Annotated in this window: 57 protein-coding genes, 3 tRNA genes and 1 pseudogene (1 of these 61 running past the window's edge); 19 read left to right on the forward strand and 42 right to left on the reverse strand. The window is 68.7% G+C overall.

What is annotated here, in order from left to right:
• Nucleotides 1-161, reverse strand: a pseudogene (locus OK345_RS15970) (sugar porter family MFS transporter); the annotation flags it as partial.
• A gap of 527 nt (nt 162-688) precedes the next feature.
• On the opposite strand from OK345_RS15970, the gene fdxA reads away from it, so the two are divergent.
• Nucleotides 689-1,012: a ferredoxin FdxA gene (gene fdxA / locus OK345_RS15975; protein ID WP_265129007.1), complete on the forward strand. Its 324-nt coding sequence runs from the start codon at nt 689-691 to the stop codon at nt 1,010-1,012.
• A gap of 79 nt (nt 1,013-1,091) precedes the next feature.
• On the opposite strand, the gene OK345_RS15980 is transcribed toward fdxA, so the two are convergent.
• Together OK345_RS15980 and dapA are read right to left on the reverse strand one after the other, a co-directional pair.
• Entirely contained in the window at nt 1,092-1,607 is a 516-nt protein-coding gene (locus OK345_RS15980; RefSeq protein ID WP_265129008.1) for a hypothetical protein, read from the reverse strand.
• A gap of 31 nt (nt 1,608-1,638) precedes the next feature.
• On the reverse strand, nt 1,639-2,532 hold the full coding sequence (gene dapA / locus OK345_RS15985) for a 4-hydroxy-tetrahydrodipicolinate synthase (protein ID WP_265129009.1): 894 nt from the start codon (nt 2,530-2,532) through the stop codon (nt 1,639-1,641).
• A gap of 160 nt (nt 2,533-2,692) precedes the next feature.
• On the opposite strand from dapA, the gene OK345_RS15990 reads away from it, so the two are divergent.
• The 9 genes from OK345_RS15990 (at nt 2,693) to OK345_RS16030 (ending at nt 8,619) form a co-directional block, all read left to right on the forward strand.
• Entirely contained in the window at nt 2,693-3,253 is a 561-nt protein-coding gene (locus OK345_RS15990) for a glycine cleavage system transcriptional repressor (protein ID WP_265129010.1), read from the forward strand.
• 78 nt (nt 3,254-3,331) lie between these two features.
• Nucleotides 3,332-3,823 carry a peroxiredoxin gene (locus OK345_RS15995; protein WP_265129011.1) on the forward strand — a complete coding sequence of 164 codons (492 nt, stop codon included), beginning with the start codon at nt 3,332-3,334 and terminating at the stop codon, nt 3,821-3,823.
• Nucleotides 3,824-3,904: 81 nt separating this feature from the next.
• Nucleotides 3,905-5,305, forward strand: coding sequence for a PhoH family protein (locus tag OK345_RS16000; RefSeq protein ID WP_265129012.1), 1,401 nt, complete (start codon nt 3,905-3,907; stop codon nt 5,303-5,305).
• A gap of 5 nt (nt 5,306-5,310) precedes the next feature.
• The gene (locus OK345_RS16005; RefSeq protein ID WP_425510981.1) at nt 5,311-5,796 is read left to right on the forward strand and encodes a hypothetical protein; all 486 of its coding nucleotides are present in this window, start codon (nt 5,311-5,313) and stop codon (nt 5,794-5,796) included.
• Nucleotides 5,797-5,847: 51 nt separating this feature from the next.
• Entirely contained in the window at nt 5,848-6,522 is a 675-nt protein-coding gene (locus tag OK345_RS16010; protein ID WP_265129013.1) for a YoaK family protein, read from the forward strand.
• A 181-nt stretch (nt 6,523-6,703) separates the two neighbouring features.
• On the forward strand, nt 6,704-7,513 hold the full coding sequence (gene thiD, locus OK345_RS16015) for a bifunctional hydroxymethylpyrimidine kinase/phosphomethylpyrimidine kinase (protein ID WP_265129014.1): 810 nt from the start codon (nt 6,704-6,706) through the stop codon (nt 7,511-7,513).
• Nucleotides 7,510-8,370 carry an alpha/beta hydrolase family protein gene (locus tag OK345_RS16020; protein ID WP_265129015.1) on the forward strand — a complete coding sequence of 287 codons (861 nt, stop codon included), beginning with the start codon at nt 7,510-7,512 and terminating at the stop codon, nt 8,368-8,370. Before thiD ends, OK345_RS16020 begins: the two co-directional genes overlap by 4 nt.
• A 40-nt stretch (nt 8,371-8,410) precedes the next feature.
• A tRNA-Arg gene (locus tag OK345_RS16025) sits at nt 8,411-8,487 on the forward strand.
• Nucleotides 8,488-8,542: 55 nt separating this feature from the next.
• A tRNA-Arg gene (locus OK345_RS16030) sits at nt 8,543-8,619 on the forward strand.
• 47 nt (nt 8,620-8,666) lie between these two features.
• Here OK345_RS16030 and OK345_RS16035 read toward each other — a convergent pair.
• Nucleotides 8,667-9,608 carry a LysR substrate-binding domain-containing protein gene (locus OK345_RS16035; protein WP_265129016.1) on the reverse strand — a complete coding sequence of 314 codons (942 nt, stop codon included), beginning with the start codon at nt 9,606-9,608 and terminating at the stop codon, nt 8,667-8,669.
• Between the two features lie 139 nt (nt 9,609-9,747).
• Here OK345_RS16035 and OK345_RS16040 point away from each other — a divergent pair, with 139 nt between their 5' ends.
• Entirely contained in the window at nt 9,748-10,449 is a 702-nt protein-coding gene (locus OK345_RS16040; protein ID WP_265129017.1) for a pirin family protein, read from the forward strand.
• A 423-nt stretch (nt 10,450-10,872) separates the two neighbouring features.
• Here the strand turns inward: OK345_RS16040 and OK345_RS16045 are convergent.
• From OK345_RS16045 to rlmE, 17 genes are all read right to left on the reverse strand, one after another.
• Nucleotides 10,873-10,965, reverse strand: a tRNA-Ser gene (locus OK345_RS16045).
• A 74-nt stretch (nt 10,966-11,039) separates the two neighbouring features.
• A complete protein-coding gene (gene csrA / locus OK345_RS16050) occupies nt 11,040-11,240 on the reverse strand; it encodes a carbon storage regulator CsrA (RefSeq protein ID WP_265129018.1) in 201 nt (66 codons plus the stop codon).
• 138 nt (nt 11,241-11,378) lie between these two features.
• A complete protein-coding gene (gene alaS / locus OK345_RS16055; RefSeq protein ID WP_265129019.1) occupies nt 11,379-14,027 on the reverse strand; it encodes an alanine--tRNA ligase in 2,649 nt (882 codons plus the stop codon).
• Nucleotides 14,028-14,132: 105 nt separating this feature from the next.
• Complete coding sequence (gene recX, locus OK345_RS16060) at nt 14,133-14,624, reverse strand: recombination regulator RecX (protein ID WP_265129020.1); 492 nt, start codon at nt 14,622-14,624, stop codon at nt 14,133-14,135.
• Between the two features lie 119 nt (nt 14,625-14,743).
• On the reverse strand, nt 14,744-15,772 hold the full coding sequence (gene recA / locus OK345_RS16065) for a recombinase RecA (protein ID WP_265129021.1): 1,029 nt from the start codon (nt 15,770-15,772) through the stop codon (nt 14,744-14,746).
• Between the two features lie 182 nt (nt 15,773-15,954).
• Complete coding sequence (gene lexA, locus OK345_RS16070) at nt 15,955-16,605, reverse strand: transcriptional repressor LexA (protein ID WP_265129022.1); 651 nt, start codon at nt 16,603-16,605, stop codon at nt 15,955-15,957.
• Between the two features lie 42 nt (nt 16,606-16,647).
• A complete protein-coding gene (gene ubiB / locus OK345_RS16075; RefSeq protein WP_265129023.1) occupies nt 16,648-18,324 on the reverse strand; it encodes a 2-polyprenylphenol 6-hydroxylase in 1,677 nt (558 codons plus the stop codon).
• A 37-nt stretch (nt 18,325-18,361) separates the two neighbouring features.
• Complete coding sequence (locus OK345_RS16080; RefSeq protein WP_265129024.1) at nt 18,362-18,856, reverse strand: CinA family protein; 495 nt, start codon at nt 18,854-18,856, stop codon at nt 18,362-18,364.
• Nucleotides 18,857-18,956: 100 nt separating this feature from the next.
• Nucleotides 18,957-21,515: a TonB-dependent receptor gene (locus OK345_RS16085; RefSeq protein WP_265129025.1), complete on the reverse strand. Its 2,559-nt coding sequence runs from the start codon at nt 21,513-21,515 to the stop codon at nt 18,957-18,959.
• A gap of 228 nt (nt 21,516-21,743) precedes the next feature.
• Complete coding sequence (gene hflX / locus OK345_RS16090) at nt 21,744-23,054, reverse strand: ribosome rescue GTPase HflX (protein ID WP_265129026.1); 1,311 nt, start codon at nt 23,052-23,054, stop codon at nt 21,744-21,746.
• A gap of 17 nt (nt 23,055-23,071) precedes the next feature.
• Nucleotides 23,072-23,347: an RNA chaperone Hfq gene (gene hfq, locus OK345_RS16095; protein ID WP_265129027.1), complete on the reverse strand. Its 276-nt coding sequence runs from the start codon at nt 23,345-23,347 to the stop codon at nt 23,072-23,074.
• 104 nt (nt 23,348-23,451) lie between these two features.
• Entirely contained in the window at nt 23,452-24,405 is a 954-nt protein-coding gene (gene miaA, locus OK345_RS16100; protein ID WP_265129028.1) for a tRNA (adenosine(37)-N6)-dimethylallyltransferase MiaA, read from the reverse strand.
• Entirely contained in the window at nt 24,405-25,304 is a 900-nt protein-coding gene (folP, locus tag OK345_RS16105) for a dihydropteroate synthase (RefSeq protein ID WP_265129029.1), read from the reverse strand. The genes miaA and folP overlap by 1 nt, the downstream gene beginning before the upstream one ends.
• Nucleotides 25,305-25,361: 57 nt before the next feature.
• Nucleotides 25,362-25,865 (reverse strand): hypothetical protein, encoded by a 504-nt coding sequence (locus OK345_RS16110; RefSeq protein WP_265129030.1) that lies wholly within the window; start codon nt 25,863-25,865, stop codon nt 25,362-25,364.
• Between the two features lie 112 nt (nt 25,866-25,977).
• Complete coding sequence (locus OK345_RS16115) at nt 25,978-26,160, reverse strand: hypothetical protein (RefSeq protein ID WP_265129031.1); 183 nt, start codon at nt 26,158-26,160, stop codon at nt 25,978-25,980.
• Between the two features lie 133 nt (nt 26,161-26,293).
• Nucleotides 26,294-28,231: an ATP-dependent zinc metalloprotease FtsH gene (gene ftsH, locus OK345_RS16120; RefSeq protein WP_265129032.1), complete on the reverse strand. Its 1,938-nt coding sequence runs from the start codon at nt 28,229-28,231 to the stop codon at nt 26,294-26,296.
• A gap of 50 nt (nt 28,232-28,281) precedes the next feature.
• On the reverse strand, nt 28,282-28,911 hold the full coding sequence (gene rlmE / locus OK345_RS16125; RefSeq protein WP_265155157.1) for a 23S rRNA (uridine(2552)-2'-O)-methyltransferase RlmE: 630 nt from the start codon (nt 28,909-28,911) through the stop codon (nt 28,282-28,284).
• Between the two features lie 64 nt (nt 28,912-28,975).
• On the opposite strand from rlmE, the gene yhbY reads away from it, so the two are divergent.
• Nucleotides 28,976-29,281: a ribosome assembly RNA-binding protein YhbY gene (gene yhbY / locus OK345_RS16130; RefSeq protein WP_265129033.1), complete on the forward strand. Its 306-nt coding sequence runs from the start codon at nt 28,976-28,978 to the stop codon at nt 29,279-29,281.
• 19 nt (nt 29,282-29,300) lie between these two features.
• On the forward strand, nt 29,301-29,687 hold the full coding sequence (locus OK345_RS16135; protein ID WP_265129034.1) for an Mth938-like domain-containing protein: 387 nt from the start codon (nt 29,301-29,303) through the stop codon (nt 29,685-29,687).
• Between the two features lie 57 nt (nt 29,688-29,744).
• On the opposite strand, the gene OK345_RS16140 is transcribed toward OK345_RS16135, so the two are convergent.
• The 5 genes from OK345_RS16140 to surE form a co-directional block, all read right to left on the reverse strand.
• A complete protein-coding gene (locus OK345_RS16140; RefSeq protein WP_265129035.1) occupies nt 29,745-31,169 on the reverse strand; it encodes a carbohydrate-binding protein in 1,425 nt (474 codons plus the stop codon).
• Nucleotides 31,170-32,001: 832 nt separating this feature from the next.
• Entirely contained in the window at nt 32,002-32,772 is a 771-nt protein-coding gene (locus tag OK345_RS16145) for a peptidoglycan DD-metalloendopeptidase family protein (protein WP_265129036.1), read from the reverse strand.
• 82 nt (nt 32,773-32,854) lie between these two features.
• Nucleotides 32,855-33,514 carry an exopolysaccharide biosynthesis protein gene (locus OK345_RS16150; protein WP_265129037.1) on the reverse strand — a complete coding sequence of 220 codons (660 nt, stop codon included), beginning with the start codon at nt 33,512-33,514 and terminating at the stop codon, nt 32,855-32,857.
• Between the two features lie 37 nt (nt 33,515-33,551).
• Nucleotides 33,552-34,229 (reverse strand): protein-L-isoaspartate(D-aspartate) O-methyltransferase, encoded by a 678-nt coding sequence (locus tag OK345_RS16155; protein WP_265129038.1) that lies wholly within the window; start codon nt 34,227-34,229, stop codon nt 33,552-33,554.
• Entirely contained in the window at nt 34,226-35,005 is a 780-nt protein-coding gene (gene surE / locus OK345_RS16160; RefSeq protein WP_265129039.1) for a 5'/3'-nucleotidase SurE, read from the reverse strand. The genes OK345_RS16155 and surE overlap by 4 nt, the downstream gene beginning before the upstream one ends.
• Nucleotides 35,006-35,105: 100 nt before the next feature.
• Between surE and OK345_RS16165 the strand changes: the two genes are divergently transcribed.
• A complete protein-coding gene (locus OK345_RS16165) occupies nt 35,106-35,645 on the forward strand; it encodes a Smr/MutS family protein (protein WP_265129040.1) in 540 nt (179 codons plus the stop codon).
• Between the two features lie 203 nt (nt 35,646-35,848).
• Here the strand turns inward: OK345_RS16165 and truD are convergent, their stop codons facing one another.
• The 9 genes from truD to OK345_RS16210 all read right to left on the reverse strand — a co-directional run bounded on the left by truD (nt 35,849) and on the right by OK345_RS16210 (nt 43,304).
• The gene (truD, locus tag OK345_RS16170; RefSeq protein ID WP_265129041.1) at nt 35,849-36,901 is read right to left on the reverse strand and encodes a tRNA pseudouridine(13) synthase TruD; all 1,053 of its coding nucleotides are present in this window, start codon (nt 36,899-36,901) and stop codon (nt 35,849-35,851) included.
• The gene (ispF, locus tag OK345_RS16175) at nt 36,898-37,398 is read right to left on the reverse strand and encodes a 2-C-methyl-D-erythritol 2,4-cyclodiphosphate synthase (protein WP_265129042.1); all 501 of its coding nucleotides are present in this window, start codon (nt 37,396-37,398) and stop codon (nt 36,898-36,900) included. Before ispF ends, truD begins: the two co-directional genes overlap by 4 nt.
• A gap of 56 nt (nt 37,399-37,454) precedes the next feature.
• Nucleotides 37,455-38,150, reverse strand: a complete 696-nt coding sequence (gene ispD, locus OK345_RS16180; RefSeq protein ID WP_265155158.1) for a 2-C-methyl-D-erythritol 4-phosphate cytidylyltransferase — start codon at nt 38,148-38,150, stop codon at nt 37,455-37,457.
• Nucleotides 38,150-38,500 carry a cell division protein FtsB gene (gene ftsB / locus OK345_RS16185; RefSeq protein WP_265129044.1) on the reverse strand — a complete coding sequence of 117 codons (351 nt, stop codon included), beginning with the start codon at nt 38,498-38,500 and terminating at the stop codon, nt 38,150-38,152. Before ftsB ends, ispD begins: the two co-directional genes overlap by 1 nt.
• A 3-nt stretch (nt 38,501-38,503) precedes the next feature.
• Nucleotides 38,504-39,790, reverse strand: a complete 1,287-nt coding sequence (gene eno / locus OK345_RS16190) for a phosphopyruvate hydratase (protein WP_265129045.1) — start codon at nt 39,788-39,790, stop codon at nt 38,504-38,506.
• A 53-nt stretch (nt 39,791-39,843) separates the two neighbouring features.
• Complete coding sequence (locus OK345_RS16195; RefSeq protein ID WP_265129046.1) at nt 39,844-40,257, reverse strand: hypothetical protein; 414 nt, start codon at nt 40,255-40,257, stop codon at nt 39,844-39,846.
• Entirely contained in the window at nt 40,254-41,084 is an 831-nt protein-coding gene (gene kdsA / locus OK345_RS16200; RefSeq protein ID WP_265129047.1) for a 3-deoxy-8-phosphooctulonate synthase, read from the reverse strand. The genes OK345_RS16195 and kdsA overlap by 4 nt, the downstream gene beginning before the upstream one ends.
• Before the next feature lie 172 nt (nt 41,085-41,256).
• Complete coding sequence (gene pyrG / locus OK345_RS16205) at nt 41,257-42,921, reverse strand: CTP synthase (RefSeq protein WP_265129048.1); 1,665 nt, start codon at nt 42,919-42,921, stop codon at nt 41,257-41,259.
• 131 nt (nt 42,922-43,052) lie between these two features.
• Complete coding sequence (locus OK345_RS16210; protein ID WP_265129049.1) at nt 43,053-43,304, reverse strand: hypothetical protein; 252 nt, start codon at nt 43,302-43,304, stop codon at nt 43,053-43,055.
• A 160-nt stretch (nt 43,305-43,464) separates the two neighbouring features.
• Between OK345_RS16210 and parE the strand changes: the two genes are divergently transcribed.
• Nucleotides 43,465-45,354 (forward strand): DNA topoisomerase IV subunit B, encoded by a 1,890-nt coding sequence (gene parE, locus OK345_RS16215; RefSeq protein WP_265129050.1) that lies wholly within the window; start codon nt 43,465-43,467, stop codon nt 45,352-45,354.
• A 238-nt stretch (nt 45,355-45,592) separates the two neighbouring features.
• Here parE and OK345_RS16220 read toward each other — a convergent pair whose 3' ends face one another.
• Both OK345_RS16220 and OK345_RS16225 read right to left on the reverse strand, forming a co-directional pair.
• Entirely contained in the window at nt 45,593-46,714 is a 1,122-nt protein-coding gene (locus tag OK345_RS16220; protein ID WP_265129051.1) for an inorganic phosphate transporter, read from the reverse strand.
• A 12-nt stretch (nt 46,715-46,726) separates the two neighbouring features.
• The gene (locus OK345_RS16225) at nt 46,727-47,353 is read right to left on the reverse strand and encodes a DUF47 domain-containing protein (RefSeq protein WP_265129052.1); all 627 of its coding nucleotides are present in this window, start codon (nt 47,351-47,353) and stop codon (nt 46,727-46,729) included.
• A gap of 290 nt (nt 47,354-47,643) precedes the next feature.
• Here OK345_RS16225 and OK345_RS16230 point away from each other — a divergent pair, with 290 nt between their 5' ends.
• Together OK345_RS16230 and OK345_RS16235 are read left to right on the forward strand one after the other, a co-directional pair.
• Complete coding sequence (locus tag OK345_RS16230) at nt 47,644-48,957, forward strand: hemolysin family protein (RefSeq protein WP_265129053.1); 1,314 nt, start codon at nt 47,644-47,646, stop codon at nt 48,955-48,957.
• Nucleotides 48,941-49,594, forward strand: coding sequence for an exopolysaccharide biosynthesis protein (locus OK345_RS16235; RefSeq protein WP_265129054.1), 654 nt, complete (start codon nt 48,941-48,943; stop codon nt 49,592-49,594). The genes OK345_RS16230 and OK345_RS16235 overlap by 17 nt, the downstream gene beginning before the upstream one ends.
• 123 nt (nt 49,595-49,717) lie before the next feature.
• Here the strand turns inward: OK345_RS16235 and OK345_RS16240 are convergent, their stop codons facing one another.
• From OK345_RS16240 to OK345_RS16250, 3 genes are all read right to left on the reverse strand, one after another.
• Complete coding sequence (locus OK345_RS16240; RefSeq protein WP_265129055.1) at nt 49,718-50,710, reverse strand: LLM class flavin-dependent oxidoreductase; 993 nt, start codon at nt 50,708-50,710, stop codon at nt 49,718-49,720.
• A gap of 187 nt (nt 50,711-50,897) precedes the next feature.
• The gene (locus OK345_RS16245) at nt 50,898-51,659 is read right to left on the reverse strand and encodes a sulfurtransferase (RefSeq protein WP_265129056.1); all 762 of its coding nucleotides are present in this window, start codon (nt 51,657-51,659) and stop codon (nt 50,898-50,900) included.
• A 128-nt stretch (nt 51,660-51,787) separates the two neighbouring features.
• Nucleotides 51,788-52,153, reverse strand: a complete 366-nt coding sequence (locus OK345_RS16250) for a DUF6164 family protein (RefSeq protein WP_265129057.1) — start codon at nt 52,151-52,153, stop codon at nt 51,788-51,790.
• Between the two features lie 66 nt (nt 52,154-52,219).
• Here OK345_RS16250 and OK345_RS16255 point away from each other — a divergent pair, with 66 nt between their 5' ends.
• A complete protein-coding gene (locus OK345_RS16255; protein ID WP_265129058.1) occupies nt 52,220-52,669 on the forward strand; it encodes an FKBP-type peptidyl-prolyl cis-trans isomerase in 450 nt (149 codons plus the stop codon).
• A gap of 15 nt (nt 52,670-52,684) precedes the next feature.
• The gene (locus tag OK345_RS16260; protein WP_265129059.1) at nt 52,685-53,926 is read left to right on the forward strand and encodes a TIGR03862 family flavoprotein; all 1,242 of its coding nucleotides are present in this window, start codon (nt 52,685-52,687) and stop codon (nt 53,924-53,926) included.
• 4 nt (nt 53,927-53,930) lie between these two features.
• Here the strand turns inward: OK345_RS16260 and OK345_RS16265 are convergent, their stop codons facing one another.
• Together OK345_RS16265 and OK345_RS16270 are read right to left on the reverse strand one after the other, a co-directional pair.
• Nucleotides 53,931-54,422, reverse strand: a complete 492-nt coding sequence (locus OK345_RS16265) for a GNAT family N-acetyltransferase (protein WP_265129060.1) — start codon at nt 54,420-54,422, stop codon at nt 53,931-53,933.
• A 106-nt stretch (nt 54,423-54,528) separates the two neighbouring features.
• Nucleotides 54,529-54,617 carry the 3' portion of an FMN-binding glutamate synthase family protein gene (locus OK345_RS16270; RefSeq protein WP_265129061.1) on the reverse strand. It continues 1,534 nt past the right edge of the window, so the window shows 89 of its 1,623 coding nt (coding positions 1,535-1,623); its start codon lies beyond the right edge, outside the window; the stop codon is at nt 54,529-54,531.

Raw genomic sequence — 54,617 nt, forward strand, 5'->3', positions numbered from 1 at the left:
GACTGGAAGGTCTGCTTCAGGCCGTCGACGGTGCCGTTGATGACGCCGCTGTCGAACCCGAACAGGAACCCGCCGATGGTGGCCACGCAGCTGATCAGGACGATGAAACGGGTGTTCTCGCCGCTGCCGGCGCTGGCACTGCTCGGGGAAACTCGGGACATGGACTCACCTGGCTGGAGGGATGGTCGGCCGTGGCCGTTCGACGAAGCAGGTACGGGCCGGGCAGATTCTCACAGCCCTCCCGGCGTCCGCTGCCCCGTTCCGGCCCTGGCGCCCCTGCATACGTATGCAGGATGCCCATGCAGGCGCCCGCCCCCGGGAACACGCGGCTCTCACCGCCCAGCACCCTACCCCACACCGTCGCCCGCGCGGTAATGGCGAAATCCGGTCCCGGCCGCCGCGCCCTTCCGGCGGTACACGGCCCGGCCACCTGCCGCCCGCAACCGGGCATCGCGACAGCCCTGCCGGCGCAGGCAGCGATGGCATCGCCCGTCGTCGGCATACACCGGGCGAACCACGGACTCCGGAAGCAGCAGGCCGCGCGCGACGCCATATCGCCCGGTCCGCCGGCGTCCGCATCGCTCTCCGGGCGCGGGCGACCGCGGGCGATGCATGCCCGGCCACAACCCGGTCCAACCTTCAACGGGAACCTGTTCTAGAATTGGCAGGCTTACCGTCGGACTCCGTCATGCCTTTTGTCGTCACCGAAAACTGCATCAAATGCAAACACACCGATTGCGTGGAAGTGTGCCCCGTGGACTGTTTCCATGAAGGCCCGAACTTCCTGGTGATCGATCCGGACGAGTGCATCGACTGCACCCTGTGCGAGCCGGAATGCCCGGTCAACGCGATCTATCCCGAAGACGACGTCCCCGCCGGCCAGGAGGTCTTCGTCGGCCTCAACGCCGAGCTCGCCAAAGAGTGGCCGGTACTGACCGTGCGCAAGGACCCGCCGGACGATGCTGCCGAATGGGACGGCAAGCCGGACAAGCTGAAGCTGCTGGAACGCTGAGCCCGCAGGCCCGGCAACGGCCGCAGACAGGAACGGGCGCCGAGGCGCCCGTTCTGCTTTCCGGATGTCGTGCCGCCACTCAGCCGCCGAGGCGGCTCTTCAGCTCGGCGATCAACTTGACCGGCGCCGGGTCGGTGGCCGGCAGGCCGCGCGGATCCACCGCCGATACGTAGCTGCCGGCTTCCACCGACACCACGCGCACCAGGAAGTTGCTGCCCTCGTAGGCCACGTCGTAGGAACCCAGCAACTGGGCACGGCTGGCGATGGTCACGCCCTCGATCGCTTCCAGCGTCTGGCCGACCTGGCCGAACACGTCGTCGCGCGCACCGGCCACGGTGAAGCCGCTGTTGCCGGCCTCGGCCTGGCCCGCGACCGGCGCCGGACGCGCCGCCGCCGAGGCCAGCGCCGGCACCTGGGTGGCGCCGGCGGTGTTGGGCAGGTTCAGGTCCGGCGGCACTTCCAGCGGCCGCACCTCCGGCGCCAGCGCATAGTCGCCACGGGCGCCCTTCTTGAAACAGCCGGTGGTGGTGAAGACGGTGGCGGTCGCCAGCACGGCAAGGGAAAGCACGCGGACGTAGGAAACGGAATGGCGCATCGTTGAATCTCCTGGGTCAGGCCACTGATGCTCAGTGGCTGGATAGTTCTTCCAACGCAGCCACGTCGGCGGCGAGGTGATCGGCAGCGGCATGGTGTGCCGGCGACAGCGGCAGCAATGGCAGGCGCAGGCCATGGCCGATGCCGGCGCGCTGCAGCAGCGCCTTGACCGGGATCGGATTGGATTCGATACCGCAGAATTCGTGGAACGGCTGCAGGCGCGCGTCCCATGCCTCGGCGGCTTCGTGCTCGCCGGCGCGCGACAGGTCGCACATCCGCCGGTAGGCCGCGGGCAAGGCGTTGGAACCGACCGAGATCAGCCCGTCGGCGCCGGCCAGCATCGAACGCGCAGCGCTGCCATCGTCGCCGCTGAGGACCGCGAAACCGTCGCTGCGCAGTGCCAGCAGCGCCTTGACCCGCGACGCATCGGCCACCGCTTCCTTGATGCCGACGATGTTCGGGTGCCCGGCCAGTTCGGCCACCGTTTCCGGCAGCAGGTCGCAGCCGGTGCGGCCCGGCACGTTGTACAGCACCACCGGCAACCCGCCCTGCTCGGCCACCGCCAGGTAGTGCGCGCGCAGCCCTGCCTGGGTCGGCCGTACGTACGGCGGGGTCACCACCAGCGCATAGCCGGCGCCGTTGCGGGCCGCGCGGCGGGTCTGCTCGATGGTCTTGGCGGTGCCCGACAGCCCGGTACCGGCCAGCACCGGCACGCGGCCGCCGATGGCCGACACCGCGCTGCGCAGCAGCGTGTCGTACTCGTCGTCGGAAAGGGTGGCCGCCTCGCCGGTGGAACCGGCGACCACGACGCCCTGTACGCCTCCCGCCAGCTGCATCCGCAGCAACCGCTGCCAGCCCTCGGGGTCGAGTGCGCCGTCGGCCTGGAAAGGCGTCGCCAGCGCGGTGATGATGCCGGAAAGTGACAAGGAACCGGTGCTCTTCGGGGGGAAAGAGGCCTGCAACGGGGCAGGTTCGTGACGCGTTGCATGTTACTTGCGGGCCGAAAGCACGGGCAAGTATGCTGGACGTCGGTGGACAGGCCTTTCGCGGGCACTGTTCAGACTCACTAGTATTGCCGGAATCGCCTTGACCGACACCACGCCGCGGCCGTTGCCGACCGAAAACCACCTCCTGATCAACGCCTATACGACGCATCCGGAGTCCCCGCTGCTGCCTGTCACCCGCCGCATCGCCGACAGCGGCTGCAACCTGGTCGATGCCCGCCTGTCCACGGTCGGCCGCGATGTCTCGGTCACCGCGCTGGCCACCGGTTCCTGGGACTCGGTGGCCAAGCTGGAAGCGATGATGACCCGCCTCGAGCGCGAGGAAGGGCTGAAGCTGGTGTGGTACCGCACCGCCGCCAAGCAGGCGCAGTCCAACCTGCTGCCGTACATCGTCGAGGTCATCGCCGCCGACAAGCCGGGCATCCTGTTCCAGCTGGCCGATTTCTTCGACCGCCAGGGCATCACCATCGAGAACCTGCAGAGCACCCGCTACCGGGCCATGCAGACCGGCGCGGAGATGTTCTCGGCACAGGTCACCATCGGCGTGCCGGCCAACATGCACATCGCCGCCCTGCGCGACGACTTCCTCGAGTTCTGCGACCACCTCAACCTGGACGCGATCATGGATCCGATGAAGTTCTGATCGACCGCGCGCCCGGCATCGGCGCGCGGGGTTTCATGTACTTGTAGTGGAAACACCCCAGGCTCCGGAAAGGATCTGATGAACATCGGCGATACCCTGGACCGCACCACCCTCGAGCTGCCGCTGGCCCTGTCCGGCGGCGCACATGCCACCCTCGGCAGCATCCTCGCCGAAGGAACCGGCCAATGGCTGGTGCTGTACTTCTACCCGAAGGACAGCACCCCGGGCTGCACCACCGAAGGCATCGACTTCAACGCCCTGCTGCCGAAGTTCAAACGCGCCGGCGCGCGGGTGTTCGGCGTCTCGCGCGATTCGGTGAAGTCGCACGACAACTTCTGCGCCAAGCAGGGTTTCGGCTTCCCCCTGGTCAGCGACGCCGACGAGGCGCTGTGCAGCGCCTTCGACGTGATCAGGATGAAGAACATGTACGGCAAGCAGGTCCGCGGAATCGAGCGCAGCACCTTCCTGATCTCGCCGGACGGCCACATCGTGCAGGCATGGCGCAAGGTCAAGGTAGCCGGACACGCCGAGGCCGTGCTCGACGCCCTGAAGGCCGCGCAAACGCAGTGACCGCCCCCGTTCCACGCAACCGCCATCACCCTGCCCCGCAGGCGTGATGGTTCGACCCTGTCCCGCCACCAGGAATCCACGATGACCCGAGGCAAGCGCATCTACGTACTGGATACCAACGTGCTGATGCACGATCCGACCGCGCTGTTCAAGTTCGAGGAACACGACGTCTACCTGCCGATGCAGGTGATCGAGGAGCTGGACAACGGCAAGAAGGGCACCTCCGAGGCCAGCCGCAACGCCCGCCAGGTGAGCCGCTTCCTCAACGAACTGGTCGAGGCCTCCGGCCTGGGCGGGCTGGCCAACGGCATCCCGCTGGCGCGGCCGCAGGGACTGCAGCTGCGCGGCAAGCAGAGCGCCGGCCTGCTGCGCTTCCAGACCAGCCACTTCAACGCCGGCAAGAGCTTCGGCGCGGTCATCCCCGACAACGCCATCCTCGGCGCGATCCTGGCGCTGAAGGAGGAGACCCCGGACATCCCGGTGGTATTCGTCTCCAAGGACATCAACCTGCGGATCAAGGCGGCCATCGCCGGCATCGTGTCGGAAGACTACGAGAACGACCGTGCGCTGGACGACTTCAGCCTGCTCTACACCGGCGCCACCCAGCTGCCGGAAGACTTCTGGAAGAAGCACGGCGGCGACCTGCGCAGCTGGAGCGACAAGGGCCGCACCAGCTACGAGATCCAGCAGGCCGACGACGAGGACTGGCACCCGAACCAGTACGTCCACCTGCCCGGCGAGGACGAAGTGGAACTGCGGGTGTCGAAGGTGGAGGGCGACGGCCGCGTCACCCTGTCGATCGTCGACGACTTCCGCCACGGCGCCCACTCGGTATGGGGCATCGCCGCGCGCAACCGCGAGCAGAACTTCGCGCTCAACGCGCTGATGGACCCGGAGATCGACTTCGTCACCCTGCTCGGCACCGCCGGCACCGGCAAGACCCTGCTGGCGCTGGCCGCCGGGCTGGCGCAGACCATGGACCAGCAGCGCTACCGCGAGATCATCATGACCCGCGCCACGGTCAGCGTCGGCGAGGACATCGGCTTCCTGCCCGGCACCGAGGAAGAAAAGATGACGCCGTGGATGGGCGCGCTGACCGACAACCTGGAAGTGCTCACCCACAACCAGGACGGCGGCGCCTGGGGCCGCGCGGCGACCAACGACCTGCTCGCCAGCCGGATCAAGATCCGCTCGCTGAACTTCATGCGCGGGCGTACCTTCCTGTCGCGCTACCTGATCCTGGACGAGGCACAGAACCTCACCCCCAAGCAGATGAAGACCCTGATCACCCGCGCCGGCCCCGGCACCAAGATCGTCTGCCTGGGCAACGTCGAGCAGATCGACACCCCGTACCTGACCGAGACCACCTCGGGCCTGACCTACGCGGTGGACCGCTTCAAGAACTGGCCGCACAGCGCCCACGTCACCCTGCGCCGCGGCGAGCGCTCGCGGCTGGCCGACTACGCATCGGAGGTGCTGTGAACACCTTGCGCGTCCTTTCCCTGTCCGTGGCCGGCGCGCTCGCGCTGGCCGCCTGCACGCCGGCCAACGTCAAGCCCGGTGCCAGCGTGCCGACCACGATCAAGGCCGGGCAGTCGTGGGTGGTTACCCGCCCCATCGTCGCCGCGCAGGTGCTGGACACCTGCTCGCGCGACAGCCCCGCGCGCCATGCCGGCCGCGTCACCGGTTACTGGGCGCCGAGCCGCGCGCAGGTGGAACAGCTGGAGACGCGACTGCCGCAGCTGCAGCCGCAGATCGCCGAGCCGGCGAAGTCGGACCGCCAGTACGTCGGCATCGAAGTCCAGGGCCGGCAGGTGATCTACATCAACGCCTTCACCCTGCCCGACCACGACAAGATCGATCCGGCGCGCGAGGCGATCCGCGTCTGCGACGGTGGCGAGCGTTTCTGGGGCGCGGTGTTCGACCCGGAAACCGGGGAATTCAGCGATATCGCCGTCAACGGAGGATTCTGAGGAAACGGCCGTCCGCGCCTGCCGCGGCCCGGCCACCGGTTCCGTCACGCCATGGGCATCTACCTGCCACGCTGGGTCTGGATTGGCGCGGTCTCGCTGTCGAGCGTGGCCGGCATGGTCAACGTCGTCGGTTTCCTGGGCTTCGAGCACCAGGCGATCAGCCACATGACCGGCACCACCAGCCAGCTCGGCATGGCGCTGGTGCAGCGCGACTGGCGCAACATCGGCCACCTGTGGGGCGTGCTGATCGCATTCTCGCTGGGCGCCATGCTCAGCGGCATGATCGTGCAGGACAGCGCGCTCAAGCTCGGCCGCCGCTACGGCGTGGTGCTGACCCTGGAATCGCTGTTGCTGCTGGTGGCGATCCCGCTGTTCAAGCAGCAGCAGATCTGGGGCGCGCTGGCCGCGGCCATGGCCTGCGGCCTGCAGAACGCCATGGCCACCACCTTCAGCGGCGCGGTGGTGCGCACCACCCACCTCAGCGGCATGTTCACCGACCTGGGCATCGGCCTGGGCCACCTGCTGCGCGGCCTGCCGCTGCCGATCCGGCGGCTGACGCTCAGCGGCCTGATCGTCAGCGGCTTCCTCGCCGGCGGCGTCGCCGGTGCCTGGCTGTTCCTGCGCTTCGAATACGACGCGCTGCTGGCGCCGGCACTGCTGACCGGCCTCACCGGTGCCACCTACATGCTCTACCGGCAGTGGCGGTTGCTGCGCGACCGGGCCTGAGGGTCCGTCCGCATCGCATCGAAGCGATGCCGCCATGCGGGCAGTGCTCCCGCTTGCGCCATTCCCGTCGCGGCTGCTCCGGTTTCCGTCGTTCGTCACCCGTGCAGGCGCGGAAGTCGCGGGCAGTTCCGATCCAGGCCGGCGGGCAGCAATGCCCGGGCAAACACTGCACAATCGCCGCATGAGCCCATCCACCCCCGTCTCCGCACTGACCATCGCCGGCTCCGATTCCGGCGGCGGCGCCGGCATCCAGGCCGACCTCAAGGCCTTCGCCGCACATCGCGTCCATGGCCTGTCCGCGATCGCCGCGCTCACCGCCCAGCACACCCGCGGCGTCACCGCCGTGCATGTGCCGCCGCTGGATTTCCTGCAGGCGCAGATCGACGCCTGCTTCGACGATTTCGACATCCACGCGGTCAAGCTCGGCATGCTCGCCAACGCCGAGGTCATCCACCTGGTCGCCGATGCGCTGGAAAAGCACCGGCCGCCGCAGATCGTGCTCGACCCGGTGATGGTCGCCACCAGCGGCGCCAAGCTGCTGGAGGACAGCGCACTGCGGGCGCTGCGCGAACGGCTGCTACCGCTGGCCACGCTGCTGACGCCGAACACGCCCGAAGCCGAACTGCTGCTCGGCCGCCGCATCGGGAATGCCGACGATGCCGAGGATGCCGCGGCGGCGCTGCTGGACCTGGGCGCCGGCGCGGTGCTGCTCAAGGGCGGCCACCTGCCGGAAGGCGCGCGGGTGATCGACCGCTATTTCGATGGCGTCACCCGCGACGAGTTCGGTCACGCGCGCCTGCCGGTGGACGCACATGGCACCGGTTGCACGCTGGCCTCGGCCATCGCCGCGCAGCTGTGCAACGGCCTGAGCCTGCCCAACGCCTGCGAAGCGGCGATCGACTACGTCGCCCGCGGCCTGCAGTCGGGCTACCAGCCCGGTCGCAGCGAGGTCATGGTGCTCGACCACTTCGGCGCCGCGCGGCCGGCATGAGCGACGTCACCGCATTGCCGGTCGTCGCCGGCGACGGCCATCGCTGGCAGCTGCTCGCCCGCATCCCCGCGCAGCCGCGCGCCAACCTGCTGTGGCTGCCCGCGCTCGGCGTCGCCGCCAGGCACTACCTGCCATTGGCCGAAGCGCTGGCCGCACGCGGCGTGGCGGTGTTCCTGCACGAGTGGCGCGGCAACGGCAGCAGCAGCCTGCGGCCGTCGCACGAGGTCGACTGGGGTTACCGCGAGATCCTGCAACTGGACCTGCCCGCCAGCCAGGAGCAGGCGCGGGCACATGCCTCGCTGCCGTTCGTGCTCGGTGGCCACAGCCTCGGCGGACAGCTGGCCTGCTGCCATGCCGGCCTGCAGGCCGGCGACATCGCCGGACTGTGGCTGGTCGCCAGCGGCACGCCCTGGTGGCGCAGTTTCCCGCCGCCACGCCGCTGGCTGTTGCCGCTGGCCTACCGTTTCCTGCCGTGGCTGGCCCGGCGTCAGGGCGTGCTGCATGGCCGCCGGCTCGGTTTCGGTGGCACCGAGGCGCGCGGCCTGATCGCCGACTGGGCGCGGGTCGGGCTGGGCAACCGCTATGCCGCCCACGGCCTGGACATCGACCTGGAGCAGGCGATCGCGCGCTCGGCCGCGCCGGTCACCGCCCTGGTGTTCGAGCGCGACTGGCTGGCCCCCGCCAGTTCGATGCAGGCACTGCTCGACAAGATGCCCCGAGCGCAGCACCACCTGCACCGGCTTTCCGCCGCGCAACTCCAGACCGCCGCGGATCACTTCTCATGGATGAAATCGCCGGATGCGGTCGCTGCGTTGCTGGGCGATTCGCTGGACCGGAAAAATTCACAAAAGGATTGACGCACTCGCCACGCATCCGCATAATTCCGCTCCTGACGTTGCGCCCGTAGCTCAGTTGGATAGAGTACCTGGCTACGAACCAGGCGGTCGGGAGTTCGAATCTCTCCGGGCGCACCATCATCAGAGAGACAGTTTCACTACTGTTTCGCCAGTTTCAAAATTAATGTAACGCGCGCCCGTAGCTCAGTTGGATAGAGTACCTGGCTACGAACCAGGCGGTCGGGAGTTCGAATCTCTCCGGGCGCACCATTACATTCGAAACAGCAGGCAACATTGCCTGCTGTTTTTTTTGCGTTTCATCCCCCCGCCCACCTCTCCAGCAAGCGCGCCATCTCCTGCACCCAGCGCGCCATCGTCCCTTCGCGGCCCATGCGCTCGCGCCACCACTGCAGCGCCCGGCCGTCTTCGCCCACGCGCCAGGCCAGCCAGAAGGTCTCGTCGGGCTTGGGCTCCTCCACCTGCTTCTCCACCAGCAATCCTTGCGCCAGCGCCGTCCGCGCATAGGGTTCGGGCAGGAACCCGAACCCGAGTCCCGCCAGCTGCATCGCATGCTTGCTGCACATGTCCGGCACCGCCAGCGTCTCCTGCCCCATCAGCAACCCCACCGTGCGCGGCAACAGCCGCCGCGCCGAATCGGCCACCGCGATCGCGCAGTGCTCGGCCAGCAACTCGCGACCGAGCCGTCCCCGCGCCTTCGCCAGCGGATGGCCGGGAGCCACCGCGAACACGAACGACATCGTCCCCAGCGGCTCGACCTGGTAGCCGCCACCGCCCGGCCCCTCTCCGGCCGCCCCCACCAGCAGGTCGGCGCGCCGGTCCAGCAACGCCTCCCAGGTTCCGGACAGGGCTTCGCTGGCCAGACGCATCCGGGTCTGATCGGCAACCTGGTAGAACGCCCGGATATCCTCGGCCAGCAGGCTGGGCGCGAACATCGAATCGACCGCGATGGCGAACTCGGCCTCCCAGCCGGACGCCACCCGGCGCACCCTCAGTTCCAGGTCGCGCGCGGCACGCAGGAGGTGCCGCCCCTCCTCCACCAGCGCACGGCCGGCCTCGGTCAGGGTGGCGCGCGGCCCCACCCGATCGAACAGGCGCACGTCCAGGTCCTGCTCCAGCTTGCCGACGGTATAGGAGATGGTGGACGGCACCTTGTGCAGTTCCTTGCCGGCCGCCGAGAACGAACCGCGGCGATCGATGGCATCGAGGATCTGCAGGGCTTCGAGGCTGAGCCTGAACATTCGAATTTTTCGATGATGGTTGCCAAAACTATCCGTTTTTCAAACCGACAGCACAAGCGGATACTGCGTCCAACGGGAAATCCAAGGTGTCAGGAGTACTTCCGGCAGGATCGATCCCATCGAAACAGGAGAAAACACCATGCTGCAGATTCGCAAGAGCAACAGCCGCGGCCATGCCGAACACGGCTGGCTGTCGTCCCAGCATACGTTCTCGTTCGCCGGCTACCAGGATCCCCGCTACATGGGCTTCGGTCCGCTGCGCGTGATCAACGAGGATCGCGTACAGGGCGGCGAAGGTTTCGGCACCCACGGCCATCGCGACATGGAGATCGTCTCCTACGTGCTGGACGGCGCACTGGAGCACAAGGACTCCATGGGTTCCGGTTCCGTACTGCGCTACGGCGACGTGCAGCGCATGAGCGCGGGTACCGGCGTGACCCACAGCGAATTCAACCACTCGCCCGACGAAACCGTGCATTTCCTGCAGATATGGCTGTTCCCCGAGCGCGACGGCCTCGCGCCCAGCTACCAGGAGGCGCATTTCGAGCCGGAGTCCAAGCGCGGCAGGCTGCGCCTGATCGCCTCACCCGATGGCCGCGACGGCTCGCTGCTGATCCATCAGGACGCCTGCATCCATGCTTCGATCCTGGATGGCGACGACCGCCTGGAATATCCGCTGGCGGCCGGTCGCGGCGCCTACCTGCAGGTGGCCCGCGGGCAGCTGCAGGTCAACGGCATCGCACTGGAAGCCGGCGACGCCCTGCAGATCACCGACGAGGCAGGACTGACGCTGGAAGGCGGCAAGGATGCGGAGATCCTGCTGTTCGATCTTCCGCTCTGACTCCGCGAGACAGCCGCGAACCGGAGCCCGGCGGCGGTCGCGGCGCAGAACCAGCCGCGACCGGTTCTGCGGCTGGCCGCGAGGGAACACTGTAGGAGCGACGGCAGTCGCGAGCCTTCCGAGCAGCAGCAAAGCGGCCCGGGAATACGCCACCATCCCCTCGGATGGAAGCCGCAGCCGCGATAGGACCGATGTCGCCGGCAGGCGATCTCACCGAAACACGGGCAACAAAATCCGGGACCCCATCAGGGCGGCCGATACCCCGGCGATCGCGACTGACGTCGCTCCTACAGGGGCGCGGGAGCGTTGTAGGAGCGACGTCAGTCGCGAGCCTTCCGAGCGGCAACAAAGCGGTTCGGGAATAAGCCCCCAGACGGGAGAAGACCCACAAAAAAGCCCCTGAAACAGGGGCTTTTTCATTACTGGCGGAGTGAGAGGGATTCGAACCCTCGATAGAGCTTTTGACCCTATACTCCCTTAGCAGGGGAGCCCCTTCAGCCACTCGGGCATCACTCCGGATTTTGCGTCCTGCCGCCGTGTTCCGTGGCAGGCCGCGAAGAATACCGGTTAACAGGGTCTCAGGTAAACCCTTATTCGGAAGTTTCTTCTCCGGAAGATGCCGGTTCGTCGCCGCGCTGGATGCGCTGGAAGATTTCCTCGCGATGGACCGCCACATCCTTCGGTGCGGTGATACCGATACGCACCTGGTTGCCCTTGACGCCGAGCACGGTAACGCTGACCGAGTCGCCGATCATCAAGGTTTCGCCTACGCGGCGAGTCAAGATCAACATTTTTTCAATTCTCCATGGAACCGGTGGATTCCCCCACCGGCTTGGCGCGCTTTCATCATGCGCCCCACGACAAAGGGAAAAGACTCCCAATATTAACGGCAGGGCTCCACTGCCTTCAAGGCGCGAAGGCAATCACGTTCAGGACAAGTGCGGCTTCACCCACTCCAGGACGCCATCCAGCGCAGAAGCAAGGGCGGGCCCGTCCTCGCCACCACCCTGGGCGAGGTCCGGGCGGCCACCGCCCTTGCCCCCGATCTGACCGGCGACATGGGACAACAGTTCCCCTGCCTTGACCCGGCCCGTTGCCGAACCGTTCACCCCCGCCACCAGCGCGGCCTTGCCGTCCTGCACGCCGGCCAGCAGGATCACGCTGTTGCCGAGCTGCTGCTTGAGGCGGTCCACCGCCTCGCGCAGGGCCTTGGCGTCGAAGCCTTCCAGCCGCGCGGCCAGCACCTTCACGCCGGCGACCTCAACCGCGGCCGAGGCCAGGTCGGCGGTGGCGCCGGAGGCGACCTTGGCCTTGAGCGACTCCAGTTCGCGTTCCAGCTTCTTCTGCCGCTCGCCCAGCTGGCGGATCTTCTCGACCACGTCGCCGGCGCTGCCGCCCAGCAGGCCGGCGGCCTCGGCCAGGCGGGCCTCTTCCGCGTTCACATGGTCCAGCGCGCCCTGCCCGGTCACCGCCTCGATGCGGCGCACGCCGGAGGACACGCCGCCCTCGGACACGATCTTGAACAGGCCGATATCGCCGGTACGGCCGACATGGGTGCCGCCGCACAGCTCGACCGACTCGCCCATCTTCACCACGCGCACGCGCTCGCCGTACTTCTCGCCGAACAGCGCCATCGCGCCGATGTCCATCGCGGACTGCATGTCCATCTGCTGGATCACCACCGCATGGTTGGCGCGGACCTCGTCGTTGACCAGGCGCTCGATCTCGGCCAGCTCGCCGGCAGCGACCGGCTGGAAGTGCGAGAAGTCGAAACGCAGGCGGTCCGGCGCGACCAGCGAGCCCTTCTGCGCAACGTGGGTGCCCAGCAGGCCGCGCAGTGCGCCGTGCAGCAGGTGGGTGGCCGAGTGGTTGAGCACGATGGTGCCGCGGCGGGCGGCATCGACGCTTCCGGACAGCACGTCGCCGAGCTTCACCGTCCCCTGGGCCACGCGCACGAAATGGCCGTGGAACTGGCCGGCGAACTTCTGGGTGTCGCCGACCTGCAGCTGCATGCCATCGCCGGCGAGCGTGCCGGTATCGCCGACCTGGCCGCCGGATTCGGCGTAGAACGGGGTGCGATCGGTCAGCACGATGGCTTCCTCGCCGGCCTGCAGCGCATCGACCGGACGGCCGTCGCGCAGCAGCGCCACCACCTTCAGGCCGTCGGCCTGCAGCGCGTCGTAGCCGAGGAACGCGGTCGGCTGCAGCGTGGCCACCAGGTCGGCCGGCAGCTGCACGCCGCCACCGAACTTGCCGGCGGCGCGGGCGGTCTCGCGCTGGTGCTCCATGGCCGCGTCGAAGCCGGCCATGTCCACGCTCATGCCGCGCTCGCGGGCGATGTCGGCGGTCAGATCGACCGGGAAACCGTAGGTGTCGTACAGACGGAAGGCGTCGGCGCCCGGGATCACGCCGTCGGCGACCTTGCCGGCGACCTCGTCGAAGATCTTCATGCCGGCGTCCAGCGTCTCGGCGAAGCGCTCCTCCTCGGCCAGCAGCGCCTTCTCCACCGTCGCTGCGGCCGCCGGCAATTCCGGATAGGCCTCGCCCATCAGCCCGACCAGGGTCGGCACCATTTTGCTGAAGAAGGGCTGGCGCACGCCCAGCATCCAGCCATGGCGCAGGGCGCGGCGGATGATCCGGCGCAGCACGTAGCCGCGTCCCTCGTTGGACGGCAGCACGCCGTCGACGATCAGGAACGAGCAGGCGCGGATGTGGTCGGCGATCACCCGCAGCGACTTGTTCTCCAGATCGGCGGTGCCGGTCAGTTCGGCTGCCTTGGCGATCAGGGTCTGGAACAGGTCGATCTCGTAGTTGGTATGCACGTGCTGCAGGATCGCGGCCAGGCGCTCCAGGCCCATGCCGGTGTCCACGCACGGCGCCGGCAGCGGCACCAGGGTGCCGTCGGGCTGGCGGTCGAACTGCATGAACACCAGGTTCCAGATCTCGATGAAGCGATCGCCGTCCTCGTCCGGCGAGCCCGGGGGGCCGCCGGCGATGTGCTCGCCGTGGTCGTAAAAGATCTCGGTGCACGGGCCGCACGGGCCGGTGTCGGCCATCTGCCAGAAGTTGTCCGAGGCGTATGGCGCGCCCTTGTTGTCGCCGATGCGGACGATGCGCTCCTCGGGCACGCCGATCATGTCGCGCCACAACGAGTAGGCTTCGTCGTCGTTGTGGTAGACGGTCACCAGCAGGCGCTCGGCCGGCAGCTTCCAGACCTGGGTCAGCAGCTCCCAGGCCCAGGCGATGGCGTCCTTCTTGAAGTAGTCGCCGAACGACCAGTTGCCCAGCATCTCGAAGAAGGTGTGGTGGCGGGCGGTGTAGCCGACCGAGTCGAGGTCGTTGTGCTTGCCGCCGGCGCGCAGGCAACGCTGGACGTCGGCCGCGCGCACGTAGCTGCGCTTCTCCGCGCCCAGGAACACGTCCTTGAACTGCACCATGCCGGAATTGGTGAACAGCAGGGTCGGGTCGTTGCCGGGCACCAGCGGTGCCGATGGCACGATGGTGTGGCCCTTCCCTTTGAAAAACTCGAGGAAATCGTTGCGGATCTGGGAGGTGGTGACTTTGGCAGGTGCGTTCATGGGGGCTGGCATTGGGCGGGCCGACAGGGCCGGGACGACGACCGGCAAGCGCGGCCGCGCGTTTGGGGACAGTCGAAACCACGAAGGTTATCAGGCCCGGCCGGCTCAGTCCTCTGGATCGTAACGGGTGGCCGCGCGGATGCTGTCCACGGCGAATCCCCGCCGGGCCAGCAGGTCGGCCGCCTTGCGCCGCTGCGCCAGGTCGACCGGCCCCTGCTCGCCGAACCGGCGCCGGACCAGGTCGCGGGCATTCTCGGTCCAGTCGCCGTCGAAAGCGGCCATCGCCGCGGCCACCTGTTCGCTGTCCAACCCATGGGTGCCCAGTTCCGCACGGATATGCAGCGGCCCGTAGCCGCTGCCGGCGCGGCTGCGCACCAGCATCTCGGCAAAGCGGGTGTCGTCCTGCCAGCCCTCTTCATTCAGCCGCGCCACTGCGGCAACGGCGGCCTCGGCTTCCACGCCCCGGGCCTGCAGCTTGCGGGTCAGCTCCTTGCGCGAATGCTCGCGGCGGACCAGCAGCCCCAACGCCCGCTGCAGCGGCGTCTGTTCCCGGCTCCGGCGCCTGCGGCCGGTCGAAGGGGGCTCGGATTCGTTCATGGTCTCGCATCAACCTGTCGAGGAGTTGCGCCTTCCCTGGCGCCTGCCCTCCTGGCGTGTCGGAAACTGCGGGGAAAGGCGAACGTCACTGACGGCGCCGCCCCTCCCCGCAGGAAAACTCACTCGGCGTCGTCGCCTTCCTCGCGCGAGGCCTCGGTCGGCTGGAAGCGTTCGCGCAGCTCGGCCTCCAGGCGGGCGGCCACCTGCGGGTTGTCGCGCAGGTAGCCGCGGGCGTTGTCCTTGCCCTGGCCGATGCGCTCTTCGCCGTAGCTGTACCAGGCACCGGCCTTGTCGACCAGCTTGGCCTCCACGCCCATGTCGATCAGCTCGCCCTCGCGGCTGATGCCCTCGCCGTACAGGATCTCGGTGATGACCTGCTTGAACGGAGGCGCCAGCTTGTTCTTGACCACCTTGATCTTGGTCTGGTTGCCGATGATCTCGTCGCCCTTCTTGATCGCGCCGATGCGGCGGATGTCCAGGCGCACCGAGGCGTAGAACTTCAGCGCGTGGCCGCCGGTCGTGGTTTCCGGGCTCTGGCCGGGCATCATCACGCCGATCTTCATGCGCAGCTGGTTGATGAACACCACCAGGGTGTTGGAACGCTTGATGTTGCCGGTCAGCTTGCGCAGCGCCTGGCTCATCAGGCGGGCCTGCAGGCCCGGCAGCTGGTCGCCCATCTCGCCTTCGATTTCGGCCTTGGGGGTCAGCGCGGCGACCGAGTCGACCACCACGATGTCCACCGAGCCAGAACGCACCAGCATGTCGGCGATTTCCAGCGCCTGCTCGCCGGTATCCGGCTGCGACAGCAGCAGGTCGTCGACGTTCACGCCCAGCTTGGCGGCGTAGATCGGGTCCAGCGCATGCTCGGCGTCGATGAAGGCGGCGGTGCCGCCCTTCTTCTGGCACTCGGCGATCGCCTGCAGGGTCAGGGTGGTCTTGCCGGAGGACTCGGGACCGTAGATCTCGACCACGCGCCCCTTGGGCAGGCCGCCGATGCCCAGCGCGATGTCCAGCATCAGCGAGCCGGTGGGAATGGCCTCGACCGCCTCGATGACGCGGTCGCCCATGCGCATGACCGACCCCTTGCCGAACTGCTTCTCGATCTGGCTCAGGGCTGCGGTGAGTGCGCGCTTCTTGTTCTCGTCCATCGTGGTGGTCCTTGAAGAGGTCATTCGGGTATGGGGTCACTGTATTGGAGGCGTATCGCACGGGCTGAGACGGCGGGCGACACGGCCAGATTATTTTTCGCAGGCCGTCCCCGGCAGCGGAAAAAGCGGGTGCCGGGCGTCGGGAAAGCACGCGGTGGACACTGGGAACGGTCCGCGAAGGCTCACCGGTTGGGCCTCAGCAGGCCGCAGTAGAGGCCTTCGATCTCGAAATCCTGGTCGGGCAGCACCTCGATCGGGGCATAGTCGGGATTGCGCGGCAGCAGGCGGATGCGGTCCTTGCCGATCTTCAGCAGCTTGACCGTGATCTCGTCGTCGATGCGCGCCACCACGATCTGCCCGGACCGGGCGTCGCGGGTCCGGTGCACGCCGATCAGGTCGCCGTCGAAGATGCCCTCGTCGATCATCGAATCGCCCTGCACCTTGAGCAGGTAGTCCGGCGCCGGGGAGAAGAACACCCGGTCCAGTACCACGAAGTCGTCCGAACCGATGTCGGCGCCGATCGGCAGGCCGGCGGCGACGCGTCCGAGCACCGGCAGCCGCAGCACGTCGTCCGCCGCGGCGGTGGCAGGCGGCGCGCTGGCGGCGGCCCGGCTGGCGGCAGTCGCGGCGGCCAGCCGGATGCCGCGGGCCTGGCCCGGCAGCCGCCGGATCGCCCCGGCCTGTTCCAGCGCTTCCAGGTGGTACTGCGCCGCGCGCACGCCCTTGAAGCCGAAGGCGCGGGCGATCTCGGTCTGCGACGGCGGAATGCCGTCGGTCTCGATGCGCTCGGCGATCATGCCCAGGATCGCCTGCTGGGTTTCGGTCAGCTCCATGGTTAGTAGTAATACTACTAACCGATGCGAAGCACAAGTGCGTCAGTCGCGGCCGCTGCGCAGGATCGAGATCAGGATCCATACCCCGCACAGGCCAGCACCGACGAAACCGCCGACACCCAGCGCCAGCAGCCAGCGGCTGGCGCTGCCGCCGACGCTGTTCATCACGATCGACGAACCGATGATCAGCGCGGCGGTGACGATGCCGATGGTGAGGCGGTTGGCGGCGCGGTTGACCTGGTCGCCGAAGCCCTTCAGCGCGGGCGTCTCCACCTTCAGCTGCATGCGCCCGCGGCGTGCGGCCTGTACCAGCCGGCGCAGGTCGCGCGGCAGCTCGCCGGCCAGGTCGATCGCGTCGAGCAGGCTGCGGCGCCCGCGGCGTAACACCGCCGTCGGCGCGTAGCGCTGGCGCATGGCCCGCTCCAGGTAGGGCCGGGCCGCGCTGGCCATGTCGAAATCCGGATCGAGCTGCCGTCCCATCCCTTCCAGGGTCAGGAAGGTCTTGATCATCAGCGCCAGGTCGGCCGGCAGGGTCAGGCCGTACTGCCGCAGCAGGCTGGTGACGTCGCCCAGCATCAGGCCGATGCGCAGGTCCTTGAGCGGGACCCCGCGGTACTGGTCGACGAAGCTGCCGATGTCCTGCTGCAGGCGCGATTCGTCCACCTCGACGCCGCCGGCCCAGTCCAGCAGCACGTCGGTCACCGATTCCGGGTCCTGCGCCACCAGCCCGTACAGCAACTGCGCCACCTGGAAGCGGCGCTGTTCGGACAGCCGCCCGATCATGCCGAAATCGATGATGCCGATGCGGCCATCGCGCATGTAGAAGATGTTGCCGGGGTGCGGATCGGCATGGAAGCAACCGTCGTCCAGCACCATCTTCAGGATGATGCCGGCGCCGGTGCGCGCCAGCGCGACCCGGTCCAGCCCGGCAGCATCGACGGCCGCCAGGTCGCGTCCCGGGATGCCGTCGACGAAATCCTGGACGTTGAGGCTCTCGCAGGTCCACTGCCAGTGGACGCGCGGGATCAGCACCTCTTCGTGACCGGCGAAATTGCCGCTGATGCGCTCGGCGTTGCGGCATTCGGCCGCGAAGTCGAGCTCGCGCCGCAGCGACAGCGTGAACTGCTGCACCACCTCGGCCGGCCGGTAGCGGCGCAGGTCCGGCAGCCGCGCCTCGATGATCTCGGCCAGCCGCGCCAGCAGCCGCAGGTCGGCCTCGATCACCTCGCGGATGCCGGGGCGGCGGATCTTCAGCACCACCGCGGTGCCGTCGTGCAGCCAGGCCCGATGTGCCTGCGCCAGCGAGGCGGCGGCCAGCGGCTTCTCCTCCAACCGCGCGAACGCCTGTTCCGGCGGTTCGCCCAGGTCGATTTCCAGTTGCCCGCGGATCTGCTCGTAGGGCAGCGCCGGCACCGCGTTCTGCAGTTCGCTGAATTCGGCGATCCAGTCCGACGGGAACAGGTCCACGCGGGTGGCCAGCACCTGCCCCAGCTTGACGAAGGTGGGGCCGAGTTCCTCCATCGCCCGCCGTACCCGTACCGGCGCCGACATCTGCAGCATGTGCTCCGGATCGTTCCAGTGCAGCAGCCGTCCGGCGCGCTGCAATACCTCGGCCATGCCGATGCGGCGGACGATGTCGCCGAAGCCGTAGCGGATCAGGACCGAGGCGATCTCCTGCAGCCGTCCCAGGTCGCGGACGGTACCGAGCGCTTCCCACATCAGCAGCCCCTCCCGATCGACCGCGCGCCGTACCCGCTCACAGCAATTCCTCCAGTCCCTGCAGCGCGCGGGCGACGGTCTGCCGCCGCACCGCATCGCGGTCGCCGTCGAAACGGAACAGTTCGGCACGGGTGTAACCGCCGCGGCGCTTCCAGCCGATCCACACCGTGCCCACCGGCTTGTCGGCGCTGCCGCCGCCGGGGCCGGCGATGCCGGTCACCGCGACGGCGACGCTGGCGCCGGAATGCACCAGCGCGCCGGACACCATCTCGATCACCGTCTCGCGGCTCACCGCGCCCTGGGTTTCCAGGGTCTGCGGGCGCACGCCCAGCAATGCCTGCTTGGCTTCGTAGCTGTAGGCGACCATGCCGCAGTCGAACCAGTCCGACGAGCCGGCGATGCCGGTCATGGCCTTGGCGATCCAGCCGCCGGTACAGCTCTCTGCGGTGACGACGCGGTCGCGGGCGGCAAGCAGCCGCGCGCCGATGCGCGCGGCCAACTGGTCCAGTTCGGAATCGGACGGTGTGGGCATGGGGGCCGTTCGTGGGGTTTGCGCCTGTTGTAGCGCAAAAGCTCCCTCCCTGTCTGCGCCGCCGCGGCTCCCGTTCACGAGGCCGCGGCGGCGTGCCGCCTCAGTAGCGCAGGCGCAGCGTCATGCCGTAGGTGCGCGGCGCGCCGAGGAAGGCATTCCACGAACCGGTCTGGATCGGGGCATCGATGCCGACCTGCTTGTAGGTCTCGTCGGTCAGGTTCTGGCCCCAGAACTCCAGCATCCAGCGGCCGTTGTCCGAACCGATGCCGAAGCGCGCATTGAGCAGGGTGTAGGCGTCCTGCTCCTTCTGCGGGTCCAGGTCCGAGCCGGTGTTGTAGTCGGACATGTACTTGGCGCCGACGTTGAAGCGGCCGATCAGGCTGCGGCCGAAGTCCCACTCGTAGGTGACCGAGAGGTTGCCCGACCACTTGGGCGCGAAGCTCATCTGGTTGCCCGGCAGCAGCACCAGGTCGGCATCGGGCAGCAGGTCGTCGCCGTACTCGGTTTCCGCATAGGTGAAGCCACCCTGCACCATCAGCCCCTTGATCCCGGGTTGCCACAGGATCTCCGCGTCCACGCCCTTGGACACCACTTCGGGAATCGAGCGCACCACGAAGCTGGTGCCCAGGAAGCTGTTGAGCTGGAAGTCCTCGTACTTCTGGTAGAACAGCGCGGCGTTCAGCAGCAGGTTGCCGCCCAGCCAGGTGGTCTTGGCGCCGAGTTCGTAGCTGTCGACGAACTCGCCCGGGAACGAGGTGTCGTCCACCGGCACGATGCCCTGGGTGCCGCTGGACAGGCCGTTGGCCGACTGCACCCGGTCCAGGTTGAAGCCGCCGGCCTTGTAGCCACGCGCCGCCGAGACGTAGGTCATCACGTCGTCGGTCCAGTTGTAGGCCAGCTTCAGCGTGCCCGACCACTCCTTCTCGGTGCGCTCCTGCGCGGTGGAACGGCCGTTGTGGGCGGCGTTGGCCCACGGCAGGCAGGTGAAGCCGATGGTGTTCTGGATCAGCGCCTGCTGCTGCGCCGGCGGCATCATCGCGAACGGCACGCCGCGCGCGGTCAGGGCACCGGCGATGCGTCCGACCGCGGCCGGGTTGACCTGCCCGTCCGGCAGGAAGTACGAGGCGCAGGCCGGGCTGCCGTCCGGGTTGCTGTAGGCCGCATCCAGCGTCTTCTTCTCGCGGGTGTAGCGCAGGCCCAGGGTCACGTCGAACGCGTCGGTGGCATGCCAGGTGTTGTTGGTGAAGACCGCCGCGCTCTTGGCGTTCTGCTTGTAGCGGTCCAGCGTGCCCAGGCCGTTGAACAGGGTGCCGAACGGGCGGCCGGTGGCATCGGCCAGGAAGGTCGCCGCGTTCGGCAGCGCCGCCAGCGCCGGATCGATCCGGCCCAGCAGCGCGATCGACATGTACGGCTCGTAGACCGCGCCATAGCGGTAGCTCTCGTTGCGGTCCAGGTCCTCGTCCGAATAGAACACGCCGAACATCCAGTCGATCCGTTCGGTCGAGCCGGTCAGGCGCAGTTCCTGGCTGAAGGTCTTGAACCGGGTCAGCGACTCGTCCTCCTCCGCGGCGCGGTACAGCACGTCGGCGGCGCTGTAGTCGAAGTCCAGGCCGTTGATCGCCTGCCAGTCGCGCACCGCGGTGATCGAGGTCAGCACCGCCTCGTTGGCCCACGGCGTGGTCCAGTTGACCTCGGCCGAAACGCCCTTGTCCTTGATGTCCTGCGCGGTGCTGCGGTTGCTGTAGGCCAGCCGGCGCTCGGGGTCGGCCACCGGGATCACCGCCTCGCCGCCCGGGGTGAGCGCGTTGAGGATGGCCGCGGTCGGGCCACGGTCGGTGGTGACGGTGACGCAGCAGTTCTCCTCGCGGCTGGTGTAGTCGGCGCTCAGGTAGATGTCGAGGTTGTCGGTCGGCTCGAACAGCAGCTGGCCGCGCAGGGTATGGAAGTTCTGGTCGCCGTCGTCGGTCTCGGTGCGCGGGCCGCCGCCGGTGCGGACGTCGTCGAAACCGTCGCGCTCGCGCTTGGCCGCATAGACGCGGATCGCGCTGTTCTCGCCCAGCGCGTCGTTGTACGCGCCGGACACGCCGACCGCGCCGTAGTTGCCGACGCTGATCTCGCCCTCGGCGCTCTGGGTGTAGCTGGGGCGGCGGGTGACCACGTTGATCACGCCGGCCGAGGTGTTCTTGCCGAACACGGTGCCCTGCGGCCCCTTCAGTACCTCGATCCGTTCCAGTTCGCCCAGGTCGCCGTAGCCGACGCTGTTGCGCGGCCGGTACACGCCGTCGATGACCACGCCCACCGACGATTCCAGGCCGGCGTTGTCGCCCACCGTGCCGATGCCGCGGATGCGGGCGGTGGTCTGCGCCGCGCTCTGGGTGCTGGTCACGGTCAGGCCCGGCACCAGTACCTGCAGGTCCTTGATGTCGCGCACCCCGGTGTCCTGCAACAGCTTCTCGGGCAGCACGTTGATGACGATGGGCACGTCCTGCAGCGCTTCCTCGCGCTTCTGCGCGGTGACGGTGATGGTGGAGAGCGTGGTCGGCTGCTCCTGCTCTGGCTGGCTGCTGGCGCCGGCCTGCTGCGCCGAGGCGGCCCAGCTGGAAATGGCGGCGAGAACAGCGACGGATACGACGGACCTGCGCGCGACGGCTGTTGCCATGGTTCCTCCCCCGAGAGAATGGCCGAGCTTGCGTGGATGAGTCTGTGTCGAATCAACTTCCCTGCGATTGCGGGGCGCTACCGCTGGCGACCCCGTGCAGGCACGCTAGCACTACCGGTGCGACCACGCTTACCGCAGTGCAGCAGCGCGCCGGAACGCCTCGGGCCGCACATTGGCGGCCCGAGACGGATACATCGGCATTGGATCGGACAAACCCCGGCCCTTCGGCTACCACTCCGGCTCGCGCACCGGCAGCAGCGGGCGGATATGCGCGCCGTCGGCGCCTGCCGCCAGCTTCTCCGCCTCGGCGATCGGGATGTCCACCTGCAGCAGCCAACCGTCGTCGTCGGCCTGTTCGCTGCGGATCACCTCCAGCTGGTGCAGGCGCGCGCGCAGGCGCCCGGCCTCGGGCGGCAGGCGCAGCTCGCCGGTGACGTGCTGCAGGCCCAGGCGCTTGCCCAGCACCGACTGCAGCAGCTCCAGCCCGCGGCCATCGCGCGCGGAAATCCATACCCGCTCGCGGCGGGACGGATCGGGGATGCCGTCCTGCCCGTCGTGGCGCACTTCGGCGCCCTCGATGCGGTCGATCTTGTTGAACACCAGCAACTGCGGCAGCTCGCCCGCCCCCACCTCCTGCAGCACCTCGTCGACCTGGGCGATGCGTTCCTCGCGCAGCGGGTCGGCGGCATCGACCACGTGCAGCAGCAGGTCGGCCTCGCGCGCCTCGGACAGGGTGGAACGGAACGCCGCCACCAGTTCGTGCGGCAGGTCGCGGACGAAACCCACGGTATCGGCCAGCACCACGCTGCCGCCGGGCAGCGCGATGCGCCGCACGGTCGGATCCAGCGTGGCGAACAGCTGGTCGGCGGCGTAGGCCTCGGCGCCGGTCAGGGCATTGAACAGGGTCGACTTGCCGGCGTTGGTGTAGCCCACCAGCGCCACCCGCGGCAGTTCGCTGCGCACCCGTGCGCGCCGCATCTGGGTGCGCTGCACTTCCACCTTCTCCAGCCGCTTCTGCAGCTGCTCCACCCGCTTCTGCAGCAGCCGGCGGTCGGTTTCCAGCTGGGTTTCGCCGGGACCGCGCAGGCCGATGGCACCGCCGCGCTGGCGCTCCAGGTGGGTCCAGCCGCGCACCAGCCGGGTGGCCAGGTGCCGCAGCTGCGCCAGTTCCACCTGCAGCTTGCCCTCGTGGCTGCGCGCACGCTGGGCGAAGATGTCCAGGATCAGGCCGGTGCGGTCGATCACCCGGCGCTCCAGGAAGCGCTCGAGGTTGCGCTCCTGCACCGGGGTGAGCGCGTGGTTGACCAGCACCAGGTCGGCGCCGGTGGCCTCGGCCGCCGCCTTCACTTCGTCGAGCTTGCCGCTGCCGATCAGGGTCGAGGGACTGGGGCGGTCGATGCGCGCGGTGAGCGTGGCGGCGATGCTGGCGCCGGCCGAGCGCGCCAGGTCGCCGAACTCCTCCAGCACGTCCTCTTCCAGGCGGCCGGCATGGGGCTGAATCAGCAGCGCGTGCTCGCCCTTTTTCGAGCGGTCAAACACGCGCCGTCACTCCGGGATCATTCGACGTCGTCATCGCCCGCCGGGCCGCCTTCGTTCGACTGCACATAGCCGCCGCCCGGCCCCACGCGCACGTTGCGCGCCGGCACCACGGTGGAAATCGCATGTTTGTAGACCATCTGGCTGACGGTATTGCGCAGCAGCACCACGAACTGGTCGAACGATTCGATCGTGCCCTGCAGCTTGATGCCGTTGACCAGGTACACCGACACCGGTACGCGTTCCCGGCGCAGCGCGTTCAGGAAAGGATCCTGCAAAGATTGCCCCTTGGACATCACACACTCCTCGTTATTGTTCTTATGGGTCCGGGCGTTCACAGCCTTCCCCAGCCGGCCCGGAACCGTCGATGTTACACGGGGCAGGCCCGACCGGCATTGCCTCAACGGCCGGTAAAGGCCGAAACCGCCTGCTGCAGGCGGGCACCATCGACGGCCGGGTCGAACCAGCGCACATCCAGTTCGCCGCGCAGCCAGGTCAACTGGCGCTTGGCCAGCTGGCGGGTGGCGAAGATGGCGCGGTCGCGGAACTCCGTCGCGCTGCCCTCGCCGTCCAGGTGCAACCATGCCTGGCGGTAGCCGACCGCGCGGATGGCCGGCAGATCCAGCGGGTTGGGCACTGCCGCCATCGCGGGCAAGGCCCGCAGCCGCCGCACTTCGTCCAGGAAGCCCTGTTCCAGCATCGCATCGAAGCGCGCCTCGATGCGCCGGTGCAGCACCGCGCGCTCGGCCGGCGCCAGCACCAGCTTCAGCACCCGCGCCGGCAGCCGCTCCACCCCCGGCATGGCCTGCCACTGGCTGATCGGCCGGCCGCTGAGGCGGTATACCTCCAGCGCCCGCTGGATGCGTTGCGGATCGGTGGCATGGATGCGCGCGGCCGCTGCCGGGTCGACCGCCGCCAACTGGGCGTGCAACGCCGCCCAGCCCTCCTGCGCGGCCTCGGCGGCGATGGCCGCGCGCACCGCCGGGTCGGCCTCGGGCATCGGCGACAACCCGCGCAGCAGCGCACGGAAGTACAGCCCGGTGCCGCCGGCCAGGATCGGCATGCGGCCGCGGGCGACGATGCCGCGCACCGCGGCGGCGGCATCGGCGGCGAACTCGGCCGCCGAATAGGCCTGCCACGGATCGCGCAGGTCCAGCAGGTGGTGCGGTACGCGCGCGCGTTCGGCGGCATCCGGCTTGGCCGCGCCGACGTCCAGGCCGCGGTAGACCAGCGCCGAGTCGACGCTGACGATCTCGCCGTCCAGCCGTTCGGCCAGTTCGATCGCCGCGGCGGTCTTGCCCGATGCGGTCGGCCCCATCAGCGCGATGGCCAGCGGGCGGGTATCGGCCGGCATCAGTCCTCGTCCGGCCAGCGCGGCGCGGCAGGCGCTTCGTTCCGGCGCGGCGCCGGCACCGCTGCCACTGCGGCCCACACCTTCAGCGCGTCGGCCGTGGCCGCCACGTCGTGAACCCGCAGCAGCAGGGCGCCGCGCTGGGCGGCGACCAGGTGCGCCGCCACCGAGCCATGTACGCGCTGGTCGGGCACCTCGCGCCCGGTCAGTTCGCCGATGCTGCGCTTGCGCGACAGGCCGGCCAGCATCGGCACGCCCAGGTCGAGGAAGCGCGACGAACGCGCCAGCAGGGTCATGTTGTGATCGGTGGTCTTGCCGAAGCCATAGCCCGGGTCGATCACCAGGTGCTTCTTCGGGATCCCGGCCATCTCGGCGGCGAAGATGCGTTCGGCCAGGAAGCGATGTACGTCGGCGACCACGTCGTCGTAGTGCGGCGCCTGCTGCATCGTCCCCGGCTCGCCCAGCATGTGCATCAGCACCACCGGCACGCCCAGTTCGGCAGCGGTGGCCAGCGCCCCGGGCTGGCGCAGGGCGTGGATGTCGTTGACCATGCCGGCGCCGGCCGCCACCGCCGCGCGCATCACTTCCGGCTTGAAGGTATCGACGCTGATCGGCACCGCGGTTTCCTTCGCCAGCCGCTCGATCACCGGCAGCACCCGCCGCAGCTCCTCTTCCAGCGGCACCGGCTCGCTGCCCGGGCGGGTGGACTCGCCGCCGACATCGAGGATGTCCGCGCCCTCCTCCACCAGCTTCAGGCCATGCGCCACCGCCGCGTCCAGCGTGTCGTGACGGCCGCCGTCGGAAAAGGAATCCGGGGTGACGTTGACGATGCCCATGATCCGCGGACGATCCAGGCGCAGGGCACGGCCGCCGCAATCGAGCTGGGGAAAGGTATCGAACATGGGCAGATCCACGGAATACGCCAGCGCATAGTTTACGCCGGCGTGCCAGGCCAGCCGTCAGATATCGCCGAGACGGGCTCCATCGACCGGATTGCCCAACCAGGCAGCCAGGTCGCTACCGATCGCATTGACGGTACGTTCGAGCACATCGCACGACCCTTTGAAACCGGCGAAAGCCCCGCCGCGCGAGATGCGTCGTGCAGTCACCGTGGCGACCTGCTGGCCGTCCTGCAACAGCACGCCGCGTACGGCGGCCGACTTGAAATGACCCATGAAAGCATTGCCGGCGCTCTGGGCCTCGACCAGCTCCAGCTTCAGCACGCGGCCATTGGCATCTGCATCCGGTTCGGTGCCGAACACGATGGTGTTGCCATGCGCCGGGGCATTCCTGCCCAATGAACTTGCCAGCTGCGTGCCGATGCGGCACTCGGCCTTGATGTTCTCGGCGATGATCGATGATTCCGAATACGGCACCGGATCCTGCGCATGGATCTCGGCTGCCATCGACGGCAAGGCACAACACAGCAGCGCGGCAACAGCGGCGCGCATCGAATGACGCATGAATTCCCCCTGGAATGGTGAGTGCGACCGGCACCCCCGGTCATGCCCCGCCATGCGGCATGGCAGGGGCCGGTGCATCGTGCCGACACCCGCACCTGCATGCAAGCATCCTTCAGCGCCGCCGCTGGCGTTCCACGTACAGCGTCTTGGCCACGCTCAGCACGATGCCGACGACGATGCCCACGCCCGCACCCAGCATCAGCTTGCCGGTGGTCAGCCCGACCGCGGCGCCGATCACCGTGGCGATCACCATCTCGGTGGTGTGCGAAACGGGCTGGGGCGGTGGCGTGGACATGACGGACTCCGGGAGGAAAACGGGGATGGAAGCGGCATTGTCGCCCGGCGCAGGCACGGGATACGGGTTCGACGGGGGCGGAAACGGCGAAGGCCGGGTCGCCCCGGCCTTCGCGCATCGCGTTACGGCGACCTCAGTGCTGCTCGGCCGGGCCGGCGATCGGCGGCAGCGGACGGGTGTCGCCGCCCTTGTCGTTGCCGCCGTCCTTGCCGGACTTGCCCCAGCCCACCGGCGGCGGCGGCTCGCGGCCTTCCATGATCGCGTCGATCTGCGGCACGTCGATGGTCTCGTATTCCAGCAGCAGCTTGGACATGGCATGCAGCTTGTCCAGGTTCTCGGTCAGCAGCTGGGTGGTGCGGGCATAGGCCTTGTCCAGGATCTCGCGCACCACCTCGTCGATCTTGCGCGCGGTGTCGTCGGAAACGCTCTTGTGCTGGGTCACGGAACGGCCGAGGAACACCTCGTCGTCCTCCTCGCCATAGGCGATCGGCCCCAGCTGCTCGGACAGGCCCCACTTGGTGACCATGTTGCGGGCCATCTTGGTGGCGCGCTCGATGTCGTTGGAAGCGCCGGTGGTGACCTTGTCGGCGCCGAAGATCAGCTCCTCGGCGACGCGGCCGCCGTACAGCGAGCACAGCTGCGATTCGATCGCCACCCGGTTCATCGAGTACTTGTCGCCTTCCGGCAGGTACATGGTCACGCCCAGCGCGCGACCGCGCGGGATGATGGTGACCTTGTAGACCGGGTCGTGCTCGGGCACCAGGCGGCCGACGATGGCGTGGCCGGCCTCGTGGTAGGCGGTGAGCGTCTTCTCGTCCTCGCTCATGGCCATCGAACGGCGCTCGGCGCCCATCAGGATCTTGTCGCGGGCACGGTCGAAGTGGTCCATGCGGACCTCCTTCTCGTTGCCGCGCGCGGCGAACAACGCCGCCTCGTTGCACAGGTTGGCTAGGTCGGCGCCGGAAAAGCCCGGGGTGCCGCGCGCGATCACCAGCGGCTCGACGTCGTCGGCCAGCGGCAGCTTGCGCATGTGCACCTTGAGGATCTGCTCGCGGCCCTTCACGTCCGGCAGGCCGACCACCACCTGGCGGTCGAAACGGCCCGGGCGCAGCAGCGCCGGGTCGAGCACGTCGGGACGGTTGGTGGCGGCGATCACGATCACGCCCTCGCCCCCCTCGAAGCCGTCCATCTCGACCAGCAGCTGGTTCAGGGTCTGCTCGCGCTCGTCGTGGCCACCACCCAGACCGGCGCCGCGGTGACGGCCGACCGCATCGATCTCGTCGATGAAGATGATGCACGGCGCGTGCTTCTTGGCCTGCTCGAACATGTCGCGCACGCGGCTGGCGCCGACGCCGACGAACATTTCCACGAAGTCCGAGCCGGAGATGCTGAAGAACGGCACCTTGGCCTCGCCGGCGATGGCACGGGCCAGCAGGGTCTTGCCGGTGCCGGGCGGACCGACCATCAGCACGCCGCGCGGGATCTTGCCGCCGAGCTTGGTGAACTTGGACGGGTCGCGCAGGAAATCGACCAGTTCGCCGACCTCCTCCTTGGCCTCGTCGCAGCCGGCGACGTCGGCGAAGGTGACCTTGATCTGGTCCTCGCCCTGCAGCTTGGCGCGCGACTTGCCGAAGGACATGGCGCCCTTGGCGCCACCGCCGCCGCCCTGCATCTGCCGCATCATGAAGATCCAGAAACCGATCAGCAGCAGCACCGGCAGGAACTGCAGCAGGATCGACAGGAAGCCCGGGCCGTTGGCCGGCTTCATGCGGATGATCTCGACCTTCTTGCTGTACAGCTGGTCGATCAGCTTCTCGTCGCGCGGCGCATACAACGAACCCTCGGTACCGTCGTTGCGGCGGTAGCGGATGGCGTTGGTGGTCAGCGTGGTGTCGTCGGTGAACTCCACCGACTTGATGCGGCCGGCGTCCACTTCCTGCAGGAACTGGGTGTAATTGCTGCTGTCGCTGGCGACCGCAGCCCCGCCCCGCGGCGAAAAGCTCTGGAACACCACCATCAGCACGACGGCGACGACCACCCACAGCAACAGATTCTTGGTCAAGTCGTTCATCCTCATTGACTCCGGTGTCCCTCTTTACAGGTGCGTGTTTCGTATGGAGCTTACTTGATCTGCGCGCGCTTGCCCTGACCGAGGGCATAGACTTCCGGCGAACGCTTGCGCGAGGCCGCCGGCTTGCGGATCAGGACCTTCTCGTAGCGGCGCCGCAACTCGCGCACGTATTCATCGAAGCCGACGCCCTGGAACAGCTTGATCAGGAACGCCCCACCCGGCTTGAGATGGTTGTCGGCGAAGTCCATCGCCAGTTCCGCCAGGTGCATCATCCGCGGCTGGTCGACCGCGTCCATGCCACTTTTATTGGGGGCCATATCCGACAGCACAAGGTCCACCGGCTGTTCGCCGAGCATCGCTTCGAACTGGGATAGGACGGTTTCTTCCCTGAAGTCACCGTGAAGGAACTCCACGCCGGCCAGCGGCGGCATCTCCAGGATGTCCAGCGCCAGCACCCGGCCGCGATCGCCCAGCGACTTGCGCACCTGCTGCGACCAGCCGCCGGGGGCCGCGCCCAGGTCGACCACCACCATGCCCGGCTTCAGCAGCCGGTCGCGTTCGAGCAGCTCCTCGAGCTTGTAGGCCGCGCGCGAACGCATCCCCTCGGACTGGGCTTTCTTGACGTAGGGATCGGCGAAATGCTCGCGTAGCCAGCGCTGGCTGCTCTTGCTGCGGGACATCGGAATGGGGCCTGGGTGGGCGCCCATGATACCCTGAACCCCCTTTGTTACCGCCTATTCCTGCATGTCCATCGTCTTGACCCCGGCCCAGACCCGTTTCCTGCGCGGCCAGGCGCACGATCTCAAAGCACTGCTGCAGATCGGCGGCAAGGGAGTAACCCCGGCTTTCCTGGCCGAACTGGACGAAGTGCTGGAACGCCACGAGCTGGTCAAGGTCAAGGTCGGTGCCGAGGACCGCGATGCCCGCGACGCCATGATCGCCTCGCTGGCGCAGGATTCGGGCAGCGCGCTGGTGCAGCGCATCGGCCACGTGGCCGTGCTGTACCGCCCCAGCCGGGAAAAGCGCCAGATCGTGCTGCCGCGCGGTTGAGCCGACGCCGGAGGTCCCGATGCAACTGAGCCAGGAACTGCCCGACTACAGCTATACCCTGCGTGCCGCCGACGGCGGCATGGCCCGGGTGAACGAGCGCACCCTGACCGAGAGCTTCATCCTCACCCCCGACACGCTGGTCGAACAATGGCCGGTGCGGGCGATCTCGGAACTGACCCCCGACCACCTGCAGCCGCTGCTGGCGCTGAACCCGGCGCTGGTGCTGCTGGGGACCGGCGAGCGCCAGGTATTCCCGCCGGCCGCGGTCATGGCCACCTGCCTGACCCGCGGCATCGGCATCGAGGTGATGACCAACGCCGCCGCCGCACGCACCTACAACGTGCTGGCCAGCGAAGGCCGACGGGTGGTGGTGGCGCTGCTGCTGGACGCGACGACAGCCCCCTGACCCGCCACGGGACGAGGGTACCGCCGGATGGCGGCACCCTCCTCCGCAGCGCCGGGCTCAGAGGCGCGTGATCCTGATCCAGTTGATGTTCCAGCCGCCCTGCGCGGCATAGATGCCGAGGTTGTAGGTGCCAGCCGCCACATTCACGGTATGCGACACCGTGCTCCAGTTCTGCCAGCCGCCGGTCGCCGGCACCTGCACCTGGCCCAGCAGGATGCCGCCAGCGTTCAGGTCCAGCGACAGCGCCCCGCCCGAGGGGCTGGCCACGCGGTACTCGACCCGGTAGTTGCCGCTGGCCGGGAAGGTGACGTTGTTGTAGGCCATCCAGTCGCCCTGGTCGATCCAGCCCACGTTCAGCCCGCCTTCCGAGCAGGGCTCGGTCTGCACGCCCTGCTGCGCGCTGAAGTTCTCGGCCTGCAGCGTGAGCGACCAAGGCTGCGAGAACCGGGACACCACGAGCGAGGAGGCGCGATCGTTGAAACCGTCGGCGACCAGGCAGGAGGTGTCCGCGCTCTTGGTCACGCTTGCGCCACCGAAATTGTCGTGCTCGTAGAAGGTGACCTGGTAGCCGGCATTGACCCGGAGCGAGGAAATGTCGTCGTTGGCGATTCCCCTGGCCTGCAACTGCGAAAGCGTGTAGTTCCCCTCGGGCAGCGCGACGGCATAGCCGCCGTAGTTGCAGTCCTTGTAGACGGTGGCCACGCCGCTGCCGCCACCGCCGGCAGGCGAATACACGCGCACGTAGTCGACATGCACCTTCGCCGGCAGCTGGCTTTCGTCGACGTTGAAGCCCGGCCAGTTGCCGCCGATGGCGAAATTGAGCAGCAGGAAGAAGTCGCCGTGGAATTCCTCGGTGCCGTTGACGCCGCCCTGGATGTTGGCCTCGTGGAACTTGTTGCCGTCGACGTACCAGCGGATGGCGTTGGCGTCCCATTCCACCGCGTACACGTGCCAGTCCTGCACGTTCACCGGCGTGCTGCCGCCGTACTGCGCGTAGTTGCCGTTGTGGTCGCGCCAGTGAATGGTGCCGTGGGTCCGGCCCTCGGTATTGACGTGCTCCATGACGTCGATCTCGCCCGAGGCGGGCCAGCCGACCTGCGGCAGGTTCGCGCCCAGCATCCAGAACGCCGGCCAGGCGCCCGCGAACGCCGGCAACCGCATGCGCGCCTCGATCCGGCCGTACTTGAACGTCTTGCGGCCCTGGGTCTTCATCCGCGCCGAGGTATAGCGGAACCCGCCGAAGTCCTCGCGCCTGGCGGTGATCACCAGTGCGTTGTTCTCGATGGAAGCGTTCTCGCGCCGGTAGTACTGCAGTTCGTTGTTGCCCCAGCCGCCGCTGCCGTTGCCGGTCTCGAACACCCAGTCCGGTCCGATCGATCCGTTGAATTCGTCGCTCCAGACCAGTTGCCAGTTCTGCGCCCATGCGCTGCCGGCAAACAGCGAAACGACCAGGAACACCATGCACTTCGAACGAAATTTCATGGTCCCGCCTCATTGTGGTTAGGGGTGGATTTGATGGAAACGGCGCAGGCGCACGCGCGGCACGCACGCCCCTCGAAGGGCGCGCAATGCTCGTCGTCGTCTTCGCCGCCGCTCCGGCGCCTCTCCCCCTGTCCCGCGATGCCGGAACGCCCGCATGCTATAGCCGGTGCGTTTGCCGCTGCAAAAGAAGTTGCAAGGGCAACCGACTCCGCGACGATGGCCGGGCGTCGCGCATCGGCAGGAGGAAGATCCGGAGGTCCATCGCGGTGCCTGGACAGCGCACCGTGTGCGGCGCCCGATGACGCTTCCACCCACCATTTCGTGACAGACATCGCATATTGGGTCGCTACGACTGCAAGTCGACCGGTTTGCCGTCATGGCGTGCGGGCCGGCGGCGCCCCCGGGCAGCCGGTGCCCACCGGTCGCGACTGACGTCGCTCCTACAAGACGCGGATGTCGCAGGAGCGACGCCAGTCGCGAGCTTTTCGAACAGGCTCGGGAATGCACTCCCCGCGAGTGGGTGGCGAACCTTACTTCTTCGGCAGGTACAACAGCGGGTCCACCGGCTTGCCGTTGTAGCGGGCGAGCCGGCGCCGCTTACGGTCCACCGGACCGTGGCGCCGGTGAGCGCCCGGCGCGCTGCGCCGGGCCGGAGATCCGCACGTCACGCCACGACGATGCTCACTTCTTCGGCAGGTACAACAATGGATCGACCGGCTTGCCGTTGTAGCGGGCGAGCCGGCGCCGCTTGCGGTCCACCGGACCGTGGCGCCGGTGAGCGCCCGGCGCGCTGCGCCGGGCCGGAGATCCGCACGTCACGCCACGACGATGTTCACTTCTTCGGCAGGTACAACAACGGATCGACCGGCTTGCCGTTGTAGCGGATCTCGAAATGCAGCATGTCGCGGTTCGCGCCGGTGCGGCCCATCTCGGCGATCTGCTCGCCGGCCTTGACGTTCTGGCCCTCGTTGACCAGCCGCTTGCGGTTGTGGCCGTAGGCGGAAAGCCACTGCTCGTTGTGCTTGACGATGATCAGTTCGCCGTAGCCCACCAGGCCAGCACCGGAATACACCACCACGCCGTTGGCGGCGGCACGCACCGCCTGGCCACTGCTGCCGGCGATGTCCACGCCCTGCTTGGTCGCCTCGCCGGCGACGTAGCGGCCTACCAGCGCGCCTTCAGCCGGCCAGCGCCAGCTGATGTCGCTCTTCACCGGCGGCGTCGCCACCGGTGCCGGGGCCGGTGTCGGTGTCGGAGTTTTTGCCGGCGTGGTCGCCGGCGGGCGGGTAGTGGTCGCGGTGGTGGCGCCGGCCGGATACAACCGCAGCGACTGCCCGGGATAGATCGTGTACGGCTCGGACAGGCGGTTCCAGGCCGCCAGGTCGCGCGGGGTGATGTTGTGCTGGCGGGCGATCGCATACAGCGTGTCGCCGCGCTTGACGGTGACCGTCGCTCCCGGCTTGGCGACCGAGGTGGTGGGCACCGGCGCACCGCTCGTGCCCGGATTGCGCACGACGGTGGCGGTACCGCATGCCCCCAGCGCGGCTACCGCCAGAACCAGCACCCCCAGACGCAGCCCGTTGCCCAATCGATCAGCAATCATCCGAACCTCGCTCTCCATAAGTCACATAGCCCGCCAATCCGCGGTACATCCTACCGTCGTCCACACGCCTGCTCCGCGCCACTCATCCCGCGATGCGCTGGAACACTCCGTGCAGCGCGACCCCGCCGCCGCCGATCAGGACGCTGAAATAGACCATCGTGGCGATGTTGCCCAGATGCCCCAGCATGATCGCCCCGCCGTCGCGCTGGATCATCCCGATCGCATAGAACAGCAGGGCCACGCCCGGAAACGTATTGCTGAAAGGGATGAATCCGAACGGGGCCATCAGTAATAGCGCGGCCAGGATGAACGCGAGGTTGTTGACCAGGTCCTGCCAGCGCCCCTGCGCCAATACGCTGAAGCGGTGCGGCCGGCTGACCTTCTCCAGGCGTCGCACCCACGCCATGCCGCGCGCCAATGCCGGACGCAGCTTGTCCACCGGCAACGCACGGTCGCGCAGCCGGCGCGGCAGCCACAACGGCCGCCCGATGAGGCGACTGATGCCCACCAGCAGGATCGCGGCGCCGAAGACGGTACTCACGCCGGGGATGGACACCGGGATCAGGAACACCAGCGTCAACAGCATGGTGAGCAGCAGCAGGCCCTCGTCGCCGAAGACATCGAGCAGCTCGCCCAGGGTCAGCTTGTCCTCGGGCAGCGTGTCGATGACGCCCGCCAGCTGTTCGCCCAGCGAGATGCCGTCGCTATCCGCCGACATGCCGGCGCGGTTGTTCGTGGTCATGGATCGGCGTTTCCTTGGAACCGGGGACTGCGGAAGGTCAATCCAGCATGCCCGACAGCAACGGCACGAAGGTGACCGGCGCCAGGACCTGCTGTTCGATGCTGCCGTCGGCGCGGCGGGTGAGCTGTACCAGCGACTGCGAACCGGCGCCGCCGACCGGCGCCACCAGCCGCCCGCCCGGTGCCAGCTGTTCGATCAGCGCCTCCACCAGCGCCGGTGCCGCGGCGGTGACGACGATGGCGTCGTACGGGCCATGCTCGGGCCAGCCGATGCGGCCGTCGTCGTGCTTGCTGCGCACGTTCATGCCGAGCTGGCGGAAGCGCTTGCGCGCCTGCCGCAGCAGGTCGCCGATGCGCTCGACGGTATGCACCTCCAGCCCCAGCGCCGCCAGCACCGCGGCCTGGTAGCCGGAGCCGGTGCCGACTTCCAGCACCTTCTTCGGCGCCACCTGCAGCACCGCCTCGGTCATGCGCGCCACCACCCAGGGTTGGGAGATGGTCTGCCCGTGGCCGATCGGCAGCGCGGTGTCCTCGTAGGCGCGCGAGGCCAGCGCCTCATCGATGAACAGGTGCCGCGGCACCACGCGGATGGCGTTGAGCGTGGCTTCGTCGGCGATGCCGGCTTCGCGCAGGCGATCGACCAGGCGGTCGCGCACGCGCTGCGAGGTCATGCCGATGCCGACCGCTTCGGGCTGCAGGCGCAGGCGTGGGGTCATGCCGGACGGCCCAGCGCAGCGGTGAGCCCGTCGACCCAGCTGGCGACCTTTTCCAGCGCCTGGTAGCGGGTCAGGTCGACCTGGATCGGGGTGATCGAGATGTAGCCGGTGCGCACCGCGTGGAAATCGGTGCCGGGACCGGCATCCTGTTCGCCGCCGGCCGGGCCGATCCAGTACACCGTGCCGCCGCGCGGATCGCTCTGCGCGATGCAGGCCTCGGCGCGGTGGCGGTTGCCCAGCCGGGTCACTTCGAAGCCCTTGACCTCGCTCCACGGCAGGTCGGGCACGTTGACGTTGAGGATGGTGTCGGCCGGCAGCGGATCGGCCTTGAGCCGGGCCACGATCTCCACCGCGGCGCGGGCGGCGGTCTGGAAATGCTTCGCCTCGTGGTTGCGCGTGACCAGCGACATCGCCACCGCCGGCAGGCCCAGGAAGCGCCCCTCCATCGCCGCCGACACCGTGCCCGAGTAGATCACGTCGTCGCCCAGGTTGGCGGCGTTGTTGATCCCGGACACCACGATGTCCGGCTCGTACTCCAGCATGCCGGTCAGCGCCAGGTGCACGCAGTCGGTCGGCGTGCCGGCCACGCTGCAGGTGTAGTGGTCGATCCGCTTGAGCCGGATCGGCAGGTCCAGCGTCAGCGAATTGCTGGCACCGGAGCGGTCGCGGTCAGGGGCCACCACGGTGACCTCGTGGCCGGCGCCACGGAGTTCCTCGGCGAGCATCCGGATGCCGGGGGCATCGACGCCGTCGTCATTGCTTACCAGTACGCGCATGGGGTTCCTCGAAAACCCGACCATGATACCGGATGCGCCCGCGCCCTTCCCCCTTAGTCGCCGCGCTTGCCTGAAACCGCCATCGCGCTACGCTGTGCCGATGCCGCACCCCGAAGACGAAGATGCCGCCGCACTGTTCCGCGCCGCGATCGGCGAGGTGAAGCCGCTGCGCAAGGTGAATGCGCCGGCGGTCGAGCGCCCGCGCCCGAAGCCGCGCGCGCGCATGGCCGAGCAGGACGAACGGCAGGCGCTGGGCGAGTTCGCCCGCCTGCTGCGCGACGGCACCCCGCTGGAGGCGGGCGACACCGCCAGTTACCGCCGCGACAACCTGCCGGCACGGATGTTCCAGCGCCTGAAGCGGGGCCAGTACTCGGTGCAGGACGAACTGGACCTGCACGGCGCCACCGTGGCCCAGGCCGAGGCGCTGCTGCGGCATTTCCTGCTCGAAGCGCATGCGCACGAACACGGCTGCGTACGCATCATCCACGGCAAGGGACTGCAGTCCGACGGCGGTGCGCCGGTGCTGAAGAACCTGGTGGACCGCCTGCTGCGGCAGCGCAACGACGTGCTCGCCTTCCACTCCGCGCCGCCGGCGCAGGGCGGCACCGGCGCCCTGCTGGTATTGCTGGCGCGCCGCTAGCGTCATCGATTCCGGCAATGCCCTGGCGATACAGGATGGGGCCGGGAGGACGCACGGCGGGACCGCCACCCCGGCACGGGCTTCCACACCGGCCTGGGCAATTTGCCACCGGTACCGTTCCCACTCCATCGGTCGCGAGCTTTTCGTGCATGCGCGCACCGGGACCCGATACCCGGAATTTCCCGAGCCGGATGCGCGCGGCGTTACGACTGCGGCAGCCCCGCCTCGTCGCCGCTGGCGTCGACCACCTCGCCCAGTTCGTGCAGCAGCGCCGTCGCATAGCAGCCCGGCGGCAGCGCGAACGCGAGCTGCAGCACGTCCGGCTGCAGCCATTCGTACTGCAGCAGCGCCGGCCGCAGCCTCAGCGCCCGCCGTTCCTGCTTCAGCCCCGCCTGCTCCAGCCCTGTGCGCAACGCCAACGATTGCTCGTCGGACAACGCATCCAGCTCCAGCGCACGGCAGGCATCGGTGCAGCGCAACTCGCCCGCGCCCCACAACGGCCCGCTGGGATGGATGTCGAACCGGTCAAGGCGCTCGCCCAGCGCATCGCTCCACGGCTCCGGGCCGAACACGCTGCGGCTGCCGTCGAGCATCCACACCTCGCCGTCCAGCGGCCGGTCCCAGCTGCCCTGCTCCACCCGTGCGGCCAGCACGCGGTTGAACAGGGCCGAGCGCGCCGCGGACAGCAGCAGCGAGCGCTGCTCCTTGCGCACGCGGCGCCCGCCGAACATCGCCAATGCGGCGGGCACGTTGCCGCCGTCGCGGCCGAAGCGCTGCTCGCCGAACCAGTTGGGCAGGCCGCGTGCGGCGATCGCATCCAGCCGCGCGGCGATGGCGCCGGCATCTCCCCGCACATCGCGCAGGACAAGCTTGAAGCGGTTGCCGGCCAGCGCGCCGCGCTGCAGCTTGCGGTTGTGCCAGCTGGATTCGACCACCTGCAGCTGTTCCGAGGCCAGCGTCGCCAGGTCCGGCGCCACCCGTTTGGGCAGGTGCACGCTGAAACGCTGGGTGGTGACCGCGTGCCGGTCCTTCAGCCCGGCGTAGCTGACCGCCATGTCCGGCAATCCCGCCCATTGCGCCAGCTGCCTGGCCACGAACGCGGTATTGGTATCGCGCTTGCGGATGGTCAACAGCAGGTGCTCGCCCTCGCCGGTGGGCTCGAACGCGGGCAGTTCGTCGACCTGGAAATCCTCGGCCACGCTGCGCATGCGCGCGGCCAGCACCGGCGCGCCGAACGCCAGCGGCAGCGCGGTCACGCCGCCACCAGCAGTGCCACCGCCTGCGCGGCGATGCCTTCGCCGCGGCCGGTGAAGCCCAGCTTCTCCGAGGTGGTGGCCTTGACGCTGACCGCGTCCAGCGGCAACTGCAGCAGCGCGGCGATGCGCTCGCGCATGGCCAGCGCATGCGGGCCGACCTTGGGCCGCTCGCAGATCACGGTGATGTCGGTGTTGCCGACGCGCCAACCGCGTTCGCGCAGCAGGCCATCGCAGTGGCGCAGGAATTCGCTGCTGTCGGCGCCCTTCCAGCGCTCGTCGCTGGGCGGGAAATGCTGGCCGATGTCGCCCAGCGCCAGCGCGCCGAGCATCGCATCGCACAGCGCGTGCAGGATCACGTCGCCGTCGCTGTGCGCCAGCACGCCGCGGTCGTGCGGCACCCGCACGCCGCCGAGCATGACGTGGTCGCCCTCGCCGAAGGCATGCACGTCGTAGCCCTGGCCAATGCGGACGGCAGGAACGGGAGAAGGACTGCTCATGGTTTCTGTATTCCGGGTAATGCGTGATGCGGAAAGGCGCTGCGCCGGCACCGGGTTCAGGACCGGCGCCGCGACAGCTCGAACTCGAAGCGCGCCAGGTCGGCCGGGGTGGTGACCTTGAAGTTGTCCTCGGCGCCTTCGACCAGCAGCGGCCGCAGGCCGAGACGCTCCATCGCCATGGCCTCGTCGGTGACTTCGACGCCGCGGGCGGCGGCGTCGTGCAGCGCACGCGCCAGCTGGTGGCGGCGGAACAACTGCGGGGTGAGCGCGCGCCAGAGCCGCTCGCGCGGTTCGGTGCGGTCGATGCCGCCGTCGTCGCCGGCGCGCTTGAGGGTGTCGCGCACCGGTGCGGCGAGGATGGCGCCGACCGGATCGTTGCGCCCCACTTCCAGCAGCCGACCCAGGTCGGCCAGGGCCAGGTTCGGCCGCGCGGCATCGTGCACCAGCACGAAATCGTCGCTGCGCACCGTATCCGGCAGGGCCTGCAATCCCGCCAGCACCGATGCGGCGCGGGTGTCGCCACCGGTGCAGGTCAGCACCGGCTTGCCCGCCACTTCGGTCCAGCCCGGCCAGTCGGCATCGTCCGCGGAAATGGCGACCATCGCCCCGGCCACCGCCGGATGCGCCAGCAGCGCTTCCAGTGCGTGCGCCAGCAATGGCCTGCCGCCCGCCTGCAGGTACTGCTTGGGTATGGCGCCGCCGAAGCGGACACCGCGACCGGCCGCAGGTACCACCGCCCAGACCATGCCCATCACGGCACGTCCTGCTGCGTGTTGCCCCGGTCGCCGGCGGCGGCCGGCGCGCGCGGCGGCGTGGCCGGTGCGTTCTCGACCACGCGATAGAACTTCTCGCCCGGCTTGATCATGCCCAGTTCGCTGCGCGCGCGCTCCTCGATCGCCGCCTCGCCGTCCTTCAGGTCCTTGACCTCGGCGGCGAGCGCGTCGTTGCGCTGCTGCAACCCGGCGTTGTCCCGCTTCTGATGTTCGACCTGGGTTTCCAGCATCATCACCTCGCCGGAATTGCCCGGGCCGAACCAGAAGCGGTACTGCAGCCAGGCCAGCAGTACCGCAAGCACCAGCAGCAGCCAGCGCCAGTTGCGCATGGCTCAGCGCTTGAGCGAAACGAAGGCGTCGCGACCGGCGTAGCGCGCGCCGGCGCCCAGCGCTTCTTCGATGCGCAGCAGCTGGTTGTACTTGGCCACGCGGTCGCTGCGGCACAGCGAGCCGGTCTTGATCTGGGTCGCGGTGGTGGCCACGGCGATGTCGGCGATGGTGGTGTCTTCGGTCTCGCCCGAGCGGTGCGAGACGATCGCCGCGTAGTGGGCGTGGTGCGCCATGGCGATGGCTTCCAGGGTCTCGCTCAGGGTGCCGATCTGGTTGACCTTGATCAGGATGGCGTTGGCGGTGCCGGACTCGATGCCTTCCTTGAAGATCTTCGGGTTGGTCACGAACAGGTCGTCGCCGACCAGCTGCACCTTGCCGCCGATGCGCTCGGTCAGCAGCTTCCAGCCGGCCCAGTCGTTCTCGGCCAGGCCGTCCTCGATGGTGATGATCGGGTACTGCGCGGTCCAGTCGGCCAGGAAATCGACGAACTGCTCGGAGGTCAGGCGCTTGTTCTCGCCGACCAGGTTGTACTTGCCGTTCTCGTAGAACTCGCTGGAGGCCACGTCCAGGCCCAGCAGCACGTCCTCGCCCGCGGTGTAGCCGGCCTTGCCGATGGCTTCCAGGATGGTGTCCAGGGCCTCGACGTTGCTGCGGAAGTCCGGCGCGAAGCCGCCCTCGTCGCCCACCGCCGTGCTCAGGCCATGGCCCTTGAGCACCGACTTGAGCGCGTGGAAGATCTCGGTGCCGGCGCGCAGCGCCTCGGAGAACGAGGTGAAGCCGACCGGCAGCACCATGAATTCCTGGAAGTCGACGTTGTTGTCGGCATGCGCGCCGCCGTTGATGATGTTCATCATCGGCACCGGCAGGGTCACGTCGCTGCCGTTGGCCAGGTACTGCCACAGCGCCTGCTTCTTCGAGGCGGCCGCGGCGTGGGCGTTGGCCAGCGACACCCCGAGCAGCGCGTTGGCGCCCAGGCGGCCCTTGTTCTCGGTGCCGTCGAGGTCGATCAGGCGGCGGTCCAGGCCTTCCTGGTCGGCGGCGTCGAAGCCCTTGAGTGCATTGGCGATGGTGGTGTTGACGTTGGCCACGGCATTGCGCACGCCCTTGCCCAGGTAGCGGGTCTTGTCGCCGTCGCGCAGTTCCACCGCTTCCTTGGTGCCGGTCGAGGCGCCCGAGGGCACCGCGGCGCGGCCGAACGAACCGTCCTCCAGGGTGACTTCGGCTTCCAGCGTGGGGTTGCCACGGCTGTCGAGGATTTCACGGGCGTGGATGCTGCGGATCGTGGTCATAGCGGGCCGGTTACCAGTCAGGAAGGGGAAACGCCGAAAAACGTGCCGCGTGATTATCCCTGCCCCCCCGCCGCTTGCCAAATCGCGGTGGGCACGGCGATCGCGCCGACCACCGTGGCCTGCCGCGACAGCAGCGAGGGAACCAGCAACAGCGTCAACAGCAGGGCCAGCAGGCCCAGCGCGACACCGCCGCCGACGGGCTGCCGGCGCAACCGGAAGGACAGCACGCTGGCCACGACACAGGCCAGCGCGATCGAGACGGTCGACGACAGCGCCAGCATCAGCCAGCCCTGCACCGAGCGCAGCGCGTTGTCGCCATCGCCGGGCGAGCCGACGGCGGCGAACACCAATAGCACCAGCAGGAACAGGCCGCCCCAGGTCGTCCCCGCCAATCCGAGCGCGAACCAGCCCCAGGGCCAGTTCCGCCATCGCCCGGATCGACCGTGCGCCCCGGGCTGCTGGGTCATGCGAAACGGGAGAAGCCGTGCTTCTTGGTCACCGCGTCCAGCTCCATCAGCGTTTCCAGCAGCTCGCCCATGCGGTCCAGCGGCCAGGCATTGGGGCCATCGGACAGGGCCTTGGACGGATCGGGGTGGGTCTCGGCGAACAGCCCGGACACGCCCACCGCCACCGCCGCACGCGCCAGCACCGGCACGAACTCGCGCTGGCCGCCGGAGCTGCTGCCCTGCCCGCCCGGCAACTGCACCGAGTGGGTGGCATCGAACACCACCGGGCAGCCGGTGTCGCGCATCACCGCCAGCGAACGCATGTCGCTGACCAGGTTGTTGTAGCCGAAGCTGGCACCGCGCTCGCAGACCATGATCTGCTCGTTGCCGGTGGACTTGGCCTTCTCCACCACCGGCTTCATGTCCCATGGCGACAGGAACTGGCCCTTCTTGATGTTGACCGGCCTGCCGGCCGCGCACACCTTGCGGATGAAGTCGGTCTGCCGCACCAGGAACGCCGGGGTCTGCAGCACGTCGACCACCGAGGCCACCTCGTCCATCGGGGTGTATTCATGGACGTCGGTCAGCACCGGCACGCCGATCTGCTTCTTGACCTCGGCCAGCACCTTCAACCCCTCCTCCATGCCCGGGCCGCGGAACGCGGTACCGGAGGTACGGTTGGCCTTGTCGAAGCTGGACTTGAAGATGAAGTTGACGCCGAGCCTGCCGGTGATTTCCTTCAGCTTGCCGGCCACGTCCAGCTGCAGCTGCATCGACTCGATCACGCACGGGCCGGCGATCAGGAACAGGGGCTGGTCCAGCCCGACATCGAATCCACACAGTTTCATTCGGGAACTCCCAGTAGGTTCAAAGGCGCTTCAGGCCAACGCAGGGCACGCATGCCGCCCATGCCGCGGCACCCCCGTAGATCGGGACAGTGCCCGCGCATTGCAAGCGGGCCGCAGGGCCGGCGGCAACGCATGACGGCGGCGGAAGGACTCGCCTCCACCGCCATGTGCGTCACGCCCGCGCCTCCTTCAGCAGTTTGCCGCCGGCCTTCTTCTCGCGCGCGGCGCGGATGAAGCCGATGAACAGCGGATGGCCCTCGCGCGGGGTGGAGAGGAACTCCGGATGCGCCTGGCAGGCGAGGAACCAGGGGTGCGCCTCGCGCGACAGCTCGACCACTTCCACCAGGGTGTCGTCCATCGACTTGCCGGCGATCACCAGCCCGGCGTCTTCCAGCTGGGTGCGGTAGCGGTTGTTGAACTCGTAGCGGTGGCGGTGGCGCTCGGCCACCACGTCCTTGCCGTACAGCTCGCGCGCCAGGGTGCCGGGCTTGAGCCGCTGTTCCTGCAGGCCCAGGCGCATGGTGCCGCCCAGGTCGGACTTCTCGTCGCGCTTCTCGACCTCGCCGGTGGCGGTGCGCCATTCGGTGATCAGGCCGATCACCGGGTGCGGCGACTGGCGGTCGTTCTCGGTGCTGTTGGCGCCCTCCAGCCCAGCCACGTGGCGGGCGTAGTCGACCACCGCCGCCTGCATGCCGTAGCAGATGCCGAAGTACGGCACGCCGCGCTCGCGCGCGAACTGCGAAGTCAGCACCTTGCCCTCGAAGCCGCGGTCGCCGAAGCCGCCCGGCACCAGGATGCCGTCCACGTCCTCCAGCGCCTCCAGGCCGCTGGCCTCCAGCTCCTGCGCCTCCAGCCACTTCAGGTTGACCCGCGTGCGCTGGCGCAGGCCGCCATGCTTGAGCGCCTCGCCCACCGACTTGTAGGCGTCCTGGTGGTCGACGTACTTGCCGACCACGGCGATGGTGACCTCGTCCAGCGGGTGCAGGGTGGCGTCCACCGCCGCTTCCCACTCGGACAGGTCGGCCGGGCCGGCCTTGTCGCCCAGCTTGAACTGGTTGATGACGATCTCGTCCAGGCCCTGCGCGTGCAGGCCCATCGGGATGCGGTACAGCACGTCCACGTCCGGCACGCTGATCACCGCGCGCTCGGGCACGTTGGTGAACAGCGAGATCTTGCGGCGCTCGGAATCGGGGATGACCTGCTCGGAACGGCACAGCAGCACGTCCGGCTGGATGCCGATCGAGCGCAGTTCCTTGACCGAGTGCTGGGTCGGCTTGGTCTTCAGCTCGCCGGCGGCGGCGATGAACGGCACCAGCGTCAGGTGCATGAACAGCGCCTTCTCCGGGCCGCGCTCGGTGCGCACCTGGCGGATCGCCTCCAGGAACGGCAGCGACTCGATGTCGCCGACGGTACCGCCGATCTCCACCAGCGCCACGTCGAAGCCCTCGGTGGCCTCGTCCATGCAGCGGCGGATCTCGTCGGTGATGTGCGGGATGACCTGCACGGTCGCGCCCAGGTAGTCGCCGCGGCGCTCCTTGCGGATCACGTTCTCGTAGATGCGCCCGGTGGTGACCGAGTTCTTGCGGCTCAGGCGGGTGCGTACGAAGCGCTCGTAGTGGCCCAGGTCCAGGTCGGTCTCGGCGCCGTCGTCGGTGACGTACACCTCGCCATGCTGGAACGGGCTCATGGTGCCCGGGTCGACGTTGATGTAGGGGTCCAGCTTCATCATCGTGACCTTCAGGCCACGTGCTTCGAGGATGGACGCAAGCGAAGCGGCCGCGATGCCCTTGCCAAGCGAGGACACGACGCCGCCGGTGACGAAAATAAGGGGGGTCATGGTCGGGGACTCCCGGAAAGCCATAGTTTAACGGTTGCCGCGGCAATGCCCAAGCATCGCGTGCGGCGAACGCACAAAAAAAGACGCCCCGGACTGCGCCGGGGCGTCGCCGAATGTTGCCGGAACCGGGCTCAGCGCTTGCGCTTGGCCTCTTCTTCCTCTTCGCGCGGCGCGGGCTTGTCGCTCCCCGCCTTGTGCCTGGCGGCGGCCGCGGCGCGGCGCTTGGCCTTCTGCTCGGCCTCGCTCTGCGCCTTGTCCGCCTGGGCCGCGGATGCGCCCTGCGCGGCGGCGTCGGTCTTGCCGGCGTTCTGCGCCAGCGCCACCGGCACGGCGACGACGGCTGCCGCCAGCGCGGCCAGGGTCAGCAGTTTGTAGGTCTTCATGGTCATCCTCCGGAGCTTCCGCCGGTACCGCCGGCGCAATCGTTTCCAGTGGACGGCAGGGTACACCCCCCTGCCCGGCCGGGTACTGAATGCCCGGCGTGCAAAAAAACCGTCCAGACCGCACACTCCCACGTCGCTTCGCGCACCTTCCCAGAGATACATGAACGCCCGCTACAACGCCGCCGATATCGAAGTTCTCTCCGGCCTGGACCCGGTCAAGCGCCGGCCCGGCATGTACACCGACACCACCCGCCCCAACCACCTGGCGCAGGAAGTGATCGACAACGCGGTCGACGAGGCCCTGGCCGGCCACGCCCGCACCGTCGAGGTCACCCTGTTCAAGGACGGCAGCTGCGAGGTCAGCGACGACGGCCGCGGCATGCCGGTGGACATCCACCCGGAAGAGAAGATCCCCGGCGTCGAGCTGATCCTGACCCGGCTGCATGCCGGCGGCAAGTTCAGCAACAAGAACTACACCTTCTCCGGCGGCCTGCACGGCGTCGGCGTCAGCGTGGTCAATGCGCTGTCCACGCTGGTCGAGGTGCACATCAAGCGCGACGGCAGCGAACACCGCATCACCTTCCGCAACGGCGACCGCGCCACCCCGCTGGAAGTGGTGGGCAGCGTCGGCAAGAAGAACACCGGCACCCGGGTGCGCTTCTGGGCCGACCCCAAGTACTTCGACACCCCGAAGTACAACGTGCGCGCGCTCAAGCACCTGCTGCGCGCCAAGGCGGTGCTGTGCCCCGGTCTGAACGTGCGCCTGACCGACGAGGCCACCGGCGAGACCGACACCTGGCACTACGAGGACGGCCTGCGCGACTACCTCAAGCTGGAGCTGGGCGAGCGCGAGATGCTGCCGGCCGAGCTGTTCGTCGGCAACCTGAAGAAGGACACCGAGGTGGTGGACTGGGCCGTGGCCTGGCTGCCGGAAGGCGAACTGGTGCAGGAGAGCTACGTCAACCTGATCCCCACCGCCCAGCACGGCACCCACGTCAACGGCCTGCGCACCGGCCTGACCGAAGCGCTGCGCGAGTTCTGCGACTTCCGCAACCTGCTGCCGCGCGGGGTCAAGCTGGCGCCGGAAGACGTGTGGGACCGGGTCTCGTTCGTGCTGTCGCTGAAGATGACCGACCCGCAGTTCAGCGGCCAGACCAAGGAACGCCTGTCCTCGCGCCAGGCCGCCGGCTTCGTCGAGGGCGCCGCCCACGATGCCTTCAGCCTGCTGCTGAACCAGAACGTGGAGCTGGGCGAGAAGATCGCGCAGATCGCCATCGAGCGCGCCAGTGCGCGCCTGAAGACCGAGAAGCTGGTCGTCCGCAAGAAGGTCACCCAGGGGCCCGCCCTGCCCGGCAAGCTGGCCGACTGCATCAGCCAGGACCTGTCGCGCACCGAGCTGTTCCTGGTCGAGGGCGACTCGGCCGGCGGCAGCGCCAAGCAGGCCCGCGACAAGGACTTCCAGGCGATCCTGCCGCTGCGCGGCAAGATCCTCAACACTTGGGAAGTGGCTTCCGGCAGCGTGCTGGCCTCGGAGGAAGTGCACAACCTGGCCATCGCCATCGGCTGCGACCCGGGCAAGGAAGACATCGGCGGGCTGCGCTACGGCAAGGTGGTGATCCTGGCCGACGCCGATTCGGACGGCCTGCACATCGCCACCCTGCTCACCGCGCTGTTCCTGAAGCACTTCCCGGCGCTGGTCGATGCCGGGCACGTGTTCGTGGCGATGCCGCCGCTGTTCCGCGTGGACGTGGGCAAGCAGGTGTTCTACGCCCTGGATGAGGAAGAGAAGCGCTCGCTGCTGGACAAGATCGAACGCGAGAAACTCAAGGGCCAGGTCAGCGTCACCCGCTTCAAGGGCCTGGGCGAGATGAACCCGCAGCAGCTGCGCGAGTCCACCATCCATCCCGATACCCGGCGCCTGGTGCAGCTGACCATCGACGACGGCGAACAGACCCGTTCGCTGATGGACATGCTGCTGGCGAAGAAGCGGGCCTCGGACCGGAAGGGGTGGCTGGAAACCAAGGGCGATCTGGCTTCGCTGGAAGTCTGATTACGGCAGCCTGATTCCAGGCGATTCCTTGCCCGGGGCGCGGCGACGGCCCTGTCATCACGACCATACCGTTGTTCAATCCGCCCGGCGGAAACCGACGAGCGGCCGACAACGCCCGTCGCCCCTGCGAAGGCGGGGACGACGCAAGCCATCCGCCCCGCCAGCGAATGCCTTCGCCCAAGCCCACGAAAAAGCCCGCCTTGCGGCGGGCTCTTCGTGCTTCGAATCCGGGCCGGGATCAGACCCAGCCCACCATCGCGAACAGCTTCAGGATCAGGTAGGCGCAGCCGCCGGCCGCGGGAATGGTCAGGATCCACGCCCACAGGATGCGTTCGATCACGCCGATCTTCAGCGAACGCGGGTTCTTGGCGAAGCCCACGCCCATGATCGCGGTGGAGATGCTGTGGGTGGTGGATACCGGCATGCCGAAGTGGGCGGCAACGGTCAGGATCGTGGCCGAGCTGGTTTCCGCGGCGAAGCCGTGGATCGGGTGCAGCTTGACCATCTTGTGACCCAGCGTCTTGATGATCTTCCAGCCGCCCGAGGCGGTACCGGCGGCCATCACGACGGCGCAGGTCAACACGATCCAGGTGGCGATCGCCTGCCCGTCGCTGGCCTGCGGGTGCAGGAATCCCAGCCACGACGGCAGCTCGTCCAGCACTCCGGTGGCCTCGGCGCCGATCAGGGTCATGGCGATGATGCCCATGGTCTTCTGCGCGTCGTTGTGGCCGTGGGCGAAGCCCATGTAGGCGGCCGAGACGATCTGCGCCTTGCCGAAGAAGGCGTTGACCCAGCGCGGACGCGCCAGCCGGCCGATCGCGCCGCCGATCTTCGCCAGCCCGGCGATCAACGCCCACAACAGGCACATCACCAGGATGCCGAGCACGAAGCCGGCCACCGGCGAGGTGATCATCGGCAGGAACACCTTCCACAGCAGGCCCTTGTTCTGCGCCCAGCTGCCCAGCCGCTCGGACCAGATCAGCGCATCCCAGTTGTTGTGGGCCGCGGCCAGGCCGGCGCCGCACAGGCCACCGATCAGCGCGTGCGAGGACGAGGACGGCAGGCCCTTCCACCACGTGATCAGGTTCCAGACGATGCCGCCGAGCAGCGCGCACAGGATCACCTGCGGGGTGACGTCGACGACGTCGGTGTTGATCAGGCCCGAGGCGATGGTCAGGGCCACCGCGGTGCCGGTCAGCGCACCGATCAGGTTCATGAAGGCAGCCAGCAGCACGGCCGAGCCGGGCGAGAGCACCTTGGTCGCCACCACGGTGGCGATGGAGTTGGCGGTGTCGTGGAAGCCGTTGATGAACTCGAAGACGAGCGCGGCCAGGATCACCACCAGCACTAGGGTGAGCATCGGCGGTTCCCGTCAGCTGTTCTTGAGCACGATCTGGTAGGCCACCACGCCGGCTTCGCGGCAGCGGTCGATGGCCTTTTCCAGGATCTCGAAGAATTCCTTGAGCAGGAACATCTGCAGGTTGTCCAGGCGCCCGGAATAGATGTCCCGGTACAGCTCCAGCATCAGCCGGTCGGCCTCGTTCTCCAACGCCCGCAGCTTCTCGTTGAGCGCGGTCATGCGGTCCAGGTTCATGTGGCGCAGGTCGTTGACCATTTCCACCACCACCGTGGCCGCCTGCTCCAGCATCGCCGCGCGCGGCGCGAAGTCGATCTGCTCCAGGTGCTGGACCGCCAGCGAGTAGCGGTCGGCGAACTTCTCGATCTGCTTGGGAATCTTGTACAGCGCCGAGCCCAGCGCCTCGATGTCCTCGCGCTCGATCGGGGTCATGAAGCTGTCCACCAGCGCCTGGCTGATCTTGTCCGAGGCCGCGCGCTCGCGCAGGCGCGCCAGCTTGAAGGCGTCCAGCGCCGGCTGCCGGTCGGCTTCGCGCATCATCGCGTGGAGCGCCTTGGCGCTGTCGTAGGCGGCCTGTGCGGCCTCGTCCAGCAGGGTGTAGAACTGTTTGCCGGAGCCGAAAATGGTCTGCAACGAGAACATGAGGAACCTAATTCGCCGTCTCGGGGAGGACGGCACCGGGCGGAATTATGACGGCTAGATGACCGTCCTGGTAATACCGCGGCCTCCATCCCCGCCCGTCCCGCCCGCGTGAGCCCGGGCTTGCCGGTCCGGCACCGGCTTTTGTTAAGATGCGCAGGCGCCTCGGGCGCAGCCTATGGACGACGACCCCCATCCCCCGCCGCGACACCGCGCTGCCCGCCTGGGCAGGTACTCCAACCGTACCTGCGTGATCCCGCATCCCCCGCTGCCACCAACCGGGGATGCCGCCCGTGTTTGAATTCCTGATCGTCATCGCCCTGGTCCTGCTGAACGGGTTCTTCGCCATGTCCGAGATGTCGGTCATGACCTCCCGCAAGAGCCGCCTCAAGCAGATGGCCGGATCCAGCAAGCGCGCCGAACGGGCGCTGGCGCTGGCGGAAAAGCCCGAGAACTTCCTGTCCACGGTGCAGATCGGCATCACCCTGATCGGCGTGCTCACCGGCCTGTTCGGCGGCGAGGCCATCGGCCTGGGCATCGCCGCCTGGCTGCAGCAGCTGGTGCCGGCCACGGCCGCCTACGCCGATGTGATCGGCAAGACCCTGGCGGTGGCGCTGATCACCTTCCTGACGCTCATCTTCGGCGAACTGGTACCTAAACGGGTCGCAATCACCCGCTCGGAGAGCATCGCCGGGCTGGTCGCGCTGCCCATGGGCTGGCTCGCCACCATTGCCGCGCCCGGCGTATGGGTGCTGTCCCGGACCACCCGGCTGGTGCTGCACGTGCTGGGCCTGGGCAAGGACGAATCGGCGCAGGTGACCGAAGAGGAGATCCGCATGCTGGTGGCCGAGAGCCACGAGCAGGGGGTGATCGACGCCCACGAGCGCGACATGATGAACCGGGTCATGCGCCTGGGCGACCGCACCGCCGACAGCCTGATGACCCCGCGCAACCGCATCGCCTGGCTGGACACCACCGCCGATCCGGAAAAGAACCTGCAGACCATGCGCGACAACGCGTTCTCGCGCTACCCGGTCTACCGCGACAACGACCAGGACATCGTCGGCATCCTCGAGGTGAAGAGCCTGGTCACCCGCATGTACGACGGCGACCCGTCGCTGTTCCGGAACCTGCGCGAGACGCTGTACGTGTCCGAGTCCACCCACGCGATGAAGCTGCTGGAGATCTTCCGCGAGGAGCAGCAGTCGATGGCGCTGGTGGTGGACGAGTACGGCGAGATCCAGGGCCTGGTGACCATCAGCGACCTGATGGGCGCGGTGGTCGGCCGCCTGCAGGCGGTGGAGAACACCGACGAGGACGCGCTGGTGGTGACCCGCGAGGACGGCTCGCTGCTGATCGACGGCTCGCTGCCGGTCGACGAACTGCGCGACCTGCTGGGCGGGGTCGAACTGCCGGCCGCCGAGGAAGGCGACTACCACACGCTGGCCGGCATGTGCATCCACTATTTCGGCCGCATCCCGCACGTCGGCGAGTACTTCGACTGGGCCGGCTGGCGCATCGAGATCATCGATCTGGATGGCGCCCGGATCGACAAGCTGCTGCTGCGCACCCTGCCCGAAGACGCCAGCGATGAAGCCACCGCCTGATTCCAGCGGCGGGCACGCTCCCGGCTACCGCAACGAAGGCATCCGCACGTTGCTCGAGACCTTCGCCTCCGGCGACCCGGACGAGGTGCTGCGGCTCGGCCGGATCCTGCTGAACCTGCAGCAGGGCGGCTTCGGCGTGTTCCTGTTCATCGCGATCCTGCCGGCGTTCGTGCCGATCCCCGGGGTCGGCGGCGCGGTCAGCGGTCCGCTGGTGATCCTGATCGGACTGCAGATGCTGGTCGGCCTGCGCCGGCCCTGGCTGCCCCGCTTCATCGGCGAGCGCGGCCCGCGCCGCCGCACCATGCAGCGCTTCCTGCACAAGATCTCCCCGCCGCTGCGGCGGCTGGACCGGATGCTGAAACCGCGCCTGCCGGCGATGCTGGACCCGCTGCCGGCGCATGTGCTGACCGGCGCGCTGCTGGTCCTGATCGGGCTGCTGCTGTCGCTGCCGATCCCGTTCACCAACTACCTGTTCGGCTTCCAGCTGCTGCTGTTCGCGCTGGCCCTGCTGGAACGCGACGGCGCGCTGATGCTGCTCAACTGGATCGCCGCGCTGGCCGCGATCGCCTTCTTCGGCTTCAGCTCCGGCCACCTGCTCGGCTACACCGTCGAGCAGTTCCAGCGCTGGTTCGGCTGAGCCTGCGCCTCGCAACCTGCCCGCGACCTGTCGCGGACGCAGGCAGGTTGCGCGCTTGGCGGGAAGACATCGCACATGTGTCGATGCCTGCGCATTCCGGGCAGCGGGATCGGCAACGGGTTCTCAGGGGCCGAGGCTGCGCCAGGCCTGCATCGCCAGTTCGAACGAACGCAGCCGCGCCCGGTGGTCGAAGATGTTGGCGGTCAGCAGCAGTTCGTCCGGGCGATGCCGCCCGACGAACGCCGCCATGCCGGCGGCCACGCCTTCCGCATCGCCGAGCACCGTGCACGCCAGCGCGCGCTCGACGCCGGCCTTCTCGTGCGGCTCCCAGAACGCCTCGATGTCGTCGACCGGCGGCGGGATCAGTCCCGGCCGGCCGCGGCGCAGGTTGACGAAGCTCTGCTGCTGGGTGGTGAACAGCCGCCGCGACTCTCTTTCCGAATCGCTGGCCACCACGTTCAGCGCCAGGATCGCGTATGGCCGCTCCAGCCGCGCCGAACGGCGGAACTCCCGGCGATAGACGTCCAGCGCCTCGTCCATCGCGTCGGGGGCGAAATGCGAGGCGAAGGCGAACGGCAGTCCCATCGCCGCCGCCAGCCGCGCACTGAACAGGCTCGAGCCCAGCAGCCATACCGGCACCTCGATGCCGGCGCCGGGGACCGCGCGCACCGCCTGCCCCGGCTGTGCCGGCTCGAAGTAGTGCAGCAGCTCGCGCACGTCCTGCGGGAACTGGTCGGCGCTGTCGAAATAGCGGCGCAGCGCGCGGGTGGTGGCCTGGTCGGTGCCCGGCGCCCGGCCCAGCCCCAGGTCGATGCGGTCGGGGTACAGCGACGCCAGCGTGCCGAACTGTTCGGCCACCTGCAGCGGCGAGTGGTTGGGCAGCATGATGCCGCCGGCACCGACGCGGATGCGGCGGGTACCGCCGGCCACGTGGCCGATCAGCACCGCGGTGGCGGCGCTGGCGATGCCCGGCATGCTGTGGTGCTCGGCCAGCCAGTAGCGGTGGTAGCCCCAGTCGTCGGCATGCCGGGCCAGGTCCAGCATGTTGGCGAAGGCACGGGTGGGATCGCTGCCCTCGCAGACCGGGGCGAGATCGAGGATCGACAAGGGGATCATCAGGCGGTTTCCGTCGGCGTAGCCCCTACACATGGGGCCGTGCGCCACCTTTGCCAGCGCTCCACCGCCTACGCGGGCACAACACTGATTTCCGCTGCCCACCGCCGGTCACTCCCGGCCAAGGTGCCGGCTCCCGCCACGCAGCCCTTGTCCGTGCGGCAACCGCGGCGCTCGGCCGGGACAGTGCTCAGGCCGCCGCCGGCTCCGGCTCGTCGCGGTCCACCAGCGGCTGCAGCTGCGGGTCCAGCGCCACCCGCTCGTCGAACACGAAGCAGCGTCCCTCGTAGCCCTCGCCGCCGACCGCCTCGAAATAGCCGAGGATGCCGCCGTCGAGCTGCAGCACGTTGTCCATGCCGTCGCCGCGCATCCACAGCGCCGCCTTCTCGCAGCGGATGCCGCCGGTGCAGAAGCTGACCACGGTGGCATCGGCCAGCGCCGGCCGGTGCGGCTCCAGCGCCTGCGGCAGGTCGGTGAACCTGGCGATGGGCAGGGTCAGCGCGCCGGCGAAGGTGCCGTATTCGAACTCCTGGGCGTTGCGGGTATCGAGCATCACCACGCGCCTGCCGGCATCGTCGTGCCCCTGCCGGAGCCAGCGCTGCAGCGTCTGCGGGTCCACGCTGGGCGCGCGTTCCTGGTCCAGCGGCTGTGCGTCGTCGCGGCGGAAGCTGATGATCTCCGGCTTGACCTTGGCCTTGAGCCGCGCGAACGGCTGCATGCGGCTGCGGCTGTACTTCACCCGCATCTGCGCGAAGCGGGAATCGGCCTGCAGCGCCCGGTAGAAGGCGTCGATACCCTCGCCGCTTCCGGCCAGGAACAGGTTCACGCCCTCTTCGGCCACCAGCACGGTGCCGCGCAGTCCGTTGTCCTGCGCGCTTTGGTACAGCTGCGCGGCAAGCGCCTGCGGGTCGGCGACGGGAACGAAATGGTAGGCGGCGGTATTGACGATCATCGGCCTATTTTAGGCGCTTCCCGTACTGCGGGCGAAGAACCGGACGTTCCGGGCCGACCGCGGACGGCTCGCGGCCACGGGAACGCCGGAAGCTCCGTGGCTTCCCCCAACCTCCCTCCTTCCCCGCCTCAGCGGGTCAGCAGGAAGAACGGCAGCAGCACCAACGAAGCCACCAGCAGCATCGCGACCAGGGTCGCCAGCACGAACAGCGGCCGCCGCCGGATCAGCGTGCCGAAGGTCTCGGCGGTGCCGTCGCGCAGCGCCGCCTCGCGCTCGGCCCGTACCCGTTCGCCGCGCGCGGCCTGGTAGTCGGCCATCAGCGCCTTGGCGCGGGGATGCTCGGTGTTGTCCTTGATCCAGATCCCGCCGGCGGAAATGCCCCACGGGCTGGGACGGGTCTCGTAGTAGCCGATGCGGTGGGCATCGAGCAGCGCGCGCACGTCGTCGGCCTCGTCTTCGGCCACGTTGCGCAGGTTGAGCAGCAGTTTCGACATGCCGCCATGATAGCGCCCGGCGATGCGCTAACCTTGCACGCCCCCGACTCCACCGGATTCCCGACGATGCGCCGCCTGCTGATCCCGCTGCTGCTGTCCCTGCTCGCCGCCTGCACCCCGCCCGGCCCGCCCGGCCCGCCCGGCCCGCCGCCGGGCGGCAGCATCGCCGAATTCCAGAAGCTCGACACCGTGGCCGGCGACGGCGCCGAAGCCGTGGCCGGCCACGACGTGACCGTGCACTACAGCGGCTGGCTGTACGACGAGAACGCCGCCGACAAGCACGGCCGCAAGTTCGACAGCTCGCTCGACCGCGGCGAGCCGTTCACCTTCCCGCTGGGCGCCGGCAAGGTCATCCGCGGCTGGGACGAGGGCATGGCCGGGATGAAGGTCGGCGGCAAGCGCACGCTGATGATCCCGGCCGAGTACGGCTACGGCGCCCGCGGCGCCGGCGGCGTGATTCCGCCGAACGCATCGCTGGTGTTCGAGGTGGAACTGCTGGACGTGGCCCCGCGCTGAGCGGACGCCGTCGCCATGCCGCATCCGCAGAACCCGCGACGCGTGGCCGTGATCGGCGGCGGTCCCGCCGGCCTGATGGCGGCCGAGACCGTGCGCGCCGCCGGCCATGCGGTGGATCTCTACGAGGCCAAGGGCTCGCCCGGCCGCAAGTTCCTGATCGCCGGCAAGGGCGGCCTCAACCTGACCCATTCCGATCCGCGCCCGCTGTTCGACAGCCGCTACCGCGGGCAGGCCTCGACCGTCGGCCAGTGGCTGGATGGGTTCGATGCGCAGGCACTGCGCGACTGGGCTGCCGGCTTCGGCGTGGAGACCTACGTGGGCAGCTCCGGCCGCGTGTTCCCGGTCGACCGCAAGGCCGCACCGCTGCTGCGCGGCTGGGTGCGGCGGCTGAAGGAACAGGGCGTGCGCCTGCATGCCAACCATCGCTGGATCGGCTGGAGCGACGACGGCACCCTGCGCTTCGCCACCGAAGACGGCGAGAAGCAGGCCACCGCCGATGCCACCGTGCTGGCACTGGGCGGCGGCAGCTGGCCGCAGCTGGGCAGCGACGGCGCCTGGGTCGCGCCGTTGCAGGCGCGCGGCGTGGACATCGCCCCGCTGCAGTCGGCCAACTGTGGTTTCGACATCGACTGGACCCCGTTCTTCGCCCAGCGCCATGCGGGCGCACCGCTGAAACCGGTGGTCGCGCACTGGATCGACCTGGCCGGCCAGCCGCAGTCGCTGCAGGGCGAATGCGTGGCCAGCGAATACGGCATCGAAGGCAGTCTGGTCTACGCGCTGGCCGCCGACCTGCGCGAGACCATCAACCGCGATGGCCATGCCCCGCTGTGGCTGGACCTGGTGCCGGGCCGCGACGAGGCGCGCCTGCTGGCCGACCTGTCGCGCCCGCGCAAGGGCCGCAGCTTCGGCGAGCACCTGCGCCGCCAGGCCGGGCTGGATGCGGTGAAGGCCGCGCTGGTGTTCGAGATCCTCGGCAAGGACGCCGGCCACGACCTGCCGGCCGTGGCCGCCACGCTCAAGCGTCTGCCGCTGCGCCTGCTGCGACCGCGGCCAATGGCCGAGGTGATCAGCACCGCCGGTGGCGTGCGCCTGGATGCGCTGGATGAAGGTTTGATGCTGCGCGCCCTGCCCGGCGTGTTCTGTGCCGGCGAGATGCTGGACTGGGAGGCACCGACCGGCGGCTACCTGCTCACCGCATGCTACGCGAGCGGCCGGCGTGCGGCCGAGGGCGTGATCGGGTGGTTGGCCGGACGTTGAGGGTTCATTGAGATTGCCGGCCAACGGCCGGCGCTACCCACGGGCGACGCATGCTCAGCGAGGCCAGCGCAATACCACCGGGATGCGGATAGGCTTCCTCGCGCACGGCGATGAAGCCCTGTCGCCGATAGAACGGCACGGCGTTGAGCGAAGCGGACAGCACCACGTCGCGACTCCGGTCGGCCATCTCCAGCAGGCGTTGCATCAGGGCCCGGCCAATGCCCCGGCCACCGCGATCCGGGGCTACGAACAGCGCATCGACCTCATTGCCGTCGGCATCGAATACGCCGAAACCGAGCAACGTGCCCTGCCCATCTTCGGCCACCACGCCACCGCCCTGCCCCAGCAACCGCGGGTACTGCGTCGGCGGTGGCGAGGCCGACCACGGCGCGATCACCTCTGGCGGATAGTGGCTGCTGCAGGTCTCGCGTATGCAGCGCGTGCGCAGCGCCCACAGCGTGGCGATGTCATCGAGGGTACCGGCCCTGAACTGCACGAGGCCTCCTTGTAGCGTCGAGCTTGCTCGACCGATTTCGACCCGACGCCTCCAGATCGGGAGCAAGAGCGGTCGACCAACGGTCGACTCCCCCATCCCATCGACGTCAGCGCGACTTGCTCGCCCGCAGCGCCTGTATCCGCGCCGGCGGCTGGAACGAATCGCTGCGCGCGTCGCCCCAGTAGTCGTGGAAGA

Origin of the sequence: Xanthomonas chitinilytica (assembly GCF_026107455.2) — a bacterium.
In the GTDB taxonomy this organism is placed as follows: Bacteria; Pseudomonadota; Gammaproteobacteria; order Xanthomonadales; family Xanthomonadaceae; genus Stenotrophomonas; species Stenotrophomonas chitinilytica.

What these genes read in the sequence shown, in the direction of transcription:
- fdxA (WP_265129007.1), top strand. Translation starts at nt 689, where the DNA reads ATGCCTTTTGTCGTCACCGAAAACTGCATCAAATGCAAACACACCGAT.
- OK345_RS15980 (WP_265129008.1), bottom strand. Translation starts at nt 1,607, where the DNA reads ATGCGCCATTCCGTTTCCTACGTCCGCGTGCTTTCCCTTGCCGTGCTG.
- OK345_RS15995 (WP_265129011.1), top strand. Translation starts at nt 3,332, where the DNA reads ATGAACATCGGCGATACCCTGGACCGCACCACCCTCGAGCTGCCGCTG.
- OK345_RS16000 (WP_265129012.1), top strand. Translation starts at nt 3,905, where the DNA reads ATGACCCGAGGCAAGCGCATCTACGTACTGGATACCAACGTGCTGATG.
- OK345_RS16010 (WP_265129013.1), top strand. Translation starts at nt 5,848, where the DNA reads ATGGGCATCTACCTGCCACGCTGGGTCTGGATTGGCGCGGTCTCGCTG.
- thiD (WP_265129014.1), top strand. Translation starts at nt 6,704, where the DNA reads ATGAGCCCATCCACCCCCGTCTCCGCACTGACCATCGCCGGCTCCGAT.
- OK345_RS16020 (WP_265129015.1), top strand. Translation starts at nt 7,510, where the DNA reads ATGAGCGACGTCACCGCATTGCCGGTCGTCGCCGGCGACGGCCATCGC.
- OK345_RS16035 (WP_265129016.1), bottom strand. Translation starts at nt 9,608, where the DNA reads ATGTTCAGGCTCAGCCTCGAAGCCCTGCAGATCCTCGATGCCATCGAT.
- OK345_RS16040 (WP_265129017.1), top strand. Translation starts at nt 9,748, where the DNA reads ATGCTGCAGATTCGCAAGAGCAACAGCCGCGGCCATGCCGAACACGGC.
- csrA (WP_265129018.1), bottom strand. Translation starts at nt 11,240, where the DNA reads ATGTTGATCTTGACTCGCCGCGTAGGCGAAACCTTGATGATCGGCGAC.
- alaS (WP_265129019.1), bottom strand. Translation starts at nt 14,027, where the DNA reads ATGAACGCACCTGCCAAAGTCACCACCTCCCAGATCCGCAACGATTTC.
- recX (WP_265129020.1), bottom strand. Translation starts at nt 14,624, where the DNA reads ATGAACGAATCCGAGCCCCCTTCGACCGGCCGCAGGCGCCGGAGCCGG.
- recA (WP_265129021.1), bottom strand. Translation starts at nt 15,772, where the DNA reads ATGGACGAGAACAAGAAGCGCGCACTCACCGCAGCCCTGAGCCAGATC.
- lexA (WP_265129022.1), bottom strand. Translation starts at nt 16,605, where the DNA reads ATGGAGCTGACCGAAACCCAGCAGGCGATCCTGGGCATGATCGCCGAG.
- ubiB (WP_265129023.1), bottom strand. Translation starts at nt 18,324, where the DNA reads ATGTGGGAAGCGCTCGGTACCGTCCGCGACCTGGGACGGCTGCAGGAG.
- OK345_RS16080 (WP_265129024.1), bottom strand. Translation starts at nt 18,856, where the DNA reads ATGCCCACACCGTCCGATTCCGAACTGGACCAGTTGGCCGCGCGCATC.
- OK345_RS16085 (WP_265129025.1), bottom strand. Translation starts at nt 21,515, where the DNA reads ATGGCAACAGCCGTCGCGCGCAGGTCCGTCGTATCCGTCGCTGTTCTC.
- hfq (WP_265129027.1), bottom strand. Translation starts at nt 23,347, where the DNA reads ATGTCCAAGGGGCAATCTTTGCAGGATCCTTTCCTGAACGCGCTGCGC.
- miaA (WP_265129028.1), bottom strand. Translation starts at nt 24,405, where the DNA reads ATGCCGGCCGATACCCGCCCGCTGGCCATCGCGCTGATGGGGCCGACC.
- folP (WP_265129029.1), bottom strand. Translation starts at nt 25,304, where the DNA reads ATGTTCGATACCTTTCCCCAGCTCGATTGCGGCGGCCGTGCCCTGCGC.
- OK345_RS16110 (WP_265129030.1), bottom strand. Translation starts at nt 25,865, where the DNA reads ATGCGTCATTCGATGCGCGCCGCTGTTGCCGCGCTGCTGTGTTGTGCC.
- OK345_RS16115 (WP_265129031.1), bottom strand. Translation starts at nt 26,160, where the DNA reads ATGTCCACGCCACCGCCCCAGCCCGTTTCGCACACCACCGAGATGGTG.
- ftsH (WP_265129032.1), bottom strand. Translation starts at nt 28,231, where the DNA reads ATGAACGACTTGACCAAGAATCTGTTGCTGTGGGTGGTCGTCGCCGTC.
- rlmE (WP_265155157.1), bottom strand. Translation starts at nt 28,911, where the DNA reads ATGTCCCGCAGCAAGAGCAGCCAGCGCTGGCTACGCGAGCATTTCGCC.
- yhbY (WP_265129033.1), top strand. Translation starts at nt 28,976, where the DNA reads ATGTCCATCGTCTTGACCCCGGCCCAGACCCGTTTCCTGCGCGGCCAG.
- OK345_RS16135 (WP_265129034.1), top strand. Translation starts at nt 29,301, where the DNA reads ATGCAACTGAGCCAGGAACTGCCCGACTACAGCTATACCCTGCGTGCC.
- OK345_RS16140 (WP_265129035.1), bottom strand. Translation starts at nt 31,169, where the DNA reads ATGAAATTTCGTTCGAAGTGCATGGTGTTCCTGGTCGTTTCGCTGTTT.
- OK345_RS16145 (WP_265129036.1), bottom strand. Translation starts at nt 32,772, where the DNA reads ATGATTGCTGATCGATTGGGCAACGGGCTGCGTCTGGGGGTGCTGGTT.
- OK345_RS16150 (WP_265129037.1), bottom strand. Translation starts at nt 33,514, where the DNA reads ATGACCACGAACAACCGCGCCGGCATGTCGGCGGATAGCGACGGCATC.
- OK345_RS16155 (WP_265129038.1), bottom strand. Translation starts at nt 34,229, where the DNA reads ATGACCCCACGCCTGCGCCTGCAGCCCGAAGCGGTCGGCATCGGCATG.
- surE (WP_265129039.1), bottom strand. Translation starts at nt 35,005, where the DNA reads ATGCGCGTACTGGTAAGCAATGACGACGGCGTCGATGCCCCCGGCATC.
- OK345_RS16165 (WP_265129040.1), top strand. Translation starts at nt 35,106, where the DNA reads ATGCCGCACCCCGAAGACGAAGATGCCGCCGCACTGTTCCGCGCCGCG.
- ispF (WP_265129042.1), bottom strand. Translation starts at nt 37,398, where the DNA reads ATGAGCAGTCCTTCTCCCGTTCCTGCCGTCCGCATTGGCCAGGGCTAC.
- ispD (WP_265155158.1), bottom strand. Translation starts at nt 38,150, where the DNA reads ATGGGCATGGTCTGGGCGGTGGTACCTGCGGCCGGTCGCGGTGTCCGC.
- ftsB (WP_265129044.1), bottom strand. Translation starts at nt 38,500, where the DNA reads ATGCGCAACTGGCGCTGGCTGCTGCTGGTGCTTGCGGTACTGCTGGCC.
- eno (WP_265129045.1), bottom strand. Translation starts at nt 39,790, where the DNA reads ATGACCACGATCCGCAGCATCCACGCCCGTGAAATCCTCGACAGCCGT.
- OK345_RS16195 (WP_265129046.1), bottom strand. Translation starts at nt 40,257, where the DNA reads ATGACCCAGCAGCCCGGGGCGCACGGTCGATCCGGGCGATGGCGGAAC.
- kdsA (WP_265129047.1), bottom strand. Translation starts at nt 41,084, where the DNA reads ATGAAACTGTGTGGATTCGATGTCGGGCTGGACCAGCCCCTGTTCCTG.
- pyrG (WP_265129048.1), bottom strand. Translation starts at nt 42,921, where the DNA reads ATGACCCCCCTTATTTTCGTCACCGGCGGCGTCGTGTCCTCGCTTGGC.
- OK345_RS16210 (WP_265129049.1), bottom strand. Translation starts at nt 43,304, where the DNA reads ATGAAGACCTACAAACTGCTGACCCTGGCCGCGCTGGCGGCAGCCGTC.
- parE (WP_265129050.1), top strand. Translation starts at nt 43,465, where the DNA reads ATGAACGCCCGCTACAACGCCGCCGATATCGAAGTTCTCTCCGGCCTG.
- OK345_RS16220 (WP_265129051.1), bottom strand. Translation starts at nt 46,714, where the DNA reads ATGCTCACCCTAGTGCTGGTGGTGATCCTGGCCGCGCTCGTCTTCGAG.
- OK345_RS16225 (WP_265129052.1), bottom strand. Translation starts at nt 47,353, where the DNA reads ATGTTCTCGTTGCAGACCATTTTCGGCTCCGGCAAACAGTTCTACACC.
- OK345_RS16235 (WP_265129054.1), top strand. Translation starts at nt 48,941, where the DNA reads ATGAAGCCACCGCCTGATTCCAGCGGCGGGCACGCTCCCGGCTACCGC.
- OK345_RS16240 (WP_265129055.1), bottom strand. Translation starts at nt 50,710, where the DNA reads ATGATCCCCTTGTCGATCCTCGATCTCGCCCCGGTCTGCGAGGGCAGC.
- OK345_RS16245 (WP_265129056.1), bottom strand. Translation starts at nt 51,659, where the DNA reads ATGATCGTCAATACCGCCGCCTACCATTTCGTTCCCGTCGCCGACCCG.
- OK345_RS16250 (WP_265129057.1), bottom strand. Translation starts at nt 52,153, where the DNA reads ATGTCGAAACTGCTGCTCAACCTGCGCAACGTGGCCGAAGACGAGGCC.
- OK345_RS16255 (WP_265129058.1), top strand. Translation starts at nt 52,220, where the DNA reads ATGCGCCGCCTGCTGATCCCGCTGCTGCTGTCCCTGCTCGCCGCCTGC.
- OK345_RS16260 (WP_265129059.1), top strand. Translation starts at nt 52,685, where the DNA reads ATGCCGCATCCGCAGAACCCGCGACGCGTGGCCGTGATCGGCGGCGGT.